This is a genomic window from Lutispora saccharofermentans (assembly GCF_024363565.1).
Lineage (GTDB): Bacteria > Bacillota > Clostridia > Lutisporales > Lutisporaceae > Lutispora > Lutispora saccharofermentans.
Map to the genome: position 1 here is coordinate 57,672 of NZ_JAJEKE010000008.1, position 57,671 is coordinate 115,342.

Here is a 57,671-nt window from a genome sequence, read left to right on the forward strand (position 1 = left end):
CTCGGTTCAAATATCTTCTTTTCGTAAACTGGTTGGTTCTCCATATTGCACGACTATGTCAACGGGGAATTTACGATCAGCTTCACAGGCAGCATATATTGCTTTTACCCAAAACGATCGTGAGTCAGCTATTCGTGCTATTCGTTTTCTTGCAATTATCTTTTCGTTTCTATTTGGGGCCTTTTTAGGCGGGCTGTTAACACTGATTATTGGGGTCAAAGCAGTATGGGGAGCTGTTATCATATTAGTATGCGCTCTTGTATTATTTAGCATAGGTGAACGGAAAAGCAGGAGTGAATAATTATGATAGCCATAAAATATTTACATGTTATTTTAAATGAAGTGTATGGGATAACAAAGACATGTTTGCTTTCTAATAGCTGATACAATTATTTTCTGGATACTCCCTTGCAATATTGACTTTGACGTTAGGACGTACTTTATAATGACCTTATAAAATGTTAAAGGAGTGTTATTAAAATGGCAGATTTAATTAAAATCAGGGAAGTATCTTTGAAATATAGCATTTCAACTCGTTCTCTCAGGTATTATGAAGATATGGGCCTGTTACAGAGTACAAAAAGCGATGACTATGCTTACAGATGTTATGATGAAAAGGCTATAGCAAGATTGGAGCAAATACTCATTCTGAGAAAACTAAACATTAGCATCAAAGATATTCAAAGAATTTTTTCATCAAATAGTGCTGGGACGCTATTGGAGGTTTTAAGCAATAAAGTTAATGATATCGATGAAGAAGCTGCACTATTGCATGAACTAAAAGAGATTGTCCTTGAATTTATAAAGCAAATCGAAAAAATTGATTTCAGTAAAGAAGCAGATATTAAATTGTTGTATGAAAAAGCAAATGAAATTGAAAAACGGTTAACAAATGTTGAAAAGGTGAATAATCCGACATCTATAGGAAAACTGGTTGAAATTACAGAAAGACTGGAAAAGGAGCCTGAGGTTAGAATAGTCCGCATGCCAGCAATGCCAATGTTTCTTTCACCTCATGGCAATCCTGAAGCAGAATCAGGAGTGCTTCAGGATTTTTATGCATTGGCTAAAAAAGAGCTATTCAACGGCGACGATGAATATCCCTATGCCGGTGGATTGCCTATATTTGCATGGGATGACGGAGAAGGGTTCAGATTTTTGATAAAAAAACCTATAAATTTTACTAACACTTTTAATTGGGAAGAGTATGAATTTCCGGGAGGCTTATATCTAGTGTTTTCTGCATGGCTTCCAGAGATGATGGACAAATATCAGCAAGTGTTAAAATGGTTGGAGCATAGCACACTTTATAAGCTGGATGAAAAGGCTGAAGCAGAAGGCAGATACGTAATGGGACATATCATTACACCTTTTGAGTTGAGGGAAAAGCTGAATAATGAGCAACAAGATGTTTTTGTGCCGATATGTCTCAAGTAATAGTGTCGGAACTCATTTTTATGTTCTTACTATACCACAAAATGGGAAAAAAGTCAAGTCTTGCAATGCTTCTCTGAATGCTGTATTAATTATCTGAGGTGATAATTTTATGGAACAAAAAAGTATGACAGCACTCGTAAGTGCCTTTTCAAGAGCCTATCATTCAACGCAATATGCAGAGAAAGTATTTGATGACTATTTGGCAAAAAAAGTCTTAACCGAGGATGAATATGAACAAATAGCAGGCAACATGTCAAAAGGAATAGGTTTCTTTAATCCATCCTTCGTGGGTACACAAGATGAGGCTTTACAATGGATTGTTGATAATCAGCTAGCTCCATCTCCGCTAGGCAGAGCCGCATTTGCAGAGAATTTACTTGAAAATGCCGTACAAATCGGCGCGAAGCAGTATTTGATCTTTGCTGCCGGATATGACACATTCGCATATCGTCAGCCTGGTTGGGCATCAAAAATCCAAATATTTGAGTTAGATCATCCCGCTGTCAGCGGGGATAAGCAAAAACGTATGCGGTCATTAGCAGCAGAGAAACCAGCAAATTTACATTACGTGCATGCAGACTTTAGGGAAAACAACTGGCAAAGCAATTTGCTTAGCTGTGCAGAATTTGATGAAAGCAAAATAAGCTTTTGCAGTTTGCTCGGAATAAGCTATTATTTGACTAAGCAGGTATTCTCAGAAATGATCGAAATAATTTCAAGCTTTGTGCCAAAAGGCAGCAGCATTGTTTTTGATTATCCTGATGAGGATACATATACCGAAAAAGCAGGGATACGAGCAAAAAAGCAAGCGGCAATGGCTGGTGCTGCAAATGAAAAAATGCTTGTCAGCTATTCTTATGTGGAAATGGAAAAGCTATTAGCCTATAATGATTTCTTAATTTATGAGCATTTGACACCGAATGAAATAACAGAGCAGTATTTCAGAAAATATAATCAAGCAAATCCGGAGCATCCCATGACAGCTTTTGATAATGTGAATTATTGTTTGGCAGTAAAGAAATAAATACACATACAGGGAGCTTAGGAGCAAGCTTATTTGTTCTCCAATATTATTATTTTTGTTAATATAGTTGCATTTCATTAAGAGAGAGAATATAATAACAATATCCCCCTATGGGGGATATTGTTATTATGGAGGCAGATATGCATGGAAAATAAATCGGTTTTATTCAAAGAATTTGATAAAAAAAGCTGTATAACTATAATGGCTTTAGCTTTTCCGGCAATGATTGAAAATATCTTGCAGGTTTTTATCGGAGTTGCCGATACATATTTCGTCGGGAAAATCGGGACTGAAGCTATAGCCGGGGTTGGAGTCACAAATTTAATCATGAATATTTACATTGTTTTTTTTCTGGCTCTGGGAGTAGGTACTGCTGCTATTGTATCGAGAAATATTGGCGCAGGTAACATTGAAAATGCTAATAATGCAGTGAAGCAGTCATTTATAATGGCTTTTGCCATAGGGATAGTTTTTGGAATCATTAATCTCATATTTTCTAGAAATATATTGCTTTTTCTAGGTGCAGAAGAAAGCGTACTGGAGTATGCCCTGCCCTATTTTTTCTCTGTAGCTGTTCCGTCGGTATTTTTGTGCCTTATGATGGTTTTGTCCAGTGCATTAAGGGGCTCCGGAGATACTAAAACACCAATGCAAATATCAATCGTTATGAACATCACTAATATAGTACTTGATTATATATTGATTTTTGGTATATTTAACTTTAATGGGCTTGGAATATTAGGGGCAGGTATAGCAACTACAATCTCCAGAATAATCGGCTTTATGCTTTTAATGAAAAAGATTAACAGTAATAATAATGTTAAAATCCATATGAATTTAATGGACAAGTGGTGCATCGATAAAGACATACTTAAATCTATTGCAGAGATTGGTTTACCGGCTGCATTTGAAAAACTATTTATGCGCTTTGGACAGCTTATCTATGGAGGGATGATCGTAAAGATTGGCACCGAAGCCTATGCAGCTCATAATATAGCCGGGACCATAGAAACATTTTCTTACTTGCCTGGAATGGGCTTTGGAGTAGCAGCTGCTACTTTAGTCGGGCAAAAACTCGGTGCTAATAGAAAAGATATGGCTCAGAAGCTTGGATTTATGTCTTATTTATTGTCTGCAGGATTTATGATGATAGTAGGCGCTGTTTTCTATCTGTTTGCGCTCCCGCTTGCTAAAATCTTCAGCACAGACCAAGAAGTGATTGACATGGTTGTTAAAGTTTTAAGGATTATAGCATTGGTTCAGCCTTTTGTATGCTCAACTCTTGTAATCACCTCCGCACTACAAGGGGCAGGAGATACAAAGTTCCCAATGTGTTCAACCTTGATTGGGATATGGGGATTCCGAGTGTTAGGCGTATATATATTAGGACTTAAGCTAAAAATGGGGCTGGTTGGTGTATGGCTGGCAATCTCTGTAGATTTAATAATAAGGGGAATTATCTTGATGATTCGCTTTATGAACGGTAAATGGAAAGATAAAAAAATATGATAGATATTTTAATAAAAGGAGTGAAGTCTATATGAATGAGCATAATCATCCTCATCATAAACAGATTATTAACAGAATGTCGAGGATCATCGGACATGCAGAGGCAATAAAAAGAATGTTGGAAGAAGGAAGAGACTGCAGCGAAGTGCTTATACAAATAGCAGCGGTCAGGTCTGCGCTTAATAGTGCCGGAAAATTAATTTTAGAAGATCATATAAATCATTGTGTTTTGGAGGCTATTGAAAATAAGGATAATGAACCGCTGGAAAAATTAAATACTGCCATAGATAAATTTATTAAGTAATTATCACATAATGCATACTTGATATATATGCACAAATGGCTGCTAAATTTAAAATAGACAAGTCTTAAAATAGACTTGTTTTTTTGAATTCATAGAACTTTAATAAACTTATATTTATATAGAAAAAGCTAGAAATGTATGGTAAAGTTTAGGTATTAAAATTAACAATTGGAATTGAGCTTTTAAACTTGATGTAACAGATAGAAAGGAAGAAAAAAATCCCCGAAGCTGCAGCCGTGGGGAGCAAAGAATATGCATTTTTGTGACCCCGACAGCAACCATATATACTTCAGGAGTATCCCTGAATGCCTGTGATATGTTGAGCAGCATGGGAAGAAAGGTACAAAGCACTGCAAATTTATATTGTGAGGGGGAAAAGAAAAGTGGATAAACCCAAAATAATGATGCTTGGTACATTTCATATGGTGAGCGTTAAAAACTTATTTAATTTTAAGGTTGATGATCTTGTGAGTGATAAAAGGCAGGAAGAAATAATAGATCTTGTTGACAAAATAAAAAGATTCAATCCCACAAAAGTGGTTGTTGAATATGAGCATAAAAATGAAGATGAGTTAAATGAAAAATATAATAATTATATTAATGGAGCAGCCCCATTAGAGATGTGGGAAGTGCAGCAAATAGCATTCAGACTGGCTAAAAGTTTAAAACTCCAAAGGATACATGCAATAGATTGGATGGAAAGAGGAGCAGGAACTTGTTCTATAGGCGAGGTCTATGAATATATAAAAAAAGAGCAGCCACAGTTTTTGACTTTATTTGATGATGCAGATATAAGCTTTGAAGGGGATACAACAATATCTGATATACATCGTTTTTTCAATGAAAAGGAGTATATCAGGAGGACACATGAATCTTATGTGAATATGGCCAGAATCGGAATTAAAGATGGCTATAAGGGAATGGGCTGGCTGATTTGGTGGTATCAAAGAAATCTTATAATATTTGCTCATCTTTCTCAATTAATTGAACATCCGAATGAAAGGATATTTTTATTGATCGGTTCAGGTCATATAGGGATTTTGTCAAATTTTCTTAAGGAGAGCGAACTATTTGAAGTTGTAGATGCAATGGACTATTTATAAAGTCTCTAATTTATACTCATTAAAGGATGGGGAAAAACAGATGATTTTTCAGTCAAAAGATTTTTATGTAGATTTGGTAGAGAATGAAAATATAAATGAGATTGCTCAAGTATATAATTCCAATAAACATTTCTTGCTGAGCCATATAGACAGCGGCAAAGTTACATATGAATGGGTTAAACAAGAATTAGAGTCTATGGATAGGGCTGATTTCTATTCATGCAAAGTTGTTGAGAAAATCACAGGTAAAATAATTGGCATAGTGGATTTTAAAGCAGGAAAGGAAGCCTATTTATCATTATTAATGCTGCATAAGGATTATAAGGATAAAGGATATGGAAAATTAATCTATCAGGCTTTAGAAGAGTATGTCAAATCCATAGGAAGTAAGTGTATAAGAATAGATGTAGTCACTGATTATGATGAAAGCGTACTTAATTTTTGGACCAGAAAAGGGTTCATTAAATTTAAAGATGTGGAATTAAATTGGACAGGAAGAATTTTACCTGCAGTTACTATGAAGAAAAAAATTTGATATTCAGTTATTCTTACATGTTTTCAGGGGGAGGGAAAAAATCATAGACAAGAAGAATATCAAAGCTATTTTATTTGATTCAGGGAGAACCTTGAACATACCGAGGACTGGTCACTGGTTTATAACGCCTAAATTTTATGAAATACTTGATGTCTCAGGACTTAAATGCAAGCAGGAAATATTCGATAGTGCTATTGAGAAGGCTTGCGATTATGTAAACAAAATTCGTTTTGTAAAAAATGAAGAAGAAGAGTTTTTTATGTTCAGGGAATTTTATAGAATTGTTTTGGAAGGAGCCGGATATCCGGATATAGATAGCAGGATCTTGAGCGCCTTAGCAGAAGACAATGTTTATAACGATAATAAGTTTTTATTTTTTGATGATGTAGAGCCTTCACTAGAAATATTAAAACAGAAATATATGCTGGGGGTGGTATCTGATACCTGGCCTTCTTTAGAGAGGGTTTTTATTAACGCAGGGCTAAGAAAATACTTCTCCACATTTATCATGTCCTCGATTTACGGTTCATGTAAATCAGAAAAAGCTTTGTTCAAAGTTGCGCTTGAGGAGCTGAAAATCGCACCCCCTGAAGCAATATTTATTGACGATAGCGAATCAAATCTCACAGCTGCAGAGGAATTCGGCATGTTACCCATATTGATTGACAGGTATAAGACAACGGATTTAAAAAGCAAGTACCCTATAATCAGATCATTAGGTGAGCTATTGGAATTATTATGATGGAATGCGAAGAGCGGTAAACGGAATAGAGGTGCCCTTAAATGACATGGATGCCCTTTTTATGCCTTGCTGCAGGGTTTTTTATAGGTACGCGCAGCCTGGCGGAAAGAACACTGAAAAGGCTTGATGGTATTATCAATATCGCTTTGGTTGTGCTTATGCTTACGATCGGAATGAATATAGGCACAAATCCTTCGGTTATGTTAAACCTGCACTCTATAGGTTTAAATTGTCTTGCCATATCTTTATGTGCCATTGCCTTCAGCGTCCTGTTTACGGTAATAGCAGAGAAGACTGTGCTGCCGGTGGAAAAGTTGAGGGATAAGCTTTCAGCGGAGAATATCAATATAAACAGCGAAATCGATATTTCCCAAGAAGAGAAAGATAAAAATTCACTGCTGATCTGGATCATGCCTATAAGCATCGTTGCCGGTGTACTGCTCGGTTATCTTGTTATGCCTCACGCACCGCTCTTTATACTCGATTATTTGCTGTTCGGATCTCTGGTCATCCTTTATGTCAGTGTCGGCATAAGCCTTGGGTCCAACAGAAAAGTTTTCAGATATATAAGGATACTTGGCTTTAGAGTCGTTTATATTTCAATAGCGATTTTCTTGGGAAGTATAGCGGGGGGCTTCACGGCAGGAACAATTTTTCATGTGCCCTTACACACATCCGTAATGTCTGCAAGCGGGATGAGCTATTACAGCTTAACGGGAGCATATATGACGAGGGTTTACGGAATTGAGGCGGGGACATACGGGTTTGTTGTAAATGTAATGCGGGAATTTTTTACGGTATTGCTGCTGCCGTTGCTGATAAGGATCAGCACAGGCAGTCCGATTGCGGGAGGCGCTGCCGGCAATATGGATACCATGCTTGTGCCTGTAACGAAATTTGTAGGAGTTGAGTTGGGGCTGGTCACTCTTATTACGGGAGCCATATTGACATTTGCGGTCCCCTTTATACTGCCAGTTTTATATGGACTGTTTCTATAGGTGATTGTGCACATATGCAATGGTTGGCATGCAGCCAATGGTGATTTATTGATAAAAGCGAGGGAATATAAATGTCATTTTGCATCGATCATTTAAATAGATATGTTTCCGATATCGATAAATTTATAACTTTTTATAATGAGGTGCTGGGCTATGAGCTTCTTGACAAAGGATTCAAGGCAAATGGCAAGGCTTATGCCATACTCAAAGGCTTCGGTCATGAATTGTTCATTTCGGAGAAGGATGACTTTATGCCGGAGAATAGCAACTTTAGACATATAGGCTATTCAATAGAAAATGCTGACTCTTTATTGGAGAGTCTAAGAGACAAGGGCTATGCCGATAAAGAGTGCCGGATTGTTGTCAAGCAATTTTCCAGACAGTTTTATCTTAAAGACCCGGATGGATTCGAGATAGATTTTATTCAATGGACAGACAAAGAAGGTTTCTATGAGAATCTAAAGATGAAGAAGAGACTATGATATAATATTTATATTTACATAGCTTTGGTATAAGAAAGGTGAGATATATGGATAAGCAAATGATTGGAATGTGCGGTACATATTGTGGAATATGTGAGTGGAAAGGGAAAACGAACTGTCCGGGATGCCAGGCTTGCCACAGCAAGCCGTTTTGGGGAGAATGCTCAATAGCAAAATGTTCAATCGATAAGGGATATAATCACTGCGGACACTGTTCGAACCTGCCATGCGAGAAGCTGCTAGACGCGTATAATGATGAAGAGCACGGTGATAATGGCGAGAGATTGATTAATTTAAAGAATTGGGCCAGTGGTAAAGAAAATTATCTAAAACTAAGGACATTAAAGCGGGATAAGGAGTGATTTATATGCCGGATAAACTTGATTACAAAAAAGAATATAAGGACCTCTATATGCCCAAGAATAAGCCGTCATTAATCGAAATACCTGCTATGAGCTTTATTTTGGTTAATGGCAAAGGCGGACCGCAAAATGACGAATATCAAAATGCGATATCTATTCTATATGGGCTGACGTTTACGATTAAAATGAGCAAGATGAGCGGGAACCAGCCTCCCGGATATTTCGAATATGTTGTGCCTCCGCTGGAAGGATTATGGTGGTGTGAGGATGGAGAATTCGATTTTGAGAAGCGTGATTTATGGCGCTGGACTTCAATGATAAGACAACCGGAATTTGTCACTCCGGAAGTATTTGAGTGGGCAGCTGAGGAATGCAAAAGGAAAAAGCCTGAGCTCGATGTAAGCCTTGCAAAGTTCGAGGAATTTTCGGAGGGATTGTGCGTTCAGATGATGCATATAGGCCCTTATTACGATGAGCCCAAATCAATAAAAATCATGAAGGCTTTCATGAAAGAAAATAACCTGACGGATGTAACAGGCATTGAGCGCAAGCATCATGAAATATACTTATCAGACCCGAGGAAAACAGCTCCTGAAAAGCTAAGGACCGTTCTAAGACATCCTGTGGAGCGGGAAATATTATAAAATAAGTCATCAGACAGCAAAAGGCCGGAAAGCGGGGTTATAGATAATGGGCAGCAACTTCCGAAAAAGCTCTTACATTAGCAGCATTTTTAAGATATTTCTATTAGCTTTGTATTTAACGCTTCTATCCTGGAGAATGTTTTTCTATGCATATAGCAACTTTTACAGAGTCCCGGGCCGGGCATATCAATACAATTTAGTTCCGCTAAAGACCATATACAGTCTTATAGTCAGTTATTCCAGGTACGGATTTACAGTGTGGGCATATAACCTTTTCGGAAATATTGCTGTTTTTATGCCCCTTGGATTTTTGCTTGCAGCATTGCAAAAAAAGAAAAGCAGTTTAGTGGCTGTACTCATCTGCTCATTCTTCATCATTCTGTTTGCCGAATCGATGCAGCTTATCATGAAGGTAGGGGTTTTCGATATCGATGACATCATCTTAAATCTTATAGGCTGTCTTGTCGGCTGCCGTGCCTATAGAATTTTAGCAAAGCATAAGCCCTGGTAAAAGGTATGGCACTTATATATGCGGTTTTAAGATACGGGAAAAGCAAGGAGGTATGATCATGTCAGGCAATATTACTGTCAGAAAGTGTGATTCAAAGGATGAATCGGCCTTTGTCAAGCTCAATCTGGATTTCATGAGGGAGGCAATGGCTGAGAATCCCTACTGGACATCTTTGAAAGCACCCACAGAACAAGAATTTAATGATATATTTAAAGAGGCATTGAGCATGCCCGAGCATATATTGATTTTTGTCGCTGAGACCGATGGCAAAGTCGTCGGGTATGCGAATACGTGGACGGCTTACAGCATATGGTCAAGGGGGAAGGCCCTGACAATCGATGATTTATATATAGCTTTACCTTACAGGAGAAGAGGCATTGGCGAGAAAATGGTGGAATGCTTGATAGAGTTTGCTGAAAAGAACGGATACAGAAGGGTTCAACTGCATGCGGAGCTGAATAATGATAAGGCTCATAGCTTATATAGAAAGCTGGGATTTGACGGAGAAGGAATGATGTTCTTTATGAAAACGATAGAAATCCAAGAATAGCAGTTTGAAGGTGATAATATGGATGAAGTCTTTGGATTCACCACATCATACAGCCGGGTGGTGGTATATTGAAAATTGACAGATTGGTTTCTATCCTGGTGATACTGCTAAGGAGGAAGCGGATACAGGCAAAAGAACTGGCTCAAATGTTTGAGGTTTCAGTTAGAACGATATTGCGGGATGTGGAAGCCATAAATCTCGCAGGAATACCGATTGTAACTTACCAGGGTGCCAACGGAGGGATAGGGATTGCAGAAGGGTATCGCCTGGATAAAAGCATATTGACTGAGGATGATATGGCAGATATCATTGCAACTCTTAAAGGGGCGGCTAAGACCTTGCCTGACAGAAGGCACGAGATTCTTATGGAAAAATTCAAAAGCATATTATCCTCTTCCCAGCTTGAAGCTGTGAATTCAAAAGCAAATCAGCTTGTTATCGACCATTCGCCTTGGGGAGACGATAAATCGCTGAAAGCAAAAGCAGCATTGATACGTAAGGCCATTGAAGATAATAAAGAGTTAGAGTTTACATATACAGATATCGAAGGGGGCAGGACTGCCCGTAGAGTAGAGCCCTACTCATTGATCCTAAAAGCTCAAAAATGGTATCTATATGGATGGTGCCACCTGAGACAGGATTTTCGGCTTTTCAAGCTTTCCAGAATAGGTGAATTTACTGTATCGGATATGAGCTTTGTTAAAAGAAAAATGCCTTTGGAGGAATATCCGTGGGAAAGCGAGTGGCAAAAGCCTAAAGATATGGTTTCCTTACAGCTGATTTTCGAAAGGGTGATGAAAAGCATTATAGTAGATTTCTTTGGTTCTGATATTGAAGAATTAGAGGATGGGAGGCTATTGATCAATGCTTGCATGCCTGAAAATAATTGGCTTTATGGGTTCATTCTGAGCTTTGGCGACCAGGTGGAAGTAATCAATCCTCCTCATATCAGGACAATTATAAAAGAGATATCAGAAAAAATATATAGAAAATATATTTAGAACATGACATACAGCTGTCTGGTTTGACTCTGTATAATTAAAGCATGATAGAGCTTTAATCAAGGGAGGTAAGAATATGGATTACAAAATTGAATTGACGGAACAACCAGTACAACCGGTATTGTCAATAAGGAAGAGAACTTCGGTTCAAAATCTGCCCCAAGAAATAGGCAAGGCATATGGAGAAATTATAGCGTATTTGAATGAAATAGGGGAACAGCCATCAGGAGCTCCTTTTGCAGCGTATTACAATATGGATATGGAAAATCTCGATGTAGAGCTGGGATTTCCTGTATCCCGGGCATTTGAAGGCAGGGGAGAGATCAAAGCCGGACAGATAGCTGAAGGCAAGCAAGTATCCTGTATGCATAAAGGCCCTTATGAAGCGTCTGCCGCTGCCTATGATGCAATGACAGGCTGGGTGGAGGAGAAGGGCCATATACCAACGGGAGTAGCTTATGAATTCTATTTCAATTCCCCAATGGAAGTACCCGAAAGCGAGTTATTGACAAAAATAGTATTTCCTTTAAAATAATTCTTAACAGCAAATAGCTATTATATCCGAGAGCTATAGCAGAGATGTACCTGCTATAGCTCTCGGATCATCTATTGCTCATTTTTCAGCTTCTCTATCCCGATCTCAATTCTTCTGATGGTTTCATCTTTGCCCAATATATCAGCTATTTCATAGGCCCCTCCGGGAGTGAAGGACTTGCCGGATACGGCTGTTCTTATAGGCCAGAGCACCTGACCGTTTTTTACGCCCAATTCTTCTATAAGCTTGGTTATGCTGTCTCTGATATTATCCAGATTCCAGACCTCCAAAGCCTTGAGCACAGGGAGCGCTTTTTCTAGGTTTGCTATAGAAATAGCATAATCGGTTTTCATTTTCTTGTGGACATACATTTCTATAGAATACTCCGGCAGCTCGTCAAAGAAATCAAGCTGAGAGGGTATATCCGTCATGATCTCAGTACGGGTATGGAGCAGCTCGCTTATTTTTTTATAGTCATATTCCTTCTTCAGGGTCTCCTTATAATAAGGCATTGCCATCTCATGGAATTCATCCAAAGAAAGCTTCCTTATATATTCGCCGTTCATCCATTTTAGCTTTTCCATATCAAACATGGCAGGAGCCTTGTTGATCTTTCTGTAGTCAAATATCTCTATAAGTTCCTTTAAGGAGAATATTTCCTGGTCTGTCCCGGGATTCCAGCCCAACAGAGCTATATAGTTCATAACCGCTTCCTTTAAAAATCCTTTTTCCAGCAAGTCCTCAAAGGATGCATCGCCTTTTCTCTTGCTCAGCTTGTTATGAGCATCCCTCATTATGGGCGGGCAATGCACATACACAGGTATGTTCCAGCCAAAGGCTTCATACAGCCTGTTGTATTTAGGCGAGGATGATAGGTACTCGCTGCCTCTCACCACGTGAGTTATGCCCATCAGATGATCATCCACCACATTTGCAAAGTTATAGGTGGGCATTCCATCGGATTTCAACAGTATCATATCATCCAGCTCCGCATTATCCACGGATATGGAGCCGTATATGTCGTCATCAAAGGTAGTGACTCCGGTCTTTGGATTGTTTTGCCTTATTACATAAGGCTCTCCATTGGAGAGTTTTTCTTTTATCTCTTCCGTTGAAAGGCCAAGGCAGTGCTTATCATACTTATAGGGAGTTTTTAAAGCTTCTGCCTGACTTCTTAAAGCTTCTAATCTTTCTTCGGTGCAGAAGCAATAGTAGGCTTCGCCCTTTTCAACTAATTTTTCTGCATACTCTTTGTATAAGGGTTTTCTTTCGCTTTGCACATAAGGGCCTACAGGTCCCCCTATATCAGGGCCTTCATCATGTATGAGGCCCGAAAGCCTTAAGGCATTATATATAACGTCTACTGCACCTTCTACATATCTTCCCTGGTCCGTATCCTCTATTCTGAGTATAAAATCTCCGCCATCATGCTTTGCTATCAAATATGCATAAAGAGCAGTTCTCAGATTGCCCACATGCATATAGCCTGTAGGGCTTGGTGCATATCTTGTTCTCACTCTATCATGGTTCATTGTATCACTCCTTAATTTAACGCTTAACTATCTAAGGCTTCTAAAACTGCTGCCAGATATTCATAGGTTCTTTTTATTGACGATATGGATACATGCTCGTTGGGAGTGTGGACATCATACATATCGGGGCCAAAGGATATCATATCAAGGCCTTTCATTTTCTCTCCAAACAGCCCGCATTCCACGCCGGCATGGATAGCCACTATTTCAGCTTCTTTGCCGTATTTTTCCCTATATATTTTTTGAAATACCTCTCTTATCCTGGAGTTTGGATTATATTCCCACGCCGGATATTCTCCATGGGCGTTAAAATCTGCTCCTGCAAGCTTCGCGGCTGCATAAGCCTGCTCCTTTATATATTCCTTGAGACTGCCGACAGAGCTTCTTATTGAAGCATCAAAGACTATGCCTTCATCGGTTGTGGCAACCACTCCTAAATTGCTGGAGCTTTCAACCAGGCCTTTTATAGAACCGCTCATGGTTTGAATCCCGTTGGGTATTGTCATCATGAGGCTTATAGCTTTTTCGGTGCAATCTGTGCTCAATGCTCTGCCATTGCTGTCGGCTTTGGTTAAGGCTAAGGTTACCTCAGGATCTGTAAACCTCGATTCATTTTTGAGAGCATTATTCCATTCCTTTATTATTCCCAGAAGGGCTTCGAATTTGTCAGCTTTTGCAAAAATTACGGCATCGGCTTCTCTGGGTATGGCGTTTGTCTTGGAACCGCCGCTTAGATGAGACAGCTGGAAGGGAATTTCTTTGTATATGCCGTTTAAAACCCTTCCTAAAAGCTTATTGGAGTTACCCCTGCCCTTATCTATCTCCATGCCTGAATGACCGCCTTTGAGGCCTCTGATGGCTACCGTGTAAGCCTCCTGGCCATTTTCCGGTTCTTGCCAATCCGCCTTGAGAGTTGTAGTGGTCCTGGAGCCTCCTGCGCAGCTTACAAGTAGAGTTCCCTCTTCTTCTGAATCCATATTGATCAGAATTCTTCCTGATATGTTTTCCGGATTGAGGGCATTAGCTCCTGTCATGCCTGATTCCTCATCGACAGTTAGCAGGACCTCCAAGCTTGGATGCTTTACGTCATCGGAAGTTAGTATAGCCATTGCAAGAGCTATGGCTATGCCGTTATCTGCGCCCAAAGTCGTGTTGTCTGCATAAATCATATCATCTATGTATCTTAATGTGATAGGATCTTTTGTGAAATCATGAACCTTGTCTTTGTTCTTTTCGCATACCATATCCATATGACCCTGCAGTATAACTCCCGGCGCATTTTCATAGCCCGAAGAAGCAGGTTTCTTTATTATAACATTAAGAACTTCATCTTGTATGACTTCAAGATTATTTTCCCTGGCAAACATCACCAAAAAATCGCTTATAGCCTTTTCATTTCCAGAACCTCTTGGAATTTTAGATATTTCTTCAAAATACTTAAATATCTTATCCACGATCATCATCCCTTCCTCAATAAATTGAATTCCTATTTATATAATTAGAACGCTTGTTATAATTATATAAATATAGAAGGAATAATTCAACAGTGGAAAATGTTGCATCAAATCCGGCCCTTATTACGTCTAAAATTTAGCATACAAAAATGATATGATTTTCGTTATTCTGAAAGAATACAAATGCAAATATTTAAACATTGGCAATTGGAAGCGGCCGGCATAAAGGATTAATTTAGGGAGGTGGCATAATTGAATAATAAAAGAAGCCTTATTGCATTGTTCATAGCATTTTCATTTGTTGTGGTATTATCAAATATGATCACGGCAAAATATATAGAGGATAAGGTGAACAATAAGATAAGAGCGGAAATTGAAAGCCTGAGCTATCAGGTAATGCAGGTTCGGCATAGTACTGATGCTGTTTACAGCAACACAAAGCCGGAGGAGAGATGGAATGACGTGATGGCTCCCACAGAGCTGGCAAAGTATTTGGATATAAAATTGGATCAGGTATATAATATTATTGATGACAAGGAGTCTGAGATACCCTATGTGTTTATTGAGGGAGCCTACAGATTCAACAAAGATGCCATAGATAAGTGGCTGGCATCCCGAAAGGTCATTGTTGGCGAAAGTATAGTATACTAGAGGTTGTTCATATGAATAAATTAATTTTTGTAATATTGATTGTTTCAGGTATCGCTGCATCAATAACTTATGCGGTTGGCAGGCTGTTCAAAAATACAAGGATTGCAAAATATATTCCCGGAGCCTTGATACTTTTACTTTCCTTATATTATTATTATATGTCCCGCCAGCCATCTATAGGCTTTGAGGACCTAGCTCAGTTTATTTCAGCGATCCTTCTGTTTGCCGGTGGGGTAGGCGGTATAGCCACAGCATTTGCGATGGATTATGCTAAATCAAAAAAAAAATAAGTGAGCAAGTTGACAATTTATGATTAGATTCATATAATAAAAGCACAGCCCGTTATGTGAGGCTACCTTGCAAATACATGCTGCTGCCGCTAAACATCGAGAGATGCCACGACGGTTAACAGGTTTTATCGGATTAAGGTTTAACCTAATGCAGCTGGGATATACCCTATGTTGCAGGGAGCTAAAACTATACGAGAGGGGATAGTGAATATGGCGTTTATTCCCTTTGCTTTCGGGCAAAGGGAATATTTATTTTTAAGCTGATTTTTGGAGGTGGTAGATATGGATTCTGGCCCTTTACCTAATAGTTGCCGGGGAAAATCACATAATAATATAGGAACCATAGCTGCCATCTTTTGGCCTTCGGTTCCTCGAAGGAGGTTTAAAAATGAACGAAATCATTATGAAGCTAATCGAGGAGAACAGATACAAGGATGTCAGAAATGAAATTACCGAGATGAACATCGTAGATATCGCTCATCTTCTGATGGAATTGGATAAGAAAAGACTTTTAATACTTTTTCGCATACTTCCAAAGGAAATTGCAGCAGGAGTTTTTTCTTATATATCCTTGGAGCTGCAGCAATATATCATCGAGTCCATAACAGACCGGGAAATAAATAATATAGTCAGTGAGCTGTTTTTGGATGACGCCGTAGACTTTCTGGAGGAAATGCCTTCTAATGTAGTAAAAAAGGTGCTGAGAAATACGGATGAGGAGACCAGGAAGCTCATAAACCAATTTCTCAATTATCCCGATTATTCTGCAGGAAGCGTAATGACCATAGAATTTGTAGACTTGAAAAAGCAAATGACAGTAAAAGAGGCATTGAATCATATCAGAGCCACAGGCATAGATAAAGAAACCATAAATACCTGTTATGTTATCGATAAAGGCAGAAAACTGGAAGGGGTTCTATCGATAAGAAAACTGATATTGGCTGATGAAGATACCATAATTGACAACATCATGGATGTAGATGTGATATATGCTAATACCCTGGATGATCAGGAGACCATCGCGTCCTTATTTAAAAAATACGACCTTACGGCACTTCCTGTGGTAGACAATGAGAACAGGCTTGTGGGCATCGTTACAATAGATGATATAATAGATATCATAGATCAGGAAAATACTGAAGACCTTCACAAGATGGCGGCGATGGAGCCCTTGGAAGAAGATTATTTGAAGACCAGCGCCTTTGTGCTGGCAAAGCATAGGATAGTATGGCTTCTGATACTTATGATTTCAGCTACCTTCACAGGAAATATAATCAAAAGATATGAAGAATTGCTGCAATCCATGGTAGTGCTGGCTGCTTTTATTCCCATGATCATGGACACGGGAGGAAATGCAGGCTCTCAATCTTCAACATTGATAATAAGAGGTATGGCATTGGGAGAAATACGCACTTCCGATGTTTTAAAGGTGTTCTTTAAAGAGCTTAAGGTTAGTCTCATAGCAGGAATAACCTTAGCATTGGTCAATTTCGCAAGGCTTGTTTTTTTTGAACGCATAGATATTGCCATTTCTGCTATGGTGTGCTCCAGCTTGCTTCTTACAGTAATACTTGCAAAGATGGTAGGGAGCATATTGCCTATAGCGGCAAAGAAGATACGCTTAGACCCGGCCATTATGGCAGGGCCGCTGATAACCACTATTGTTGATGCGGTGGCACTCAGCATATATTTTGGAATTGCATCAAAGTTTTTAAATATATAAGCGGCGTGAGCCGCTTTTCTTATTGTAATAGATTCTTAATATAATTAACCCATGGTTAATGTTATAATTTAGGTAATCGCATCCTATAGCGGAGGTTGAAAAATGAAATATTATAGAAAAACTATTTCTTTTATCATAATATTGATTTTGCTGTTTTCTATCGTACAAGGTGAATCTTACGATACTATAGAAGAGAGGAAATACCTTATCAGAAACAGCTATGAAATAATAAATGACGGTTCGAACGCCGTATATAATCTTGATATTAAGGTTCTTGCAGGCTCGGATTCAAATTCGCCTTATCAGAAGAGCCTCGGCCTTAGCATTTACCCTTTGCCGGCTAATTTCTATACAGACGAATGGAGAAATACTTATGGTGTTATAAATGTTAAAACCTTGATGCCCGGAGAAAAAGTTGATGTAGTGATTGAAAAAACTATTCTAAATAGCGGGATAGCTTATGAGGAGAGCATTTATAAAATAAATGCAGACTATAGGGAATTTTTTAAAAATCCGCTAAATTTAAAGTATATAAAGCCGGGAGAAAAGATTGAAAGCGATAACCCGCAAATTATGGCAAAGGCATCTGAACTCGCCAAAACAGGGACAACGGTGGAGAAGGCAAAGAAGATATATGATTTTGTAAATCTACATATAAAATATGATACCAATCCAGTATATGCCAACAAAGGAGCTTTAAGCGGCCTCATAAATGGCAGGGGAGTTTGCGATGAATATGCTTCCTTGTTTACTGCTCTGTGCAGGGCGGCAGGGATACCCTCAAGGGTGGTGGCAGGCTATTGGATAGAAGAGGATATGAGGGATAATGAATGGACGGATGTGGTTTCGGAAAGACATGCCTGGAGTGAATTTTACCTTCCCGGAGAAGGCTGGATTCCTGCAGAGCCTACTTTCATGTACATCTATAATGGGAAGCAGGTGCCTAATGAATATTATTTTGCCAATATAAGGAGCGGAGACAGGCATTTCATAAATAATTATGTCAGCAGCCCTATAAAAAGCGATATAGATGTTCAATATTCCTATTATGATTCCAGGGGCACCAGCCTTAAGCTCATATCTGGGGAAGAAAGCATAAAGCTTTTGCCGGAAGGCGACAGCAGCGTATCGAGAATGCCCCTTTCGGATATAGGAAGCAATTGGGCTGCATTCTACATCCAAAAACTCTATGAGGCAGGCATAATATTTCCTAGAGAAGGCAATATGTATAAGCCCGGTGAAAATATAACAAGGGCTGAGTTTGCAGCTTATCTTGCCAACGCCATAGGCTTGCAGAAGGCAGAAGGCAGCGGGAGATACAAAGATGTGCCCTATGGAAATTCATATGCAGGCTATATTGAAGCAGCATCTATGGCAGGGCTGATACAGGGCTATAACGGATACTATTATCCTGAAAATAATATAACAAGGCAGGATGCGGCAGTCATAATGCTGAGAGCTTTGAAGCTTTTAAACAAGAATAGAGAAGCCTATTTTATGCCGTATTTTAACGATAGAAAAGCTATAGCTGATTATGCGGCAGATGCGGTAAAGGTTATGTATGATTTGAATATAATGAGAGGGAAGCCCAATAACCTGTTTGCGCCAAAGGATTTTACCACCAGAGCGGAAGCTGCTAAAATGATCTGGACCCTCATGGAAGAGATTAAGAGGCCTTAATAGTTCTGAGCTCAGGATTTAAAGCTCAGAACTCAGGTCTGGTGCGCGGTTCTTAGGATCAAGAAGGGGGAAGCACAGATCTATCCGGCAAAATTTAGGACCCGGTTATCATATTATTAATAGGCATTCCGGGAGGCACTATAGGATAGACTCCTGTTTCTTTATCAATCATGCATTCTATTATAGTGGCCTTTTTTGAGTCTATGGCTTTAAAAAGCGCTTCTCCAAGCTGTACCAGATTTTCAGCCTTTGCTCCGTTTAACCTGTAAGCGGAGGCGAGCTTCATATAATCCACATCATCTGTGAGATCTGTTTGGGAGTACCGCTTTTCTTGAAATAAACCCTGCCATTGCCTTACCATGCCCAGGCTCCCGTTATTGAAAAGAAGAGTTATGATCGGCAGCTTATACTTTGATACGGTGGCCAGCTCATTGCAGTTCATTCTGAAGGAACCGTCCCCTGCTATATGGAGGACCTTCTTATCAGGATTTGCAATTTGGGCTCCGATTGAAGCGCCAAGCCCATAACCCATCGTGCCCAATCCTCCCGAGGTGAGAAATCTCCTGGGAGAGTCTACTTTGCAGTATTGAGCTGCCCACATCTGATGCTGTCCAACCTCTGTCACTATTATTGAATCTTTGCCAACTATTCCTTGAGCAAGCGCCAATATATTGGCCGGAGAGAAGGCATCAGGATGCCGCTTCCCTTTGGGGGCCAAGCTTCTTATGCTGCTCAGCCATTGACTTCTATCCTTTTCGCGAACCTTATCGGCAAGAGCCCTCAGAGTATCCTTTACATTGCCCTCAAGAGGAAAATGAACTTCTTTATTCTTTCCTATTTCTGATCCGTCTATATCTATATGAATTATTCTTGCTCCGGGAGCAAACTTATCCTTAGTTCCTATCACTCTATCACTGAACCTGGCGCCTACAGCAATTATCAGATCACTCTCCGTAACCGCAAGGTTTGTCTCTTTATGGCCATGCATGCCTACAAGCCCAAGGGAGAGAGGGTGGTCCATAGGAAAGCATCCTAAGGACATAAGCGTATTGGCGACAGGAATGGAAGCTTTTGTTGCCAGTTCCCAAAGCTCCGGCTCCGCACCGGCGTGAATTACCCCTCCTCCTGCATAGATCACGGGCTTTTCTGATGCATCGATTGCTTCCACAACTTCCCATAATAAACTATCATCAACGGGAGAAGATTTTTTTCTTTCCATAAGCCTGCTTGCCGAAATATATTCACCCTTTGCAGTAAAAATATTTTTTGGTATGTCGATGAGCACCGGGCCTTTGCGCCCGCTCATGGCCGTACTGAAGGCTTCCCTTATTATGGACGGCAGGTACTCAACGCTTTTTACCAGGTAATTGTATTTTGTGATCGGGAATGTGACTGCGGTTATATCAATTTCCTGAAAAGAGTCTCTCCCAAGGAGGCTTTGAGGTACCTGCCCCGTAAACACCACCAGGGGTACCGAATCCATATAGGCTGTTGCAATTCCGGTGACGGTATTGGTAGCACCGGGACCGGAGGTTGCAAAGCATACGCCTGCTTTGCCCGTTGATCTGGCGTAACCATCGGCGGCATGTATTGCTCCTTGTTCATGGCAGGTCAATACATGGAGAAAATCATGATGATAGTTGAACAAAGCGTCATAAAGAGGTATTACGGCACCTCCAGGGTAGCCGAATATGGTATCCACCCTCTGCTCCTTTAAGCAATTGAGGACTATTTCAGCACCAGTGTATTCCATGTCCAATCTCCTTTCTGTTAGCCGCTGCTCACCTACTTCTTAAGCCATGACATCATTTCTCTGAGATTTTTGCCCACCTCTACTATGGGGTGATTTAATTCTTGTTCTTTTCTCTTATTGAAGACAGGGCGGCCTGTCATATTTTCAACTATCCATGCCTTGGCAAATTCACCGTTTTGGATCTCTGCCAGCACTTTTTTCATTTCTTTTCTTGTTTCTTCTGTTATGATCCTCTTGCTTGTAACATAATCTCCATACTCGGCGGTATCGCTTACGCTGAATCTCATTCTTTCGAAGCCGCCTTCATATAAAAGATCTACGATAAGCTTCATTTCATGCAGACATTCGAAATATGCTATTTCCTCCTGATAGCCCGCTTCCCTTAAAGTGTCAAAGCCGGCTTTTATGAGTTCTGTAATACCGCCGCATAATACGCTTTGCTCTCCAAAGAGATCCGTTTCTGTCTCTTCTTTGAAGGTAGTTTCTATTACGCCTGCCCTCAAGGCCCCAAGTCCCCTTGCATAAGCCAGGGCCAGATTCTTGGCCTTTCCGGTGTAATCCTGATGTACGGCCAATAGAGCGGGGACCCCTTTGCCTTCCTGATAAACTCTCCTGACAAGATGTCCGGGACCCTTCGGAGCTATCATGAATACATCCACATTTGCCGGTGGGGTGATCTGTCCGTAATTGATGTTAAATCCGTGGGCAAAGGCCAGTGCATCTCCATCCTTAAGGTTTTTTTCTATATATTCTTTATAAACCTTTCTCTGCTTTTCATCCGGTATCAGTATCATTGTCACTGTGGACACAGCCACTGCCTCACCAACCTCCATGACTTCCAATCCTGAAGCTTCGGCAGTTTCCCATGATTTACTGCCTTTATAGAGGCCTACTACCACATCTGCGCCACTTTCCTTAAGGTTTAGCGCATGTGCATGTCCCTGGCTGCCAAAGCCTATGACTGCAACTTTCCTTCCCTTTAATAATTCCAGGCTCCCGTCTTTTTCATAATACATTTTTGCCATGATAATTCCTCCCAATCTGTTAAAAAAATTTTGTTTATACTCATAGGCAAGTCTGGCTGCAATAATGCTGACTTGACCTGATGATTTTCTTAAAGCCCTATAGTTTTTTATACGATGCTCACTTCATATACATCATTGTATTTTTTTATCTGGTTCATCAACTGATCTACGCTCTTATCCTGATATGACAGCATAATCTTGAGATTTGCCTGGTTTTCAGTTGCTTGCTCCATATGTATGCTTTTCATACTGAAGCCTTTTCGCCTTATGATCCCGCTGACTCTCATAAGCACATCGATTTCATTGCTCACTTTGGCCACCAGAAGTTTTTCCATATGATTACCTCCTAAAAATAAAATACCCCGCCCCAAAATATAAATTTTGGGACGGGGTTTAATCCGTGTTACCACCCATATTCGCTGTAAGTTCACACCAACAGCCTCTTCAGGTCGAAGAAATAAATTCTTTTAACCCTAGCCATGTAACGGTGGCGAGCAAACCGGCCTTATCTACTCGGCATAAAGCCTTTTGACTCGGCAGCTCGGGAGTGATCATTGCATATCCTTCTAATACCGGTTTCCACCAAACACCGGCTCTCTGTGATTAAATCCGGACACTTTTCTCTCCGTCAATACTTTTAAATTCACCTTGTCCGCGAGCTTAGCTACGCTTATTTGAATCAGCGGGGGCTAGCTATCGGATAAATTGTTTTTCATTCTATAGTATATTTATTCATTTGTCAATAGCAAATTTGAAAAAATATATGGATTTAAAAAAAGAGCAGTTGAGTTTCTATTCAACTACTCTTTTGCAACAGCAGCTTCCGCCGCTGCCATTTTGCAGTTACCATGAAATATTGCACCTTCGTCCACAATGATGTTCTTGGCATCTATGTCGCCGATCAGCTTTGAAGTGGGAGTCAGGTGGAGTTGGCTTACAACGGTTATATTTCCTTCTATGATACCGGACAACATTATGCTGTCGGCTTTCACATTGCCTTTTATTGAGCCTTCTTCTCCAACTACCAGGTTTCCTGAGAGAGTCACATCACCTTTTAATTTGCCGTCTATACGGACAGTGCCTTCAGCAGTCAGCGCACCTTCAATGCCTGTATTCTTCCCCACCAAAGTGTCGATTCTATCGGTATTAATGGGCATGCTTTTTTTATTCGAATTGAACATATTCAACTCTCCTTTGTTAAAAATATTTTGCCGGATTTACATTTTTGCCATTAAGTTTGACTTCGTAGTGAAGATGGGCGCCGGTGCTTCTGCCTGTACTTCCTACTTTGGATATTGCCTGGCCTCTTTTTACTTTATCACCCTTTTTTACTAAAATGGATGAATTGTGGCTATAGGATGTGGTCAGGCCATAGCCATGAGATATGATGACCATCCTGCCGTATCCCGACTGGTAGCCTGCAAACAACACTACGCCGTCGCCGGTAGCGACCACTTTTGTCCCATATGGGGCTCCAAAATCTATTCCATCATGAAATTCGCTGCCGCGGCTGGTAAATGGATTCCTTCTATAACCGTATCCGGCTGTAATCTTTGCAACTACAGGAGCTATGGAAGGAACACATCGCAAATAATCGAGCCGGTCTTTAATGGAGGCCACTGACTTGTCGATTTCGGTTTTTTGATTCATAGTTTTTTTTGATAAACTCAATAAAGAGGTCTGAAGAGATGATAGCTCTGCAGACAAATCATAGCTGTTTCCGCTGACAAACGGCAGAGCAATATTTTTGTCAGTTGCTTGAGAAACAGTAATAGGAGCTTTTGTTATCTTTGTTTCTTCGGAAGCTTTGTCTTTTAGCCCCACAGCGGCTTTTACTTCTTCTAAGGCAGCTATATTTTGTTCAAGCTGCATCTGGATTTTTTGTGCATTTAGGTTGAGGCATTCGATTTCCGCTTTTTGAGAATTATTTATCTCCGTAAGGGCTCTGATGTCTTTTTTGCTTGTTTCATACTGAAATTTAAGATGGTTTATCGCATATGCAGAAAAAGACGAATATATAATAAGTGCTCCCAATATGCATGCCAGAACCTTTGGTCCCCATATAGGCATCCTTACGGATCTGACCGAAGACTGGTTTTCAGGTATGTACAAAAACGTAGCGTGGCTTTTTTTGCTGCTAACCAAAGCTTTTTTCAATATTTATCACCCTTTACATGTAAAAAACTAAAAAAAAGAAATATGTTTGTAACACAATTGTAATATAAATATATTTTAACCAAAGAACATGCCGGGTACAAGACAAAAAATGTAAAACAGGGATAAAATCCTTCCTCCAAAAATGACAAAAACAGCATGTGCTGAAATATGAATATTTAAAGCAGATTTGTTCATAAATAATGTTAGGTATAAAAAAATTCAAAAAGGAGGTTGGAGTATGGGGAAGCTTAAAGTAGGTGTAGAGCCGAATTTAAACAATGTGAAAGAATACCTTGAGAATAAAGATATCAGCGTAAAAGAATTCAGCAGCCAAAAGATGGGATCTTCTTGGACAATGAACAGGTATGATGCAGTAGTCGTTTCAGGTACCGATATAAATATTATGGGTATGCAGGATGCAATAGGAAAGGCAAGGGTTATCGATGCTTCAGGAATGTCTCCCGAAGAAATATATGATGAGATAATCAATATACAAAAGTAGTAATAATCAGAAAAATATAGTAAAATAAAGTATGTGTAAGGAAGATACCTTTGACATGCTTTATTTTTTATACTATGTGCTCAATTTGAAAAATGCGGGGTTGGTCTTATATGAATCTGTCGAAATTAATAGATATTTTATTCTGGATAGGCATTTTATCCTCCTTTATCGGAGGTATAATGATCGTCGCTTCATTTACTGTGTTTAAAAAAAAGGTCATGAAGACTCCCATATATAAAGAGGTTGAACCGGAAAACAAAAAAGATTTTCCCTGGGGCTTCATACTTTTTATATCCGGAATTGCAGTTTTTTTTCTATCCTATTATCTTTCCGTAAGATACAATATGTAATAAAGGCTGGTAAATTTTTATGAGAACATTTATAGGCATAGATTTTGATGTAAAGGTCAAGGACGGGATTAAAGCCGTTCAGTCCATAGTCAGGGAAAGCTCCCGGAAGGGGAGATTTAAGTATATGGGCAATTTTCACCTAACATTGAAGTTTTTGGGTGAGATATCTGAAGAACAAATACCCTCTATAAACAAGGTGCTGGAGGCTTCTGCCAAAGAAGTGGGGAGCTTCGGCTTAAACATTGAAGATATAGGTTTTTTCGGAGGTAAAGGCAATATCAGGACTCTTTGGCTGGGCCTTGGCGGCTCTTTGGCTTCCCTTGACCTTCTATATAAGAAAATTGAGGAAGGTTTGGAAGGCTGCGGCTTTGATAAGGAGAAAAGGCCATACATGCCTCACATAACCATCGCCCAGGATCTGATACTTAAAACCGGCTTTGCGGAGCTGAGGGAATCTATAGATCTGAAGGATATACCTGTCATAGATGCGGAGGAAGTTTCATTGATAAAAAGTGAAGAAATCCAAGGCAAAAGAATATATACTCCTATATCAACCTTTCGGTTGACGGGCAAATGAGAGAATGGGCAAACAGGCAAATGGGCCGATAGGTGGTGGAAAATTTGAAAAACATTGATACATCAGCATTCCTTCCCATATCCGGAGAGGATATGAAGGAACGCGGGATAGAACAGTTTGACTTTATTTATATATGCGGCGATGCCTATGTAGATCATCCGAGCTTTGGCCATGCAATAATAACAAGATTATTGGACAGCTTGGGATTTAAGGTGGGCATAATACCGCAGCCTGATTGGAGAGAGAAAGAAAGCTTCATGATATTGGGAAAGCCTAAATACGCTTTCTTAGTCTCATCAGGAAATATAGATTCTATGGTCAACCATTATACTTCTTTAAAGAGAAGACGAAGGACAGATCTGTACTCGCCCGGAGGAAAGGCAGGGGCCAGACCTGACAGGGCATTGATAGTATATTGCAACAAGTTGAGAGAGGCTTACAAGGATGTCCCCATAATAATAGGGGGAGTAGAAGCAAGCCTGAGGAGGTTTGCTCATTACGACTACTGGGATGATAAGGTGAGGCGGTCGATCCTTTTTGATTCTAAGGCGGATCTGCTGATATACGGCATGGGAGAAAAACCCATACAAGAGATTGCCGAAGCTTTATCCGGGGGCATAGATATAAAGTATATCAATTATGTAAATGGTACTGCTTATATCACCAGTTCGATGGAAGGCCTGAGGGATGCTGCCTTTATCAATAGCTGGGAAGAGGTTGCATCCGATAAGAAGAAATATGCCAAGGCTTTTTTGATCCAATCCAGAGAGCAGGATTATGAGACAGGAAAAATAGTCGTACAGCCCCATGGGGACAGGTATCTGGTGCAGAACCCTCCGGCAAAGCCTTTGGACCAATATGAGCTGGACAGCGTATATGCTTTGCCTTATGCGAGAAATTATCATCCTGTGTATGAAGGCAAAGGGGGAATACCGGCCCTTGAGGAGGTAAAATTCAGCATAACCTCCCATAGAGGATGCTATGGAGGCTGTTCTTTCTGCGCTCTCAATTTTCACCAGGGCAGGGTAATACAAAAAAGAAGCCATGAATCCATACTGGAAGAAGCAAAGCTTATGACGGAAGCTCCGGATTTTAAAGGATATATACATGATGTGGGAGGCCCTACGGCGAATTTCCGGCAGGCAGCCTGTAAAAAGCAGGAGAAGGAAGGCGTATGCAGAGAAAGACAGTGCATGTTCCCTGCCCCCTGCAAGAATCTGATAGTGGATCATAAAGATTACCTGAAGCTTTTGAGAGAAATCAGGGCTTTGCCTAATATAAAAAAGGTATTTATCCGCTCCGGCATAAGATATGATTATGTGCTCCAGGATAAAAGCGATGAATTTCTGAAGGAGCTGTGCAAACATCATGTAAGCGGCCAGCTGAAGGTAGCTCCTGAGCATATATCTGAAAAAGTATTAAAACTCATGGGAAAACCCGGCCAAAAAGTATATGATAGATTTAAGGATAAATATTTTGAAACAAATAGAAAGCTTGGATTGGATCAATATCTGGTTCCTTATTTGATGTCGGGGCACCCGGGATCAGACTTGAAAGCTGCGGTAGAGCTGGCAGAATACGTAAGGGATATGGGATATAATCCGGAACAGATACAGGACTTTTATCCGACGCCGGGCAGTTTATCTACGGCCATGTACTATACGGGGCTTGATCCGAGGACTATGGAGAAAGTATATGTACCGAAGAGTCCGGCTGAGAAGGCCATGCAGAAAGCCTTGATACAATATAGAAATCCTAAGAATTATGACCTGGTTTTTAAAGCTCTTAATCTGGCGAAAAGGACCGATTTGATCGGCTACGGCAGCCAATGCCTTATAAGGCCAAAGCCTAAAGAGGCTTTTCATAAAGCTGTAAAGGGAAATAAAATGACTAAAAGAAAAACTAAAAATAATTCTAAATAAAAGGAGAAGTGATCTGATGGGACATTTGCGCATAGACGGAGAGCACCTGACCATAAAGGATGTGGTCGATGTTGCAAGAAATGGCCTTCTTGTAGAACTATCTCAGGAGGCGGTATCCAAGATTAAAAAATCCAGGGAGTATGTAGACAGCCTGGTGGAGAAAGAAGCAGTGGTTTATGGAATCACAACAGGCTTCGGGAAATTCAGCGATACCTACATATCCAAGGAGGATACGAAAGCTCTTCAAAGGAATTTGATAGTAAGCCATGCTTGCTCTATGGGAAATCCTCTTCCCGAGGAAACCGTAAGAGGAGTTATGTTGCTGCGCGCCAATGCATTGGCAAAAGGATTTTCGGGAATAAGGCTGGAAACAGTCAACACATTGCTGGAAATGCTGAATAAAGGCGTCCACCCCATAATACCTGAGAAGGGTTCCTTAGGAGCCAGCGGAGATCTTGCGCCTCTCGCCAATATGGTCCTTGTTATGCTTGGTGAAGGTGAAGCCATATATAAAGGAGAGAGAATGCCCGGAAGAGAAGCCATGTTAAAAGCAGATATAAACACGGTGGAGCTCACTTCCAAGGAAGGCCTGGCATTGATAAACGGAACACCGGTAATGGCTGCCATAGGGGCATTGACTGTATACGATTCATTGAATATAATAAAAACTGCAGATATAATAGCATCTATGACCCTGGAAGCGTTGAAAGGGATAACGGATGCCTTTGACGAAAGGGTGCACAAGGCCAGGGGCCAGAAAGGACAGATGATAACAGCCGACAATGTATTGAAGATTACAGAAGGAAGCAATCTCACCTCGCGTCAGGGAGAGCTCCGGGTTCAAGATGCTTATACGCTGAGATGCATTCCCCAGATACATGGCGCAAGCAGAGATGCCATATATTACGCGAGGGATATTATAGCAATAGAGCTGAATGCGGCGACAGACAATCCGCTCATATTCTCTGAAGACGACATGGTTATTTCCGGAGGCAATTTCCACGGCCAACCTTTGGCCCTTGCGATGGACTTTTTGGGTATCGCAGTGTCGGAGCTGGCCAATGTATCCGAGAGGAGGATAGAGCGTCTTGTCAATCCTCAGCTCAATGATCTTCCGGCATTTTTGACTAAAAGAGGAGGCTTGAATTCGGGCTTCATGATAACCCAATATTCAGCCGCTTCAATGGTATCGGAAAACAAGGTGCTGGCTCATCCTGCCAGCGTGGATTCCATACCTTCCTCCGCCAACCAGGAGGACCATGTGAGCATGGGCACCACAGCGGCCAGAAAGGCAAGACTCATTCTGGACAATGTGGAAAAGGTGCTGGCTATAGAGGCTTTTGCCGCATCACAGGCTATCAGCTTCAGAGAAGGGGCAGTTCTCGGAAAGGGAACAAGAAGGGCCTACGAAGAGATCAGAAAGCATGTCCCACCGGTAGAGAATGATAGAATAATGTATGTCGATATGGATAAATTAGATAAGATGGTGAAATCGGGAGCTTTTGTCAAAGCGGTTGAGGAAACTCTGGGAGAATTGGAATAATTGAAATAATAAGCATAGATAGGATGGTTTAATGATCACAAAGGAAGATATAGGCAGGATAAATTTTCTTGCAAAGAAATCAAAGGATGCCGGACTGACCGAGGAAGAGAAGGACGAGCAGCAAAGGCTGAGAAGAAAATATATAGACTGGGTAAAGTCCCAGGTAAAGGCTCAATTGGATACCATAGAAATTACGGACTCGCATTCGGACTGCGGCTGCGGCGGGCATGAGCATAAACATGGGCATGGATGCAATTGCCATAAAAATTAAAATAATATAGTATTGGAGGAGAGATCATTGGCTGAGATTCAATTTGTAGTATTTAAACTGGGCAAAGAAGAGTATGGCGTAGACATTATGCAGGTGAAAGAAATCGTACCCTATAAGGAGCCTGTAAAGGTACCCAACACCCCTAACTTCATCGAAGGGATAATAAATCTGAGAAGTGAAATCATACCCATAGTCAATTTGAAAAAAAGATTCAATATCCCGGGGGAAGCATTGAATGAAGATACCAGGATAATCGTTATGAACATTGAGGCCAAGCAGGTAGGTTTTATTGTGGATGACGCATCCGAAGTGACCACAATAAATGAAGAAAACATAGAAACAGCTCCTGATATTATTGCCGGTATAGAAAGAAAATACATAACAGGAATAGGCAAGATAAAGGATAGGATTCTTATTCTTCTTGACTTGGACAAGCTGTTCAGTGCTAAAGAAAAGGAATCCCTGGAAGCAGTATAAGTTAACTCATTGTGCCAGCTGATAAAAGAGTATTTTGTGAAGAGGCTTAGAGTTTGTTAGCGAAGTATAGGAAAAGCTGCGTCAACTGTTTGAGCCTATATGCTGTTAAATCGGAAAATCTCATAACTTGCTTGAATTTCAACAGTAATGACAAACACTGCATGCGAGTTTTGACGCAGTCATATACAAGCTTACAAAATCTTAGCCTTGAAGCTTTATACTTGTTATCAGCTGGCACAACAGTATAACTTAACACAATGATATGCGAAGTAATGCGGCTTTTGCCGCATTACTTTATTTGATAGCGATAGAAAAAGTAATATATCCGATTATGTAGACAAAAAGTTATACAAACAAGCCAAGAAGCGGCAAAATTCATAGATCCGATATAGTATAATTATCTCTTGAACGAGCCTTCGTTCACTGATCAAATCTAAAGAGGTGGGATAATGAGAAGAAGCATACTATATTCGGGGATATCAATATCATTGATATTGATATTGCTTATCAGCTTTGCCGCATTCGGTGATTCTACAGATTTTGATTCTTTATGCGAGGAGCTTCTTATAAGAAGGTCTGAGGCTTGGAATAAAATTCTGGAAGAGGATTATGATTATGATGCTTTTCATTGCGATATGAATTCCATTGCTTCAGGAAAGCTGCTGGAAGAAGATCTGGAAACCTTTGCTTACCTCAAGGAATATCCCACTGATATGGAGCCGGTGATCTCCCTTGATTTTCAGAATAAGAAGATAGAAAAATATGGAGACAATGTCCTGCTTGAAGGAAAGATAATATGGGATCTGAAAGGGCAGGAGGGTATTGAGGTCATGGAAGGATGCTATAGGATCGAGATGCAAAAACAAAATGACAGCTGGTATCTTACGTATTTTCAACCTGTTCAATAAGCGGCGTGAAGCCGCTTTTTTTAGTCCTTAAGACTCATATTGTGAGCATTAATTCCTGTTAAAGCGACATATAGCAACAATACACTTACAAGTTAGGAGAAATAATAGTATAATATACAATGATATGATAAATTTTGTCATCTGAGGAAAGTCTCAGAAAAGGGGATGTTAATCATTGATAAGCTGACTAAAATTATACAAAATACTCTCGAGGCGATAGAAAAAAGCCAGAATCAGATATATGAGATAGCCGAAGAGTCAAGGAATCAATATAAGATGATCGAAGATGAGCTTAATCAGGTAAAAATGAAGACTGAAGAAATAATATTGCAGGTAGATAAGCTGACTAAACTGGAAAAAGACATCAGATACAGGCTCATGATTGTTAATAAAAACTTCAAAGATTTTAATGAAGAAGATATAAAGGAAGTCTATGAAAAGGCAAAGGATCTGCAGCTTCAGTTGATGGTTAAGAAAAATGATGAGCAAATCCTGGTAAACCGCCGGACAGAATTGGAATTAAGGCTCAGGTCAGCAAGAGAAACTCTGAAGAAGGCAGAAAAGTTAATATCTCAAATCGGGGTTGTATTAGGCTATTTAAGCGGAGACTTAAAAAATATCCATGTACAGCTTGAAGATTTCAAGGAGAAGCAATATCTAGGAATAAAGGTGATCCAGGCCCAGGAAGAGGAAAGATACAGGTTGTCAAGAGAGATACATGATGGCCCTGCGCAGATACTTGCCAATTTGGTTCTAAAATCTGAATTGTGTGAGAAGCTTATAGATATTGACAGAAATAAAGCCAAGGAAGAATTGCGTGGGCTCAGGACGGTTATGCGCTCCAGCCTTAAAGACGTGAGGAAGATAATTTATGATTTAAGGCCCATGTCTTTGGATGACCTTGGTTTGATACCTACCGTAGAGAGGCTTGTGACTCAGCATAACGAGGAATCCGAAATATTTGTTGAATTCAAGTTTTTCGGAGACAGGGTAAAGCTGCTTCCTGTGATTGAGCTTGCAGCTTTCAGGATTGTTCAGGAATCATTGAACAATATTAAAAAACATTCAAAAGCCACAAGGGCATCGGTTAAGATTGAGCTGACAAAGAAGAACATAAATATTGTGATCAGTGACAATGGAGTAGGCTTTAGCAGAGATTCTATAAAGAGGGCCGACGAGAATAGCGGGTATGGTTTGATGAGCATGGAGGAGCGGGTTTTGCTTCTCAATGGTAAATTTGAGCTTAATGCTTCACCGGGAAACGGCACAAAAATATTAATTACTATACCTATTGATGTTTATGGGGAGGTACAATATGAAAAAGATTAGAATACTGATAGCTGATGATCATTCTCTGGTTAGAGAAGGTCTGAAACAAATTCTGGAGCTGGAAGAGGGCTTTGAGGTCATAGGACAAGCTTCAAACGGTCTGGAGACCCTGGAAAAGATCAAGGAACTTAATCCTGATGTTCTGCTTCTCGATATCAATATGCCTGTAATGGGCGGAATACCTACATTAAAAAAGATTAAGGAGGAAAATATTGATATCAAAACCGTCGTGCTAACCATACATGAAGGAAGAGAATATCTGCTGGAAACTTTAGAATTGGGTGCATTAGGATATGTGCTGAAGGACTCGGATTCCGTATCCCTGACAAAAGCCATCAAAGATGCTTATGCAGGAGAATCATACATACAGCCAAAGCTTGCTGCAGAGTTGGTGCGTGAATTCAACAGCACAAAAACCTACAGAAGCAACACCGAAAATGACCTTACGCGAAGGGAATATGAGGTCCTATCCCTTATAGCCGATGGTATGAACAACAAGGATATAGCAGACAAGCTGTTTATCAGCGAAAAAACCGTAAAAAACCATGTGTCAAGCATATTTAGGAAAATAAATGTTAATGATAGGACTAAAGCTGCCATATACGCATATAAAAACAATATAAAGTGGTAAAAGGCAGGCCCTGTAATAATATTGTAATAATTGACTTATGAAAAAGATATTGCTAAGGAATAAATTTCATGTTATAGTATAAACATGTCAAATATAATTTTAATGGATTATTTGAAAGGAGGCAAAAACATGATTAGAACAAAACGATTTTTAACAAATGCGGAATACAACTTCATATTTTTGCCTGCGAAGGAATTATAACCGCTATAAATGTCTTTATAGTATTATTATGGATTTAAGTCGCAGGCTGTATAGTCTGTGACTTTAATTATTTATCCGGCGGTTTGATTGCTGAGCATTATTATATTGATTGCATTTAAGGTCATGGAACTCCATGACCTTTTTTGTGTTCAAAAAATGAGAGGGGATGACATGGATGATTATTATCACATGCAATGGGAGAAAAAGCAAATTTTAAAATCAAAAAAATTTATGGAAAATTGTTTATTAAGAAAAGGGGTTTTATGATGAGTTTAATCAATGAGTTATATATAAGCCATTCTCAGTTTAAAGCCGAAAAGGCAATAAAGGATTCGCCGCTTTCAATAGAGAAGGATAATTGGATGGCAATATATGAGAGTATTGAGAAGATCCTTGATGGGAAACCTTCAAGCAATATGGATTTAGACATACATCTTATGATGAACAGGCTTATATGATCACAAAATACAGCGATAGCGACTATCGCTGTATTTTATTTAAATTTAGATAATAATACATATGGTACTATGTTATTTATTTTCATTATGGTAAACTAAAATTAGAATTTGCAAAATGGGGGTGCGTTACATGAATAAGCAGAGACTCGCGGCACTTCTGGATAAAAATGAATCAACCAAGCTGGATTTTAAAGAAAAGCTATCCATCAAAACAGAATGGGAAAAAAAGGAGCTGGCTAAGGATGTATCCGCCATTGCAAATTCGAAGGGCGGAAGAGGATATATCATATTTGGCATAGAGGATAAAACTAAGAGGGTGGTCGGCATAGAAGAGATGCCCCATCTGGAAGAGCAGATTCAGCAAATAATCAGCCAAAGATGCGATCCCCCTATTATGATAAGATTCGATATGGTGAGTTATGATGAAAAAGCAATAGGAGTTCTTACTATATACAAAAGCAGCCAAAAACCTCATCAGATACTCCAAAATGGCTCTTTTTACCTCAGAAGAGGATCGACTACGGATATAGCCCGAAGAGAAGAAATCGCAGGCATGCTCCAGGATTCAGGGCTTTTGCAGTACGAGACAACAGCTTTGAATAATGTACATGTGGATCAGCTTGATTCAAACATTTTGATGGAGTATCTTGCTAATTCCGGTTTAAAAATAGAGTATGAAAAGATTGATAACATATATCCCTTATTAGAGGGCTTAGGTATACTTTGCAGGGAGGAGGATCTGGATAAATTTCATCCCACTATAGGAGGGATGCTCATATTCGGCTATAAACCCCAGCAATTTCTTCCTCATACAGGCATAAAGATAATAGATGGAAAGACAAGAGAAGCACAGTACTTTGAAGGAGATATAACTTCTATGCTGAACCATGTGGAGGAATACCTTGAAAATATCATAAAAAAGCCGGATTATCCTATAGCAGCCCTGTTTGAGGCAGTTGCCAATGCGGTAGTTCATAGGGATTATTTCAGCTATGGAAGAGAGATCATAATATATATTTCCAGCGGTCATATTGAAGTCAGCAATCCAGGAGCATTATGCCATCTGGATGGGGTCCAGTCACTGTTGAATGAAAATAACCCCTATAGACGGAACAATTGGCTTTATCATAGACTGCTGGTTCTGGACGAGAAAAAAAGATTTTTAAAGACAGGTTCAGGTCTAAAAAGGATAAAGAATTCCTTTTCAGATCATGGAAGGGTAAAATTTATAAACAACGAAAAAAGAAATTTATTTAAAGTCATATTGCCGGGAGGATTCAAAACCTTATATTAAAATCCCGAAAGGCGTTTGGGTGGTGTATTATGAGAGAAAAAAAAGTCGTACCCTTTGAAAGAGAAGCGGATTTTTACTTTGACTTAAGCTTTAAGTACTTGCAAAACGGCAGACTGAAAACCGCTTTAAGATATATTGAAAAAGCAGTAAATATAAAACCTGACGACAGCTATATGCAGTTCAACTATGCCGGGCTTTTGGCTGAGCTTGGACATATAGAACATTCTTCCAGTGTGCTTCTGAACATAGTAAATAATTTGGACCCGGGCTATGATGAATGCTATTTCGGGTTAGGCTGCAATTTTCTTCAGATACAAAAGATAAAGAAGGCATTGGAATACTTCGAGAAATATTTAAGCCTTGCTCCTTATGGAGAATTTGCAGAAGAAGCGGAGCATCTGGTCGAAATGCTTACAATGATCATAGATGCTAACAATAACCTTGACGATGAGGAACTGGAGAAGATATACAAAATAGAAGAGGACGCGATAAAGTTCATGGAAAGAAGAGATTACGAAAAGGCCCTGAAAAACCTTGAAGAAGTGGTCTCGAAGCTTCCTAACGCAGTTCCTGCGAAGAATAATCTATCCTTGACAAATTACTACTTGGGCAAGATAGATATAGCAATAGCAATGGCAAAAGAAGTGCTTGCATATGAGCAAGGCAATGTCCATGCAAACTGCAATCTTGCAATATATTATAACAAGCTTGGAATAAACAGCTTGCTGGGAAGGCAGATACGCATCATCAAGAAGCTGTATCCGGAAAATGAGGATTATGCATATAAGATCGCTGACACATTGGGCTGCCTTAACAGGTATAAAGAAGCTTACGATGCATACAAAAGGCTTCTCAGGATAAATGGAGAAAATCCTAAATATGTTCATCTCACTGCAGTAGCTGCATTTAACTGCAAAAAGTTTAAAGAAGCGGCAGCGTTATGGGAAAGGCTTCAAGAAACCGACAAAGAGAATTTTCTTGGAGATTATTATTTCAATATAGCTGTTGAAACCCAAGAAGGCATCAGGGAATTCAAATACCTGCCCTATCTTTATCAGCTCCCTAAGGAGGAAGTTGGAAGAAGGATAGATATAATATATGAATTCTTATCTTTAAGGGAAGGCGAAGCAAAAGCGCGGTTAGCTGGTGACGAGCATATCAAGGACATCATATATTTTGTCATAAGCTTTGATAAGATTGTACTGAGGAAGATGGTCTTCAATAAAATAAGAAAAGAAAATATAATTGAGCTTGAAGAAGTGATCAGAAAATATATCCTTAGGCCGGATATTGATAAGAACATAAAGATAGAAGCTGCTTTTCTGCTCAACAAGATAGGTGCGAAAGAGCCCTATTATGTGCTGATGGATGGAGAGATAAAGGAGATAACCATTGAGCCTGATGGACTGCTTGAAGATGAGTGGAAAAAGGAATGGGAAGAGGTAAAGAATAAAACTCTGAAGATGATGAAAAGCTGCTATAAGACACCTTATAAGAAAATAGTAGAAGATATTTGGTATGATTTCATAAAATCATCATATCCGGAAGTCCCCAATATAGGAAAGATAGAGATATGGGCAGCCGCTTTGGAATTTGCATATTGCAAATTTACCTGCAAGGAAGTGACTCAGCGGCAGCTGGCCGATAAATACAAGGTATCAAAAAGCTCCATAAGCGAGAAATCCAGGATCATATTCAGCTATATAGGAAGCAAATGCAGGGAAAGAGAATGATTATCCTCTTTCCCTTTTTATTTTTTGTTTCTTTCTTATGGAATATCCGAAAAAGCCCAAGGTCTCATCCAGACTCCAATACTCTCCATGATTGTAGCATATCAGATCTGCTTTTGATAAATGAATCTTTTGTTTCTCGTCCATGAGCCCTTCATCTACCGAAACTCCTACAATGTCAGAAATGAACATATGGTGGGAGCCCAGCGGGATAATATCTTTCACTTTGCATTCCAAGCTTAACGGGGCCTCTCCTATGGAAGGGGATGTTACAAAATTGGACTTTTCAGGAGTCAGGCTCAAATATTCGAATTTATTTACCTCTCTTCCTGATTTAACTCCGCAGAAGTCCAATGCTTTACAAAGCTTTTTATTGGGCAGATTGACTACAAAATCACCTGTATTTTTTATCATTTCAAAGGAATGCCTTTCGGGACGTACCGAAATATAAAGCATGGGGGGGTCCGAACAAATTATGCCCGTCCAGGCTATTGTAATTATATTGTTATCCCCGTTATGTGAGCATGAAACCATTACCGCAGGCACCGGATAAAGCATCGTTCCCGGCTTCAATTGAATCTTAGACATATATAACCATCCTTTTCTACTTTTATCACTGACAAACAGTTGCCTAATGAAATAATAAAGCAACAGGCGGAAAAATTCAACTGAGGCCTGGCCCAAAAAAAGTTTTGAAATGTTAAGTCATGCTGTAACAAAAAAAGGACCTGCACATAGTATAGAAGTGGGAAGAGAGAGAACAACCCTTTGGGTGGGAGGAGGTTAGATATGAACAATATATTCTTGTTATTGCTGGTGCTCATCATACTTCTAGCCAGCGGCTGCAAAAACAGCAATTTCATATTTATTATAGCTCTTGCCATCCTTGCCTTGGGCGCTCAAGATAAGCTCAAATTCCTAATATGATGATCAAAAAATATAAAAAGGAGGTGTAAATATGGGTTTATGCGGTAATGTTGCAGGTGTAGGGGCTGGTTGCGGTCCTGTTGCAGGGATAGTAGAAGAAAAGCATTGCTGCCCCGGCGAGAATTCATTCTTGCTTTTGTTGCTTCTCTTCATACTCCTTGCATCTTGTGTCACCAAAGGTATAACTAATAACTTCTTCTTTATTATAATACTTGCAGTAATAGCCTTTGGAGGCTTTGGGAGAACCTTTTTCGGAGAATTCTTTTAGCATGAAATAAAGTCGCTTCAGATTTACCAGGAGGGAGGTGCTTTAATGTCAGGTAATTTCGATAACGTGCTAGGAGCATTTGATTCAAATTCCTTCTTGCTTCTGCTGCTTTTGTTTATCCTCTTAGCATCTTGTGTCACCAAAGGTATAACTAATAACTTCTTCTTTATCATAATACTTGCAGTAATAGCCTTTGGGGGCTTTGGAAGAACTTTCTTCGGAGTAGGCCTGTAAGTACAAAAGATCCCAGGCTTAGCCTGGGTTCAAAATACAATAATTTCTTAGTATTCAGAATAAAGGAGGTGTGAATATGGGCTTATACGGTGGTAATGTTGCAGGAGTGGGAACCGGCTGCGGCTGTGGTAACGTTGCAGGCATAGGGACCGGCTGCGGACCTGTTGCAGGGTTAGCAGATTTCTGCAAGCCAGGCGAATTCTCTTTCTTGCTGCTGCTTGTGCTCTTCATATTATTGGCATCCTGCATTACAAGAGGCAGAGATAGCAATTTCTTCTTCATCATAATACTTGCAGTAATTGCTTTCGGAGGGTTTGGAAGGACTTTCTTTGGAGTAGGAATTTAACACTGAAAGTTAATTTAAGCCCATAAGGAGGTGCTTATATGGGCATAGCATCGCAAGAATGCTGCGAGCCGACGGCGGGCCTGTTCGGTTCTAACTGGATTTGGATAATACTTCTGATACTCTTTTTCTGTGGAGGCTTCGGCGGTTCAGGATGCGGCGGCAGTATATTCGGCGGCAGTTTCTTGGGTAACAATGGAATATGGATAATACTGATTATATTATTTTTCTTCTGCTTCTGCGGCAAAAGAATATTTTAAGATTAAGCCCGGCCTGAACCGGGCTTAAAACTTCTAAGGAAAAGCTGTAACCAAAATAAGCTTAGGGAATAAAATAGAAGTGAGAAAAGATTAGAACCTGTTTAGTATCTGCTAAAGAGGTTCTTATATCCCGAGGGGGTTTTGGTATGAGTTTTTTTGATGAGATATTCAATAAAGACATTATATGGATACTGCTTTTGCTGTTTTTGGTGTGTATATTGCCCCAAAGATGCTCCGAACCTATCATTAAAAACAAAGGCTTAAAGGAAGAAAGCGACCAATGCGGTAAGGAAGATATAGAGTGCGGCAAAGATAGCAAAGATATAATTTATAGGAAAGCAAAAAGCCAAAAAGAGCGCAGAAGGCTCGTATACTAAAATAAGACTTTTGGAGGTAGTTGCATGGCTTATGGTAGAAATAATAACAGGTATAATGAAAGAGATATTGAATCTATAAAGGAGAAAATATCTGAGCAGATGCCCGGGGTGGATTTAAACAATATTGATCAGCAGCAAATGAAAAGAATGGTTATGGACCAGATAAACAATAATCCAAACATAAATATAAGTCAAGATGTTAAGGATAAAATAGACAGAGGGGATATTGAAGGTCTCAAAACGGAATTGATTCAGTATTTAGATAATCAAAACAGTCCGGACGGTTCAAGCCAGAGATTGAGCAATATGCTCAAAAGCAATGATTTTGATGGCTTAAAAGATGAATTAATGGGAATGCTCATAAAAGGTATGAGCAATCAAAAAAAAAATGAGGTAAATGACAGCGAAGATAAAAGGGCGGAGAATATGGCTTATCAAAATCCTTTGACAGCTTTATTTGATGAAACCCTTTTAAACAATATTATGGAAAAGTTCTTCGATGGAAATAAAAACGATAAAAGGATAGTTCTCTTAAACTCGATGAAGCCATTTGTATCCGATAGGAGGCAAAAAGCCCTGGACGATTGCGTAAAGGCCATGAATGTGATTGCGATGATGGAAAGATTGGGTTTTAAGGCAGGGAGATAAAATTGGATATAATAAAAATTACGAATTTCGTATCAACCAACTTTACTTTTGAAGATTTATTTTTGCTTGGCATATTGATTCTTCTTTTCGTGGAGCGAAAATGTGATAAGATGTTTATAGGATTGTTGATATTTGTTTTTATATCCGGTTTGAGACAAGAACTATTATCTTTTAGATAAGGGCTCTTGTCTAAATTTTGCTTGCGTGATATCAGCAATCTGCAGGAGTAAAGGGACAATACCATAGCCTAGATTGCGTAATTCAGGAAAATATTGACTTGGTATATGCTAAGATAAATAGTATAATATTATATAAAATACTTTATTAGGGGGAATTTTTTTAATGGACGGGGACCTGTGGTCGCAAATGTTTGTAATCTTATTACTGATAGGGATTAACGCATTCTTTGCCGCTTCCGAAATGGCAATAGTGTCTATCAGGCAATCGAAGCTAAAGCCTCTCATAGAAGAGGGCAACAAAGCCGCCAAAATTGTAGATAATTTTATTGAAGAACCGAGCAAGCTGCTTGCTACAATTCAAGTAGGAATCACTTTTGCAGGCTTCTTTGCCAGCGCGCTGAGTGCTAAAACTCTTGCTGTATACTTGGCTGAAGCTCTAAAAAAATCCAACCTGGCAATTATATCTACATATGCAGATTCTTTTTCATTTATATTAATGACCCTGCTCATGGCATACATAACTTTAGTGCTGGGGGAGCTGGTACCTAAGAGGATGGCTCTGCAGTGGTCCGATAAGGTAGCTCTTGCCGTAGCAAAGCCAATTTTATTCCTTTCTAAGATTGCTTTTCCTATAGTCAAGCTTCTGACCTTCTCTACAAACTTCATAGTCAAGATGTTTGGAGGTTCCGCAGAAAATAATTCAGGCCAAATTACCGAAGAAGAAATACGCCTTATGATAAACGTAGGAGAAGAGAGAGGGATCATCAGAGAAACAGAGACGGAAATGATCAACAGCATCTTTGAATTTGACGACACAGTGGTTAAGGAAGTAATGACACCCAGAACAGATATAGCAGCTATCAATATAAACGCTTCTCTTGAGGAAATCCTGGAAGTGATTGTTGAAGAGCATTTCTCCCGTATACCTGTATATGAAGATACAATAGATAATATAGTCGGATTGTTATATGTTAAAGATTTATTCGGCATGATGAAGTATGGAAAAGAATTTAAAGTTTCTTTAAAAGATATTATCAGGCCCGCCTACTTTGTACCCGAGTATAAAAAGATAGATGAGCTTTTTAAAGAGATGCAGAAATCCAAGACCCATATAGCCATTGTAATAGATGAATATGGCGGTACGGCCGGGCTTATCACGATAGAGGACTTATTGGAAGAAATCGTAGGAAACATCTTCGATGAATATGATGATGTGGTGCTGGAGTATGAACAGCTTGATGATAATACATATTTGATCAACGGTATGCTCAGCATTGATGAGGTCAATGACATAATGCATACTGAGCTTCCAGAGGATGAGCTGGAGTTTGACACTATAAGCGGTATGGTTTTGAGCCTTTCAGGTAAAATGCCCGAGGTGGGGGACGAAGTTGAGTTTGACGGAGTGCAATTCCGCATTGAAGAAGTGGATGATAAAAGGATAACTAAAATCAGGATTAAAAAGCAGCCTGATGAAGCTGAAGAACAAGAATAATATTAGGGCCGGTATAGAAATATACCGGCTTTTATATTTGAACAAAATCTCAGAATTTTTTCACAATTAATACATAGCTATCACAAATCAAAAAGATATAATATACTTAAACGGAAATAGACAAAATGGAAATAGACAAAATATGGATAAGGAGGGTGTGTAGTGAATAATTTTAAAAGGCTTTCATGTATTTTTATATTGCTTTTATGCTTTTGTATAGTATTCTCATCTTGTTCTGGGGAAAAATCTGCAAAAACCAATAAAATCACTATCAATGCGGCTGAAAATATGATAGATGAGACCGGCATCCTGGCTACGATAGAGGAGCTCAGCTCAGATAAATATAAAGGCAGGCTCGCCGGTACCGAAGAAAACGAATTGGCAGCTCAGTATCTGGTTGATCATTTTAAAAAAATCGGGTTAGTGTCTTCCCCAAAATTAGAAAACTACGTCCAAAAGTATTATACACAGGTGCAAATCATTAAAAATGAGCCTGTTTTGCAATTAGAAGATAAAGAAGGAAATGTGGTAAAAAGCTTCAAATATGTGGAGAATTTCGTAATAAGAGCATTATCGAGCCAGACCCAGGATATAGACATAAAAGCTCCTTTATACAAGGCAGAGGATATGGAGGCCATTAATACCTCAAAAGAAGATGCTAAAGGGAAAATATGCTTATTCTCCCTTTCTTCAAGGCAAAACGCAAGCACTACGGAAATGGTTGAGACAGTAAGTCAGAATGAAGCATTAGCAGGGATCGGAGAATTTGATATAAAGAGTGAGGATAGAAAACATTCTAATTTGACGGTGACTCCTTTTCGCGGCCCCTGGATGAGGGGAAGCTACAATCCTTATATGCTTGTTGATAACGATACGTTTGTGGAACTGGCACAGGCAGCAGATAAGGGCTTATATCTGAGGTTTATATGCAGCTTCGAAGAGGATTTCCGCAAGCCGGTGTCTAATGTGATAGGATTGATCGAAGGCTCGGACCCCAAATTAAAGAATGAATATATAATAGTGGGCGCACATTTTGATCATGTAGGCGACAATAAAAATGGCACCTATAATTCAGGGGCATTGGATAATGCTTCAGGCACTGCCGGATTGGTGGAAATAGCAAGGGTGATCAAATCAGGAAAGATACAACCTAAAAAATCCATTCTATTTATCGCTTTTAATGGGGAAGAGTCAGGATTTACCGGGTCTGAATATTATGTAAACAATCCCGTCTATCCTTTGGATAGAGCAGCCATGATAAATATGGACATGATAGGGGCCAGCAAAGAAATGCCCATAACCATTGCATCCGCTGATAAGAGCGGGTACGGGCTCCAGGATGAAATGTATGAATATGCCCGGGCGTTGGGGATTGAAGCGAGGAAGGGCGATATGGCAGGCAGCGATCATTACAGCTTTGCCCAAGTCGGTGTAGCTTCGGTGATGCTCATCGATGAAGATTGGGGAAATGGTTATCACAGCCCTAACGATAATATGGAAGATATAAGCAAGACAAAAATTGAGCAGATTGTAAAGCTCGTGCTTCACTATATCGATAAAAATGCTTATTGATGAAGATTTTGATTGAGGAGGAGCAATTAAATGAGCCGTAAATACGTAAAGTGGATGGTGTGCCTTGCCATAATAATTTGCTCTATGGGCGTGTTTTACCTGAAGACGGAAAAAGCCGGGGAAAATGCTTTAGCCAGCTTTAAAAAAATCGGCGATGGTCCTCTATATACCATGATGTATTATGGGGATTACGGGTTTGGGGACTACTTGAAAGTTGGGAAAAAGATATCCGCATATGATGATTCTTTGAGCAAGGATGTTGCCTGCAGCTGCTTTGCAGCTCTCAGTAAAGAAGGCGATATGATCTTCGGGCGAAATTTTGACTGGTATGACAATCCGAAGCTTATATTATTTACTCGCCCCATTGATGGCTACGCTTCTGTATCAATGGTGGATATGAAATATCTGAATTTTAATTCTGAGGAAGAGGTTGCAAATGCATCAAAGGAGGAATTGGGAAGATTGCTGGATGCTCCGTATCTGCCATTTGACGGTATGAATGAATATGGCCTGGCTATAGGTGAAATGACTGCCATGGGCACTGAAGCATCTATAGATCCTGGCAAGGTGACTCTGGGTGATCTTACCGTAATGCGGCTGACTTTAGATCATGCGAAAACCGTTGAAGAAGCGGTTTCGTATATCGAAAAGTATAATGTGTATTTTCCTCCTGCACCGCCTTTGCACTTTCTTGTGGCCGATGCAAAAGGAAATTCCGCAATCATAGAATTTGTAAAAGGCGAGATGAAGGTTCTTAAAAACGATAAGCAATGGCAGGTTGCAACCAATTTCATAGTATACGGAAGCAACGAAAAAACCAAAAATGGGTGCAGAAGATACGCTGCGGCTGAGAGGGTCCTGAGTGAGAATAAGGGTAAGCTGACAGAAATGGAAGCGATGAAGCTGCTGGAGGAAATATCCCAGCCTACAACGCAATGGTCTATTACGTACAATATGAGCAAGGGAAGCATACAATTGGTGATCAAGAAAAATTTTGACGATATAATGAGTTTTAACCTGCCGCTGAAAAGCTGACGCCCAAAGCCGCAAGCTGCTCAGGATTCAGAGCTCAGAACTCAGAACTCAGAAGCTATGGTATTCCTTACGGGTCATAAGAGGACGGGAACCACTGAAAGACACGGATTTTTGCACTGAAAAACACGGAAATGTTTTTCTAATGCCATATCACACAGGAATGCGAGTTACGAACCTGCTTAGATATGGGATTAGTTAAAATAGAAAAAGGAATACCCTAGCTCTCGCAACTCGTAACTCGAAACTTTTATATATTCCGCTGCAGTAAAATAGCATCCATGTATAGACTAAGTATGCTTATATAAAAATTGCCAATGACCCTTATGAGCTGAGCCTTAGAAAAAACGTAGGCGAGGCACGGACGCCGAGCAAGCTTTCCAGGTCACGGATGACCTTTGGGAAGCGTAGGATTTTCTTAGGCTCAGTGAATTAGTGTCATCAATTTTTATATACTATACGTGACTATACATGGATGCTATTGCTTATGGAGCTTGTCTCAAATCCGCAACCCTGCTGATCTTGCCCTGGCTCCTTGGAAGGGTTTTTGGCGGCAGCAGCCTTACCTCCGCTGCTATACCGGTTATACTCATAATATTTCTCCTTAGCTTATCTGCTGCTATCGCACCATCATCGCAAGAAAGCTCCGCTTCTACTTGTACCAGAAGCTCATCGAGCTTGCCTTTCTTGCTTACCACGATATTATAGTGGGGAAGCAATTTCGGCATGCTCATTATCACGCTTTCGATCTGGGAAGGGAAGACATTAACCCCTTTGATGATGAGCATATCATCGCTCCTGCCGGTTACTCTGTCCATTCTCACGTTTAGGCTGCCGCAGCTGCAGCGTCCGCGGTAAAGGGTAGTGATATCCTTTGTTCTGTAGCGGAGCAAGGGCATGGCCTCTTTTGCGATTGATGTAAGCACAAGCTCGCCGCTTTGGCCATAATCTAAGGCCGCTCCTGTTTCGGGATCTATTATTTCGGCTATATAGTGATCCTCGTTTATATGGAGCCCCTGGCGCTGGCTGCATTCACAGCCCACTCCGGGCCCGATGATCTCGCTTAAGCCGTATATATCATATGCCTTTATCCCGTAAGCTTTTTCAATCTCCTGCCTCATTTCTTCAGTCCAGGGCTCTGCGCCGAATATTCCTATCCTTATGGGAAGCTTGTGGAAATCAATGCCTTGATCTTTTCCGGCTTCCGCAAGATGTAATGCATATGACGGAGTACAGGCCAATACAGTGGTTCCAAAATCCTGCATGAGCTGCAGCTGCTTTGCTGTGTTGCCGGTGGACATGGGCACCACGGTAGCACCTAATTTTTCTACTCCGTAATGGAATCCCAGGCCGCCTGTAAAAAGTCCGTATCCATAAGCTACTTGTACCGTGTCTTCTTTTGTTACACCGACAGCTTCAAGCTCCTGGGCGATCATTTCAGCCCATCTGCCGATATCACCGGAGGTATATCCGACTACGGTAGGCTTTCCGGTAGTGCCTGAGGAGGCATGGATCCTGGCCAGTTTTTCTTTAGGCACTGCAAACAATCCGAATGGGTAGTTGCACCTCAGATCCTCTTTGGTTGTGAAAGGGAGCTTCTCTATATCTCTTATTGACTGAATATCATCAACTTCTATATCTTTAAGAAGCCTGCTATAATAGGGCACTTTGCTTTTCAGCAAGGCAACGGTCTCCCTTAGCTTCTCCGCTTGTTTTTTCTCAAGCTCTTCTCTTGCTCTATCATTTTCCTTTTTTATACATTCCGTTGATCCTGACAGCGCAACGGAGCGTATTGCCATGCAGCTCAGGCAGTTATCGCAAAGGCCGTTTTTATATTTCTGGCAGCATATGCTTGCATTTTCCTCTGCTGCTGAATTTGCTGATAACTTGCTTCTATTACTTGTTTTCTTTCCGTGATTCATTTTCATATATGATGCACCTCCAAAAAATATCAGCCGCTTTCCTTTGGGACGAAAGCGACTGTACTCCGCGGTACCACCCAATTTGACATTGTTGTCCTCTTTTGAAGTGCCGGAATATCTCCTGAAATATATGCTGCTAAAATAAAAAGCCTTCCATCCCCAAAGGGATGAAAAGCAATTTTCATCATACCACCCTTTGTCTAATAAATAGACTGCAGCCTCAGCGAGTACGGGAAATATCCGATACCCCTTCCCAAAATAACGCCGGGAAATTGCGGCCTACCCTAATCAAGCTTTCAGGCGGCTTCTCCGGAGCGAACTTCAATTGGCCATATCCTAAAGCTGTTTCCAATCTAAGGCAGCTTCTCCCTGAAGGATTGTTACCAATCTACTTTGAACCATCATCGAATTTAATATTTAAAATGATATCACATATGAAAATATATTTCAATATAATATTTCATTTTTAAATTGTGCTGTTAAAGAGGATTATTATAATTTCTTAAATTCTGTCCGAAATATTTTAGCTCACCGCTGCTGCCGTCAAAAACGGCAGAGTATAATATGTCAGCATATTTTAATACTGCTTCGTATTCTATTTTGCCTTCCATATTTCGTATCATCATTATATCCATAACCTGTGCTTCCTTGCTCAATTTTGCCATTATATCCTCCCGGCTTATTTCAGGCATGACCATTTCTTCTTCATAGGGGTATACTATCTCAAAGGTGCTTATCAATCCGTGAGATTCCAAAATCAACTTAATTTTTTTCATCTCATCATATACATCGTTAACCTTTTTTATATATGAATAAGTGATATAATTTATTTTTCCTTCATCGTCGTATTTTATTTTTTTGTCATATAGTAATACGCTGTCGTCAAACCTTGATACTATTTCGCTTGCATTTTTATCAAGCTCTTCTTCCGAGTACATGTTTGAAGGGACCCAATAGCTTACGGCTTGAACGGCAACTCTTCCGGTCTTTTTTTCATAGGTGATTTTATAGCTTACAGTATCGTCTTTTACACGGGTTTTGTTCTCATGGATATACTCTGATTGGGTGTTAAATTCATATATATCAGTATACTGCTCCGGGTCATCATCGTATTCCAGCGATTTGGCTTCTACCAGCTCTGAAAAGACCTGCTCACAATATTTTTTTGCTTTTTCAAAATCAGCTTTTTCAAAATTCCCTTTATAGCTCTTTAAAAATTTGTATTCTTCCTCGTGCAGCAGCTCCTCTGATTTCTGTGAATAGCTGTTGTATATTTTTATTATATTCTTTTTTAATTGAGTGAATTGATCAGAATTAAAGCCATCGTAAAGGTCTCCTAAAATAATTTTATACTCTTTGATCAGTTGATCGTTATATGAATAGAGAGCTTTTAAATATTCTTCTTCCGAGAAGTCTATTATATCATCGGAAAGTATGCTTTTTATCACATTATTTACGCGCAAATACATATGGTCATAATCGTGGATGGCCTTGCTCTTTCCATAATCTGATGCATCACGATTGGATTTGGAGAAATTAAGAACGGCATTCTTATTTATAAAATCTTTATCGGCATTAAAATCATGGCTTTCTAAAAGCAATATTTGAGATATGTTGGCATTCAGCTTTTCTAATTCTTCTCCAAAGTATTCAAAATCATAGCACATTCTGGTTTTAAGATCCCCATAAGCGTTGAAGTAAGGCTTTGCATAAAACGGAGAAAAGACAATCAATGAATATAACAAAACATAAATCATCTTTTTTATAATTGTTTTTTTCATGAAGCTCCTCCCTAAAAATATAATGATGTTTATTTATTTTGACACATATTTATAGTAGTTGGTTTCAAGTATCCTTGAGGAGTAAAAAAATTTTGCGTTTACCGTTTCGGAAGTTGCTTTTATATAGTCCTCATCAACCTTTGCCCCTTGCTTTTGAATGAAAACTCTGCTTTCTGCGTTATAGAAGCCTTTGTCGGTTATGAAGCTTTTATTGTTGAATACGACCAGAGGTTCGGAGTCTGAGAATATATCCCTTCCCATGAGGAGCCTTGAGTCGTACTCCAATCCCATAAGGTTGGAAAGCGTGGGGAGGATGTCGAGGCTTGAACAGGGCCTGTCGATGACAAGCGGCTCCATGCCTTTTGTATACAGGATAAAGTTGTTCTTAAAGAGTTCAAAGTTTTTTTCTATAGGATGACCGGCCAGCTCTTCTAGCTCATTGATCTCGAGTCCATAAGGATAATGATCAGAGCTTAAAGCTATGAGAGTCCTATCCGCTATGCCTGCTTCTTCAAGCTTGTTCAGCAAATATTCCACTGCCCGGTCCAGCTCTATTTGACAGGCTATATATGCTTTGCAGGGTTCCGAATAGGGCAAGTCTCTCACATATTTCTTGTTTTTTAAAGCCATAGCGTTTCCTGCAAAGGAGTATCTCATATGCCCGCTGACGGTCATATAGTAGATATGAAAAGGTTCTTTTGCGATATACTCCGGTATTGTTTTTTCCATCATTTCCAGGTCTGATTCGGGCCAGGTCTTTTCTACTTCCAGGCCATTCCCCAATCCTTTATAGGCATAGCCCATATTCGGATAGGAGACATCTCTTCTATAATAGGTGTAGGTGTTGTTGTGATAAGCCAGAGTTTTGTAGCCCAGACTCTTTAGCTGATTCCCCAATACAAAGGGCATTGATATCTTGCCGGATTTATAAAAGCTCCAAACGCCGGTTTTAGGCAGCAGGCTCGTATATGCTACATACTCGCCGTCTGAAGTGCTTACCCCCCATATAGGCGTGTAGAAGTTTGTAAAATTATAGCCTTCATTAACCAATTTGTATAGGGTGGGAGTAACGTCCCGGCGCACTGCATAAGGAGAAAAGCTTTCGGCTGTGATTAATATGAGATTATATCCCTTATACTTTCCGGTATATTCATTTTTTGAGGTGGGTTCCACCTGCTGGAAATACTGATGCATACCTTTTACTGTTTCATTTTTTTCAGCAGAGATCAGCTGAGAAAAATCTATGTCCATGATGTTGTATTCAATCTTCTTCTCTTTTGGATCATCGGCAGCTTTTGGAGGAGCTGGCTGCGGGTTGCGGGGGGGTTCTGCCAATGCAGGAGACCGGCCCAAAAACAGTCTTTGCACATCCAGCCTCATAGAGGTGATCAATCCGAGCTTTTTCACTGACAGGACCGGATAGCTGCTTTCAAAGTATAGATCATAAGCGGAATATTGTCCTCTCCCTCCTGCATAAATAAAAGCAAGCCCCGTTAGGTGAAATAAGAGGATGCAGCAAGCTAAAAATATTCTGTATCGCCTGTCGGGTCTTTTTATTGACGGCAGCTTCTTTCTCAATAACACTGATGATATGAGAGGGAGAAACAGCAATATGATCCAAACAAGATTTTTGGCTATGCTGGCTATTATATCCCTCCACAGCTCAAATATTTGCCCGGCGTTTGCGGCTGAATACAAGGTGTAAAATGTTTTGAAGGTCTTGTAATACAGCAGCTGTGAGGAGAAAATAAATGCCGATAAGCCAAGGGTGATATAACATAAAACATGGTTTGTCTTCTCTTTAAAGAAGGAGCAGAGCATATATAAAACAATTGAAAAGGGTATTGAAAATATTAAAGAGAGTATGGAACCGGAAGCCAATAGGCTTCCGGTGACAGATAACCTCAATATGCTTTCCATATAGAACGTTGAGAGAATAAAATAAAGTATAAAGTGCGGAATTTTTATATTTCTTATCATCTACGTGATCCCCCTATATAACAATTATATAACAAAGCAGCACCATAAACAAAAAAAATCTTTATGGCACTTCTGAACACTTTTTATTTATTGAGATATATTGAGTTATTAACGAGCATCTTAAAATGACTTAATATAACCAAATAATTTCTAAAAGATATTCAACCGAATTCAAATTATTCCAGTCATATACAATAATTGAATTTTTCCTTCCATTGCGAACATTTGAACAAAAAAATTAAGGCTTTTAAGTTGGCATGTATCTTGCTAATTAATATAGACTATTAATAATTATGTCTTGGTTGGAGGGTGCGGCGGATGACAAAACTGCTTGAATTCAAGGATTACAGCATGGGCTTTAAAGATGATAATGGAGATGTATACAATTTATTGGATAAAGTTACATTCTGTATAGAGGAAGGAAAAGCCCTGGGCGTAGTAGGCGAATCCGGATGCGGCAAGAGTATGACAAGCTTGTCCATAATGAGATTGCTGCCATCTAACATAGTTTTCCAGGGCGGCCAGATTATCTATAAAGGAGAGGATTTGCTGAAAAAGCCGGAGGCGGATATGCAGAGAGTAAGGGGTAAAGATATATCCATGGTCTTCCAAGAGCCTATGACATCGCTGAATCCTGTTTTAACAGTGGGATTCCAGATAGGTGAGGTTTTGAGGAAGCATTATCCTGATATGAATAAGGAACAAATAAGGGAAAAGGTAATAGAGCAGCTGGAATTGGTAGGCATACCAAGCCCTGAGAAGAGGCTGAATCAATATCCCCATGAGTTTTCAGGAGGCATGCGGCAGAGAGTGATGATAGCTATGGCAGTAGTATGCTGGCCTAATCTGCTGATCGCGGATGAACCTACCACTGCCCTTGATGTTACTATTCAAGCTCAGGTACTGGATTTGATGCAAAAGCTGAAGGAAAAGGGTTCGCTGATGCTCATAACCCATAATTTAGGAATAGTATCAGAGATATGTGATGAGGTAGTGGTAATGTATGCCGGCAGGGTAGTTGAAAAGGGCAGTGCAGAAGAAATATTTGAAAATCCATGCCATCCATATACAAAAGGCCTTATGGCTGCAATACCATCCCTGTCCGTTGAGCAGGAGGAGTTGTATTCAATACCCGGTACGGTGCCTGTAGCTAAAAACTTTGCAGCAGGGTGCAGGTTTGCGGATAGGTGCGGTGAATGTGCGGAAGGCTGCAAGGACAGCGTTCCTCCTACTAAAGAGGTGAGCCCCAACCATTATGTGCAATGCTGGCTGGGCTTTGAAGGGAGGTAATGGTTTTATGGAGGATAAAATACTAGAGGTCAAGGATCTGACCAAGTACTTTGATGTATATAACGGGCTATTTGGGAAAAAGAAATATGTCCATGCGGTAGAAAATGTAAGCTTTGATCTATATAAATCAGAAACCCTGGGCATTGTAGGAGAATCAGGCTCCGGCAAATCAACATTGGGAAGGGTTTTGCTGAAGCTTATAAAGCACACTTCAGGTAAAGTTGTATACAGGGATAAGGACATAATGAGCTTGAGGTCCAGGGATTTCGGAGCATTGAGGAGAGAATTGCAGATGGTATTCCAGGATCCTTATGCTTCCTTAAACCCGAGAATCAAAATAGGAGATGCCATTGCAGAACCTCTGGTGGCTAATCGGGTTGTCTCAAGCTATGGCGAGGCACGTAAAAAGGTATATGAGCTATTGGAACTGGTGGGGCTTCAAACCGAATTATACGAGCGTTATCCCTATGAATTCTCGGGAGGTCAGAGGCAGCGCATCAGCATCGCAAGAGCTTTGGCTCTGGAGCCTAAAATATTGGTATGCGATGAAGCGGTATCGGCCCTCGATGTTTCTGTGCAGGCTCAAATACTGAATCTTTTCAACAGCTTAAAGAAACAATTGGATCTGACATATTTGTTTATCAGCCATGATTTATCCGTAGTGAAGCACATCAGTGACAGGATAATGGTGATGTATCTGGGAGAAATTATGGAATTAGCTCCTACGGATAAAATATTCGAGAGAACTCTTCACCCTTATACGGAGGCATTGATATCTGCTATACCGGAACCAAAGTCAAAGGAGAAGAGGAAGAGAATAATATTGGAAGGCGATATACCAAGCCCTATCGATCCTCCCATGGGCTGCAGATTTGCAAGCAGATGCTTTAAGGCTATGGAAATATGCAAAAATGAGCATCCGCAAATACTGGAGGTACAGCCAAATCATTTTGTTCGCTGCCATTTATATTCGGAAGGGAAGGAGGATTGACAAGGTGCTTAAATATATGTTTAGAAGAGGACTGAAAGGACTGCTGACAATCTTTGTATCCATAACGATCACATTCTTCATCATCAGGCTTATGCCGGCTGACCCTGTAACCTTGCTGGTGGACCCAAAGATGGGGCCTGAGGTGCAGAAGGCTATGATGGAGCAGTTTGGCCTGGACAAGCCGCTGGGCGAGCAATATGCAATTTTCATAAAACAGGCTGCTATGGGAAACCTCGGTGTATCCTTTAAGACCAGAGAACCCGTTACGGAGGTCATAATGCAGAAGCTGCCTTGGACATTGCTGCTGCTGGTCATCACTGTAACCTTTTCGCTTATGGTCGGCATACCCATAGGAATGCTGTCAGCCAAGAAAAGGAATCAAGCCTTTGATAAGCTGGTGAATGTTTTGGTTGTGGTAGGGATTTCGATATTTATACCATTTTTATCTTTTGCGTTTCTGTATATATTTGCATATTATCTGAAGCTTTTCCCGACAGGCGGTGCTTATACGCCTCCTCCGGGAAAGGGACTGGATTATGTTTTGGATGTGGCAAGGCATGCTGTGCTGCCGGCTCTGACGCTGTTCATCAATAATGTGGCCACAATCATACTATATACGCGAAACAGCATGATAGACGTTCTGAAGGAGGATTATATCCGTACAGCTTTTTCAAAGGGATGGAATGATAAATATGTAATACGCACCCATGCACTTAAAAATGCACTTATTCCCACCATAACCGTGACAGGTCTGGTCATAGGGTCCATGGTAGGCGGAGCAGTGATGACCGAAACCGTATATGCATGGCCGGGCATAGGCAGGCTTATTTATGAATCCGTAAGCGCTATGGATTATCCCGTGCTTCAGGGAGCATTCCTCATATTAGCCGTAGCAGTGGTTTTTATGAACATAATCACGGACTTAGTAGTAGCCTGGTTGGATCCGCGCATTAAATTAGGAGGTTAAATAAATGCAGAGTAGAACATTTTTCCAAGCATTTGTGAGAAAAAAACTGGCCGTATTCGGACTTATGGGCGTATCGATCATCCTTTTTATGGGACTTGCAGCGCCTTATATTGCACCATATCCCACCGGATACGGTACGGAGATTATGGAGCCTCCTTCATTGACACATTGGTTCGGAACTGATGGTTTGGGCCTTGATGTATTTGCAGAGGTTGTATGGGGAGCACGGACATCGCTCTATGTGTCGATAATGGCTGTAGCTGTGGCAGCAATCATAGGAATTCCCGCCGGACTGATATCAGGGTATAAAAAAGGGATTACAGGTTCAATCATCGATGGAATAATCGATATATTCCTTACCCTTCCGGTTTTGCCTCTTATGATAGTCATAGCCGCCATAGTGGGATCTTCAATAACGAATGTGGCTGTGGTTATAGGGCTGTTTGCCTGGCCGTCCTTAGCCCGTGTAACCCGAAATTCAACCATGAAGGTATCGGAGATGCAATTTATAGAGGCTGCAAGATGTGTAGGAATATCGTCGAAGGTGATATTGTTCAAGCATATTTTACTGAATATTGCGGGGCCTGTTTTGGTAAACCTTACTTTGGTCATGGCGACTGCTGTATTGTCCGAGTCGGGCTTAAGCTTTTTGGGACTGGGCGATCCTACGACCTGGTCCTGGGGCACGATCCTGAAGAAGGCCTGGGATGCAGGCGCCGTAATAGATACGCCGAATCCATGGTGGTGGTGGTTTTTCACAAGCTTCTTCATCATGATTTATGTAATTTGTTTCAATTTATTGGGCAGCGGCATCAATGAGGCGCTGAATCCTAAAGCAAGAGATTAAGGAGGTATTGATGATATATGCATGATTTGATAATTCGCAATGGCTACATAGTGGATGGCACAGGAGCCAAGGGCTTTTTAGGAGACATAGCCATAGATGGGGAAAGGATAAGCAGGATCGATACATCGATAGATGAAAAGGGCTTAAAGGAGATAGACGCTTACGGCAAGATTGTGATTCCCGGCTTCATCGACCCTCATGTCCACGAAGAGTGGGTATGCATGATAGACGGCACTTATGAATTGTTTTTGCGCCAGGGCGTTACTACGGTGGTAAACGGCAACTGCGGGCATTCCATAGCTCCGGGGCCTGTGGACAACGTAATAGATTATTACTGGGGAAACGGCTTGATGAGCACCAAGCAGAGGGATGAATATAAAAAAAGATTTCCTCAATGGAGCGATTATGCAGGATATAAAAAGGCCGTGGAGGACAAAGGAACCAACATAAACTTTGCAACCTTGCTGGGCCATGGAACAATTCGCTGGTCAGTCATGGAAGGTGCTTGCGACAGGCCGCCTACGCCGGAAGAAGCGGAGAAGATCGAAGGCATAATACGCCGCAGCATGGAGCAGGGAGCCTGGGGAATATCCTTTGGGCTCGACTATGTGCCCAGCAGATATGCGGATATGTATGAACTGGTCACTGTGGCAAAGCTTGTCGCGGAGTACGACGGAACAGCCGCTGCACATCTCAGGCATTCCATAGGGATAAAGGAAGCCACCGATGAGTTTATCGAGGTGGGAAGGAGATCCGGCGTAAAGCTGCAAGTTTCTCATCTCAAGCCTACCTGCCCAGACGCCTTTGATTCGGTTGCCAGGGCTGCGGAATCCGGCCTGAGAATTTTAGCGGATACCATACCCAGAAGCACCGGACATTGCACTGGCAAGGCAAGGCTTATCCAGTTCACTATGGCCTTATCGGATGAACTGTTTGCGGGGGGACCCGAGGGAGTAAAAAAAGCTCTTTTGACAAAAGAAGGCAGGGAAATGATTAAAAAGGATGCATATATCTTTGCCGGAGACAAGTCTGATAAGTTTATCATTTTGTCCCAGGACCCCCATTTAGAGGGGAGATCCGTTAAAGATATTGCCCGGGAAAAGGGCATCGATGCAGACGAGTGCATGCTGGATTTGATCGGCGATGACAACGACTATGTCTTCTGGCTGGGAGGCCCGTCAAGAGAAGATTTCCCCGAGACGGGACATATGGATTCCATTGTGTCGAATCCTTATGTATGCGTCGGCACCGATGAAATACTGGGAGATGTGGAAGATCCTTTTGATTGGTATGAGCTCCAGAGAAGAGGCGGCTTCCCCATATTCATGCAGATGTATCTTTCTAAGGGCGTCGCTGTGGAGGAGATTGTAAGAAGGAACACCTCCATGGTTGCAAGGCATTTTGGCATGAAGGAAAGAGGAGAGCTGAAAAAGGGCAGCTTTGCTGATATAGCAGTTATTGATCTTGAGAATTACAGATTCCCGTCTCCGAAGGAGATTGATTATAGAAAGCCCCTGACTATGGCAGATGGTGTTGATACGGTAATAGTCAACGGAAAAATAACCCTTGAAAAGGGGCAATTGAAGTCAGCATATTCAGGAAAGGTTCTAAACAGGGATACAAAGTAAAGGGAGGAATAGGAATTATGAAAAAAAGGACAGCAGTATTATTGACAACGCTAATAGTTTTATTTTCATTTTTAGTTACTGCGTGCGGCGGAAACAGTCCCCAAAGCGCGCAGCCGGCAGGCGAAAGCACCGCTGAGGGGAAGCCTGCAGTAGGAGGGAGCCTGGTTGTGGGCATCACCGGAGATCCCTATAATCTGGCAACATGGTTATCTAATGATATGAATTCGTCAATGGTGATGAATCTTGCACTGCCGCCTTTGATGGCTACGGACAGCAAGGGAAATAAGGTGCCGTATATACTGAAGAGCTGCGATATAAGCTCTGATGCAAAGGTTTATACAGTGACACTGCATGATGGACTCACATGGCATGACGGCAAGGAATTTACCTCTGAAGATATGGCTTTTACCGCAGAATATCTTGTAAAGCATAAGCTGGGATATGGATTAGACATGTATTCCAATGTGGAGAAAACAGAGATCGTTGACAAGACTACTTTGAAATACTATCTGAAAAGCCCCCAGGTCAACTTTATGTCTCAGGTAGGCTTCTGGATCGATGTAATGCCGAAACATATTTATGAAAATGTGGATGACCCGGCTAATTTTGAATACAATGGGGTAGGCTACGGCCCGTATAAGCTGAAGGAATATAAAAAAGGCGAATATTATTCATTCGAAAGGGTTGAAAATTGGCCTTTAGCCAATGACGGGCAGGGCGCTTATATAGAGAACATCACCTTCAGGGTCTTCCCGGATGCTAATGCTCTGGTGCTTGCCATGAAGAATGGAGAAGTCAATGTATCAGGCTCAGCACTGCCTATAGCAGCACAAAAGCAGCTGGAATCCACACCGGATAAATTTGGGATAAAAAAGGTCAACTCACTGGGTTACGGATACTTCGCATTCAGCTATAAGAATGAACTGCTAAAAGATTTTAATGTCCGCAAAGCCATAGCTATGACCATCGACAGAGACGCCCTTGTAAGCACTGCAATGCAGGGCGGGGCAATAAAGATGGAAACACCTATATCACCTGTTTTCGAAGATCTTGTAAAATCAGATATAAAATTCCCTGCTTTTGATGTAGAGGGTGCCAAGAGCCTTCTTGAATCCTCCGGATATACCGATAAGGACAATGATGGGGTAAGGGAATCAGCTTCAGGTAAAAAACTGGAGTTTGAATTGATATATCGTACTACCACTGCCAATATTGACCCCATTGCCAATGTATTTAAGGCCAATGCAGAAAAGGCAGGCATAAAGATAAACCTTAAGCCTGTTGATCCTGCCACATATACTGACAGGGTTACAAAGCAGAGAAACTTCGATATAAACGTTATAGACTGGGGTGTAATAGACGACCCGGATTCATCTTTGAGCACTGTATATGCTTCCAATGCCCAGCTTAACTTTATGGATTATAAAAATGAGAAAATGGATGAGCTGCTTGCAAAGTCAACTCAAGAGCCCAGCTATGAAAACCGTATCAAGATCATGGATGAATTCCAAAAGGAATATGTAAATGAGCTTCCGGCGATTAATACATGGGTCAGGGTCAATGCTTACGGCTATTCAAAGGACTTTGAAGGCTGGGATTTGACTCCCGGGCTTTATGGGGTATTGGATGCAAAGGATATAGTCAAGGTTTATAAAGCAAAATAGGAAATCCCCCCAAATATATATTGGAGTTTGAAAGAAGGATATGAGCCAGATATAATCCGTTCATATCCTTCGCTCCTAAGTTGTGATTAATTTTTAAGCGGCATTACAGGAGGCATAAGGATGAAAAAAGGATACAAGGGCTACAGGTCATATCAATACCTGGAAAAGGATTTGGATTATAAGGGGTTCAAGCTGTCGAAAGAGATTGGCAGAGTGGAACCGTATTTGATTCCGTTGATGGATGAGGAAGAAAAGAGAGTAGAGGTTATCATTAACAATAATATAGTCATATCTCTTCATGACCATCCTACTATCATACCTGAAGACGTGAACGAACTTATGAGTTATGAGAGAGAAGGCAGGGAGGCTACGGCTTTTGAAGGTTTAGCACACTCGTGCCTTGATGCGGTTTTTGACAATATGATGGACGGCACCTGCGTCATAGGCTCTAAAGCCGGATGGAAGTGGATTGATGTAATACATGATATGGGCATGAGATCCTGCGATATAGCCCATCAGGATTTCTTGATCAAGGGCAGCAATATAGATGATATCTATAAGGCTAAAGCTGAGGGGAAGATAGCATGGTTCATTTCCCTTGAAAGCGCTACGATGATTGAAAATGAGCTGGACAGGATAGAGATACTATACGGGCTCGGTGCCAGGATGATGGGAATAGCCTATAGCGAATCAAACTCCTTAGGCTCCGGCCTGAAGGAAAAGAATGACGGCGGCCTCACAGCCTTCGGATGCCAGGCAGTGGAACGCATGAACAAGGTGGGTATGGCCATCGATGTATCCCACACCGGGGATAAGACTGCTATGGATACTATAAAGGCGAGCAGTAAGCCCATATTCATAAGCCATATAGGAGCGAGGGCCTTATGGGATATGAAGAGATTGAAGCCGGATGATGTCTTTAAGGCCTGTGCAGATAAAGGCGGAGTCATAGGCATTGAGGCGGCTCCTCATACGACGATCACAAGGAAACATCCGAGGCATGATATAGATTCCTACATGGAGCATTTTGAATATATAAAGGATCTGGTGGGGATAGACCATGTTGCCTTT

The 57,671-nt window shown here is 40.5% G+C and carries 61 protein-coding genes, 1 riboswitch and 1 other annotated feature (2 of these 63 cut by a window edge); of the genes, 50 read left to right on the forward strand and 11 right to left on the reverse strand.

The features are described 5' to 3' along the window. From LJD61_RS10465 to LJD61_RS10540, 16 genes are all read left to right on the forward strand, one after another. Positions 1 to 301, forward strand: the final stretch of a protein-coding gene (locus LJD61_RS10465) for a YoaK family protein (protein WP_333783100.1). Its footprint begins 422 nt before the window's first position; the window shows 301 of its 723 coding nt (coding positions 423–723); its start codon lies beyond the left edge, outside the window; its stop codon occupies positions 299 to 301. 179 nt (positions 302 to 480) lie between these two features. Next, entirely contained in the window at positions 481 to 1,437 is a 957-nt protein-coding gene (locus LJD61_RS10470) for a MerR family transcriptional regulator (protein WP_255227483.1), read from the forward strand. 109 nt (positions 1,438 to 1,546) lie between these two features. Next, the gene (locus LJD61_RS10475; protein ID WP_255227484.1) at positions 1,547 to 2,461 is read left to right on the forward strand and encodes a class I SAM-dependent methyltransferase; all 915 of its coding nucleotides are present in this window, start codon (positions 1,547 to 1,549) and stop codon (positions 2,459 to 2,461) included. A 144-nt stretch (positions 2,462 to 2,605) separates the two neighbouring features. Beyond that, on the forward strand, positions 2,606 to 3,970 hold the full coding sequence (locus tag LJD61_RS10480; RefSeq protein ID WP_255227485.1) for an MATE family efflux transporter: 1,365 nt from the start codon (positions 2,606 to 2,608) through the stop codon (positions 3,968 to 3,970). Between the two features lie 31 nt (positions 3,971 to 4,001). Then, positions 4,002 to 4,274, forward strand: a complete 273-nt coding sequence (locus LJD61_RS10485; protein ID WP_255227486.1) for a metal-sensing transcriptional repressor — start codon at positions 4,002 to 4,004, stop codon at positions 4,272 to 4,274. Between the two features lie 383 nt (positions 4,275 to 4,657). Continuing rightward, complete coding sequence (locus LJD61_RS10490) at positions 4,658 to 5,377, forward strand: DUF5694 domain-containing protein (protein ID WP_255227487.1); 720 nt, start codon at positions 4,658 to 4,660, stop codon at positions 5,375 to 5,377. Positions 5,378 to 5,417: 40 nt separating this feature from the next. Beyond that, positions 5,418 to 5,912, forward strand: coding sequence for a GNAT family N-acetyltransferase (locus LJD61_RS10495; RefSeq protein WP_255227488.1), 495 nt, complete (start codon positions 5,418 to 5,420; stop codon positions 5,910 to 5,912). A 91-nt stretch (positions 5,913 to 6,003) separates the two neighbouring features. Beyond that, on the forward strand, positions 6,004 to 6,654 hold the full coding sequence (locus LJD61_RS10500) for an HAD family hydrolase (RefSeq protein ID WP_255227489.1): 651 nt from the start codon (positions 6,004 to 6,006) through the stop codon (positions 6,652 to 6,654). A 41-nt stretch (positions 6,655 to 6,695) separates the two neighbouring features. Beyond that, a complete protein-coding gene (locus LJD61_RS10505; RefSeq protein WP_255227490.1) occupies positions 6,696 to 7,652 on the forward strand; it encodes a lysine exporter LysO family protein in 957 nt (318 codons plus the stop codon). 71 nt (positions 7,653 to 7,723) lie between these two features. Next, complete coding sequence (locus LJD61_RS10510) at positions 7,724 to 8,134, forward strand: VOC family protein (RefSeq protein ID WP_255227491.1); 411 nt, start codon at positions 7,724 to 7,726, stop codon at positions 8,132 to 8,134. Between the two features lie 47 nt (positions 8,135 to 8,181). Beyond that, positions 8,182 to 8,496: a DUF3795 domain-containing protein gene (locus LJD61_RS10515; protein ID WP_255227492.1), complete on the forward strand. Its 315-nt coding sequence runs from the start codon at positions 8,182 to 8,184 to the stop codon at positions 8,494 to 8,496. Positions 8,497 to 8,501: 5 nt separating this feature from the next. After that, positions 8,502 to 9,140, forward strand: coding sequence for a GyrI-like domain-containing protein (locus LJD61_RS10520; protein WP_255227493.1), 639 nt, complete (start codon positions 8,502 to 8,504; stop codon positions 9,138 to 9,140). Positions 9,141 to 9,186: 46 nt separating this feature from the next. Next, a complete protein-coding gene (locus LJD61_RS10525) occupies positions 9,187 to 9,651 on the forward strand; it encodes a VanZ family protein (RefSeq protein WP_255227494.1) in 465 nt (154 codons plus the stop codon). Between the two features lie 58 nt (positions 9,652 to 9,709). Then, positions 9,710 to 10,201 (forward strand): GNAT family N-acetyltransferase, encoded by a 492-nt coding sequence (locus tag LJD61_RS10530; protein ID WP_255227495.1) that lies wholly within the window; start codon positions 9,710 to 9,712, stop codon positions 10,199 to 10,201. Between the two features lie 68 nt (positions 10,202 to 10,269). Next, entirely contained in the window at positions 10,270 to 11,202 is a 933-nt protein-coding gene (locus LJD61_RS10535) for a helix-turn-helix transcriptional regulator (protein WP_255227496.1), read from the forward strand. 76 nt (positions 11,203 to 11,278) lie between these two features. Beyond that, positions 11,279 to 11,737, forward strand: a complete 459-nt coding sequence (locus LJD61_RS10540) for a GyrI-like domain-containing protein (RefSeq protein ID WP_255227497.1) — start codon at positions 11,279 to 11,281, stop codon at positions 11,735 to 11,737. Between the two features lie 71 nt (positions 11,738 to 11,808). On the opposite strand, the gene gltX is transcribed toward LJD61_RS10540, so the two are convergent. Next, positions 11,809 to 13,269 carry a glutamate--tRNA ligase gene (gene gltX / locus LJD61_RS10545; RefSeq protein WP_255227498.1) on the reverse strand — a complete coding sequence of 487 codons (1,461 nt, stop codon included), beginning with the start codon at positions 13,267 to 13,269 and terminating at the stop codon, positions 11,809 to 11,811. Between the two features lie 23 nt (positions 13,270 to 13,292). After that, the gene (locus tag LJD61_RS10550; RefSeq protein ID WP_408615275.1) at positions 13,293 to 14,729 is read right to left on the reverse strand and encodes an aminoacyl-histidine dipeptidase; all 1,437 of its coding nucleotides are present in this window, start codon (positions 14,727 to 14,729) and stop codon (positions 13,293 to 13,295) included. A 246-nt stretch (positions 14,730 to 14,975) separates the two neighbouring features. Between LJD61_RS10550 and LJD61_RS10555 the strand changes: the two genes are divergently transcribed. From LJD61_RS10555 to LJD61_RS10570, 4 genes are all read left to right on the forward strand, one after another. Next, positions 14,976 to 15,374, forward strand: coding sequence for a helix-turn-helix domain-containing protein (locus tag LJD61_RS10555; RefSeq protein WP_255227500.1), 399 nt, complete (start codon positions 14,976 to 14,978; stop codon positions 15,372 to 15,374). An 11-nt stretch (positions 15,375 to 15,385) separates the two neighbouring features. Beyond that, on the forward strand, positions 15,386 to 15,664 hold the full coding sequence (locus tag LJD61_RS10560; protein WP_255227501.1) for a hypothetical protein: 279 nt from the start codon (positions 15,386 to 15,388) through the stop codon (positions 15,662 to 15,664). Between the two features lie 41 nt (positions 15,665 to 15,705). Then, positions 15,706 to 15,871: riboswitch (M-box (ykoK) riboswitch) on the forward strand. Positions 15,872 to 16,052: 181 nt separating this feature from the next. Further along, entirely contained in the window at positions 16,053 to 17,387 is a 1,335-nt protein-coding gene (gene mgtE / locus LJD61_RS10565; protein ID WP_255227502.1) for a magnesium transporter, read from the forward strand. A 102-nt stretch (positions 17,388 to 17,489) separates the two neighbouring features. After that, positions 17,490 to 19,067 (forward strand): S-layer homology domain-containing protein, encoded by a 1,578-nt coding sequence (locus LJD61_RS10570; protein WP_255227503.1) that lies wholly within the window; start codon positions 17,490 to 17,492, stop codon positions 19,065 to 19,067. Between the two features lie 94 nt (positions 19,068 to 19,161). Here LJD61_RS10570 and ilvB read toward each other — a convergent pair whose 3' ends face one another. From ilvB to LJD61_RS10595, 5 genes are all read right to left on the reverse strand, one after another. Beyond that, a complete protein-coding gene (gene ilvB, locus LJD61_RS10575; RefSeq protein ID WP_255227504.1) occupies positions 19,162 to 20,820 on the reverse strand; it encodes a biosynthetic-type acetolactate synthase large subunit in 1,659 nt (552 codons plus the stop codon). 32 nt (positions 20,821 to 20,852) lie between these two features. After that, the gene (gene ilvC / locus LJD61_RS10580; protein WP_255227505.1) at positions 20,853 to 21,845 is read right to left on the reverse strand and encodes a ketol-acid reductoisomerase; all 993 of its coding nucleotides are present in this window, start codon (positions 21,843 to 21,845) and stop codon (positions 20,853 to 20,855) included. A 107-nt stretch (positions 21,846 to 21,952) separates the two neighbouring features. Beyond that, complete coding sequence (locus tag LJD61_RS10585; RefSeq protein WP_255227506.1) at positions 21,953 to 22,180, reverse strand: ACT domain-containing protein; 228 nt, start codon at positions 22,178 to 22,180, stop codon at positions 21,953 to 21,955. A 44-nt stretch (positions 22,181 to 22,224) separates the two neighbouring features. Then, positions 22,225 to 22,486 (reverse strand) — a binding site (T-box leader). A gap of 159 nt (positions 22,487 to 22,645) precedes the next feature. Continuing rightward, positions 22,646 to 23,026, reverse strand: a complete 381-nt coding sequence (locus LJD61_RS10590) for a bactofilin family protein (protein ID WP_255227507.1) — start codon at positions 23,024 to 23,026, stop codon at positions 22,646 to 22,648. 16 nt (positions 23,027 to 23,042) lie between these two features. Beyond that, complete coding sequence (locus LJD61_RS10595) at positions 23,043 to 24,002, reverse strand: M23 family metallopeptidase (protein WP_255227508.1); 960 nt, start codon at positions 24,000 to 24,002, stop codon at positions 23,043 to 23,045. Positions 24,003 to 24,240: 238 nt separating this feature from the next. Here LJD61_RS10595 and LJD61_RS10600 point away from each other — a divergent pair, with 238 nt between their 5' ends. The 13 genes from LJD61_RS10600 to LJD61_RS10660 all read left to right on the forward strand — a co-directional run bounded on the left by LJD61_RS10600 (position 24,241) and on the right by LJD61_RS10660 (position 36,198). Continuing rightward, complete coding sequence (locus LJD61_RS10600) at positions 24,241 to 24,504, forward strand: YkuS family protein (RefSeq protein WP_255227509.1); 264 nt, start codon at positions 24,241 to 24,243, stop codon at positions 24,502 to 24,504. Positions 24,505 to 24,614: 110 nt separating this feature from the next. Next, a complete protein-coding gene (locus LJD61_RS10605) occupies positions 24,615 to 24,854 on the forward strand; it encodes a hypothetical protein (protein WP_255227510.1) in 240 nt (79 codons plus the stop codon). A gap of 19 nt (positions 24,855 to 24,873) precedes the next feature. After that, entirely contained in the window at positions 24,874 to 25,431 is a 558-nt protein-coding gene (thpR, locus tag LJD61_RS10610) for an RNA 2',3'-cyclic phosphodiesterase (RefSeq protein WP_255227511.1), read from the forward strand. Positions 25,432 to 25,523: 92 nt separating this feature from the next. Next, positions 25,524 to 27,353 carry a YgiQ family radical SAM protein gene (locus LJD61_RS10615; protein WP_456298960.1) on the forward strand — a complete coding sequence of 610 codons (1,830 nt, stop codon included), beginning with the start codon at positions 25,524 to 25,526 and terminating at the stop codon, positions 27,351 to 27,353. Positions 27,354 to 27,369: 16 nt separating this feature from the next. Beyond that, positions 27,370 to 28,896, forward strand: a complete 1,527-nt coding sequence (gene hutH / locus LJD61_RS10620) for a histidine ammonia-lyase (RefSeq protein ID WP_255227513.1) — start codon at positions 27,370 to 27,372, stop codon at positions 28,894 to 28,896. A gap of 31 nt (positions 28,897 to 28,927) precedes the next feature. After that, positions 28,928 to 29,167, forward strand: a complete 240-nt coding sequence (locus LJD61_RS10625) for a DUF896 domain-containing protein (RefSeq protein WP_255227514.1) — start codon at positions 28,928 to 28,930, stop codon at positions 29,165 to 29,167. Positions 29,168 to 29,194: 27 nt separating this feature from the next. Beyond that, positions 29,195 to 29,644, forward strand: a complete 450-nt coding sequence (locus LJD61_RS10630; RefSeq protein WP_255227515.1) for a chemotaxis protein CheW — start codon at positions 29,195 to 29,197, stop codon at positions 29,642 to 29,644. A 449-nt stretch (positions 29,645 to 30,093) separates the two neighbouring features. After that, the gene (locus tag LJD61_RS10635; RefSeq protein ID WP_255227516.1) at positions 30,094 to 30,552 is read left to right on the forward strand and encodes a hypothetical protein; all 459 of its coding nucleotides are present in this window, start codon (positions 30,094 to 30,096) and stop codon (positions 30,550 to 30,552) included. 165 nt (positions 30,553 to 30,717) lie between these two features. After that, positions 30,718 to 31,881 (forward strand): sensor histidine kinase, encoded by a 1,164-nt coding sequence (locus tag LJD61_RS10640; protein ID WP_255227517.1) that lies wholly within the window; start codon positions 30,718 to 30,720, stop codon positions 31,879 to 31,881. Beyond that, on the forward strand, positions 31,868 to 32,512 hold the full coding sequence (locus LJD61_RS10645) for a response regulator (protein ID WP_255227518.1): 645 nt from the start codon (positions 31,868 to 31,870) through the stop codon (positions 32,510 to 32,512). The genes LJD61_RS10640 and LJD61_RS10645 overlap by 14 nt, the downstream gene beginning before the upstream one ends. Positions 32,513 to 32,979: 467 nt before the next feature. Further along, positions 32,980 to 33,171 carry a hypothetical protein gene (locus LJD61_RS10650; protein ID WP_255227519.1) on the forward strand — a complete coding sequence of 64 codons (192 nt, stop codon included), beginning with the start codon at positions 32,980 to 32,982 and terminating at the stop codon, positions 33,169 to 33,171. 130 nt (positions 33,172 to 33,301) lie between these two features. After that, positions 33,302 to 34,465 (forward strand): RNA-binding domain-containing protein, encoded by a 1,164-nt coding sequence (locus LJD61_RS10655; RefSeq protein WP_255227520.1) that lies wholly within the window; start codon positions 33,302 to 33,304, stop codon positions 34,463 to 34,465. A gap of 29 nt (positions 34,466 to 34,494) precedes the next feature. Further along, complete coding sequence (locus LJD61_RS10660) at positions 34,495 to 36,198, forward strand: tetratricopeptide repeat protein (RefSeq protein ID WP_255227521.1); 1,704 nt, start codon at positions 34,495 to 34,497, stop codon at positions 36,196 to 36,198. Here LJD61_RS10660 and LJD61_RS10665 read toward each other — a convergent pair whose 3' ends face one another. Further along, positions 36,199 to 36,783, reverse strand: coding sequence for a flavin reductase family protein (locus tag LJD61_RS10665; protein WP_255227522.1), 585 nt, complete (start codon positions 36,781 to 36,783; stop codon positions 36,199 to 36,201). Positions 36,784 to 36,984: 201 nt separating this feature from the next. Between LJD61_RS10665 and LJD61_RS10670 the strand changes: the two genes are divergently transcribed. From LJD61_RS10670 to LJD61_RS10715, 10 genes are all read left to right on the forward strand, one after another. After that, the gene (locus tag LJD61_RS10670; protein WP_255227523.1) at positions 36,985 to 37,122 is read left to right on the forward strand and encodes a hypothetical protein; all 138 of its coding nucleotides are present in this window, start codon (positions 36,985 to 36,987) and stop codon (positions 37,120 to 37,122) included. A 31-nt stretch (positions 37,123 to 37,153) separates the two neighbouring features. Then, entirely contained in the window at positions 37,154 to 37,390 is a 237-nt protein-coding gene (locus LJD61_RS10675) for a hypothetical protein (RefSeq protein ID WP_255227524.1), read from the forward strand. 45 nt (positions 37,391 to 37,435) lie between these two features. After that, positions 37,436 to 37,624 carry a hypothetical protein gene (locus LJD61_RS10680; protein ID WP_255227525.1) on the forward strand — a complete coding sequence of 63 codons (189 nt, stop codon included), beginning with the start codon at positions 37,436 to 37,438 and terminating at the stop codon, positions 37,622 to 37,624. Between the two features lie 76 nt (positions 37,625 to 37,700). Continuing rightward, positions 37,701 to 37,970: a hypothetical protein gene (locus tag LJD61_RS10685; protein ID WP_255227526.1), complete on the forward strand. Its 270-nt coding sequence runs from the start codon at positions 37,701 to 37,703 to the stop codon at positions 37,968 to 37,970. Between the two features lie 38 nt (positions 37,971 to 38,008). After that, positions 38,009 to 38,227, forward strand: a complete 219-nt coding sequence (locus LJD61_RS10690) for a chorion class high-cysteine HCB protein 13 (protein ID WP_255227527.1) — start codon at positions 38,009 to 38,011, stop codon at positions 38,225 to 38,227. 146 nt (positions 38,228 to 38,373) lie between these two features. Beyond that, complete coding sequence (locus tag LJD61_RS10695) at positions 38,374 to 38,604, forward strand: hypothetical protein (protein WP_255227528.1); 231 nt, start codon at positions 38,374 to 38,376, stop codon at positions 38,602 to 38,604. Positions 38,605 to 38,628: 24 nt separating this feature from the next. Beyond that, complete coding sequence (locus tag LJD61_RS10700; protein ID WP_255227529.1) at positions 38,629 to 39,252, forward strand: hypothetical protein; 624 nt, start codon at positions 38,629 to 38,631, stop codon at positions 39,250 to 39,252. A 342-nt stretch (positions 39,253 to 39,594) separates the two neighbouring features. Continuing rightward, positions 39,595 to 40,926: a hemolysin family protein gene (locus tag LJD61_RS10705; protein WP_255227530.1), complete on the forward strand. Its 1,332-nt coding sequence runs from the start codon at positions 39,595 to 39,597 to the stop codon at positions 40,924 to 40,926. A 162-nt stretch (positions 40,927 to 41,088) separates the two neighbouring features. Further along, positions 41,089 to 42,498, forward strand: coding sequence for a M28 family peptidase (locus LJD61_RS20535; RefSeq protein WP_255227531.1), 1,410 nt, complete (start codon positions 41,089 to 41,091; stop codon positions 42,496 to 42,498). A gap of 30 nt (positions 42,499 to 42,528) precedes the next feature. Then, positions 42,529 to 43,533, forward strand: a complete 1,005-nt coding sequence (locus tag LJD61_RS10715) for a linear amide C-N hydrolase (protein ID WP_255227532.1) — start codon at positions 42,529 to 42,531, stop codon at positions 43,531 to 43,533. Between the two features lie 482 nt (positions 43,534 to 44,015). Here the strand turns inward: LJD61_RS10715 and LJD61_RS10720 are convergent, their stop codons facing one another. The 3 genes from LJD61_RS10720 to LJD61_RS10730 all read right to left on the reverse strand — a co-directional run bounded on the left by LJD61_RS10720 (position 44,016) and on the right by LJD61_RS10730 (position 49,213). Further along, on the reverse strand, positions 44,016 to 45,458 hold the full coding sequence (locus LJD61_RS10720; RefSeq protein WP_255227533.1) for a phenylacetate--CoA ligase family protein: 1,443 nt from the start codon (positions 45,456 to 45,458) through the stop codon (positions 44,016 to 44,018). Between the two features lie 473 nt (positions 45,459 to 45,931). After that, positions 45,932 to 47,233 (reverse strand): hypothetical protein, encoded by a 1,302-nt coding sequence (locus LJD61_RS10725; protein ID WP_255227534.1) that lies wholly within the window; start codon positions 47,231 to 47,233, stop codon positions 45,932 to 45,934. A gap of 33 nt (positions 47,234 to 47,266) precedes the next feature. Next, entirely contained in the window at positions 47,267 to 49,213 is a 1,947-nt protein-coding gene (locus LJD61_RS10730; protein WP_255227535.1) for an LTA synthase family protein, read from the reverse strand. A 318-nt stretch (positions 49,214 to 49,531) separates the two neighbouring features. Here LJD61_RS10730 and LJD61_RS10735 point away from each other — a divergent pair, with 318 nt between their 5' ends. From LJD61_RS10735 to LJD61_RS10765, 7 genes are all read left to right on the forward strand, one after another. Further along, positions 49,532 to 50,503, forward strand: coding sequence for an ABC transporter ATP-binding protein (locus tag LJD61_RS10735; protein ID WP_255227536.1), 972 nt, complete (start codon positions 49,532 to 49,534; stop codon positions 50,501 to 50,503). A 7-nt stretch (positions 50,504 to 50,510) separates the two neighbouring features. After that, entirely contained in the window at positions 50,511 to 51,494 is a 984-nt protein-coding gene (locus LJD61_RS10740; RefSeq protein WP_255227537.1) for an ABC transporter ATP-binding protein, read from the forward strand. Positions 51,495 to 51,498: 4 nt separating this feature from the next. Continuing rightward, positions 51,499 to 52,461: an ABC transporter permease gene (locus LJD61_RS10745; RefSeq protein WP_255227538.1), complete on the forward strand. Its 963-nt coding sequence runs from the start codon at positions 51,499 to 51,501 to the stop codon at positions 52,459 to 52,461. A gap of 4 nt (positions 52,462 to 52,465) precedes the next feature. Further along, entirely contained in the window at positions 52,466 to 53,308 is an 843-nt protein-coding gene (locus LJD61_RS10750; protein WP_255227539.1) for an ABC transporter permease, read from the forward strand. Positions 53,309 to 53,325: 17 nt separating this feature from the next. Beyond that, positions 53,326 to 54,936 carry an N-acyl-D-amino-acid deacylase family protein gene (locus tag LJD61_RS10755; protein WP_255227540.1) on the forward strand — a complete coding sequence of 537 codons (1,611 nt, stop codon included), beginning with the start codon at positions 53,326 to 53,328 and terminating at the stop codon, positions 54,934 to 54,936. A 17-nt stretch (positions 54,937 to 54,953) separates the two neighbouring features. Continuing rightward, complete coding sequence (locus LJD61_RS10760) at positions 54,954 to 56,600, forward strand: ABC transporter substrate-binding protein (protein ID WP_255227541.1); 1,647 nt, start codon at positions 54,954 to 54,956, stop codon at positions 56,598 to 56,600. Between the two features lie 120 nt (positions 56,601 to 56,720). Further along, positions 56,721 to 57,671 carry the 5' portion of a dipeptidase gene (locus tag LJD61_RS10765; protein ID WP_255227542.1) on the forward strand. The gene runs 246 nt beyond the window's last position, so the window shows 951 of its 1,197 coding nt (coding positions 1–951); the start codon lies at positions 56,721 to 56,723; its stop codon lies beyond the right edge, outside the window.

Bases quoted from the DNA above. Each gene is read 5' to 3' on its own strand.
- thpR (WP_255227511.1), top strand. From the start codon at position 24,874: ATGAGAACATTTATAGGCATAGATTTTGATGTAAAGGTCAAGGACGGG.
- LJD61_RS10550 (WP_408615275.1), bottom strand. From the start codon at position 14,729: ATGATCGTGGATAAGATATTTAAGTATTTTGAAGAAATATCTAAAATT.
- LJD61_RS10505 (WP_255227490.1), top strand. From the start codon at position 6,696: ATGACATGGATGCCCTTTTTATGCCTTGCTGCAGGGTTTTTTATAGGT.
- mgtE (WP_255227502.1), top strand. From the start codon at position 16,053: ATGAACGAAATCATTATGAAGCTAATCGAGGAGAACAGATACAAGGAT.
- LJD61_RS10650 (WP_255227519.1), top strand. From the start codon at position 32,980: ATGAGTTTAATCAATGAGTTATATATAAGCCATTCTCAGTTTAAAGCC.
- LJD61_RS10685 (WP_255227526.1), top strand. From the start codon at position 37,701: ATGGGCTTATACGGTGGTAATGTTGCAGGAGTGGGAACCGGCTGCGGC.
- LJD61_RS10485 (WP_255227486.1), top strand. From the start codon at position 4,002: ATGAATGAGCATAATCATCCTCATCATAAACAGATTATTAACAGAATG.
- ilvB (WP_255227504.1), bottom strand. From the start codon at position 20,820: ATGGAATACACTGGTGCTGAAATAGTCCTCAATTGCTTAAAGGAGCAG.
- LJD61_RS10740 (WP_255227537.1), top strand. From the start codon at position 50,511: ATGGAGGATAAAATACTAGAGGTCAAGGATCTGACCAAGTACTTTGAT.
- LJD61_RS10700 (WP_255227529.1), top strand. From the start codon at position 38,629: ATGGCTTATGGTAGAAATAATAACAGGTATAATGAAAGAGATATTGAA.
- LJD61_RS10720 (WP_255227533.1), bottom strand. From the start codon at position 45,458: ATGAAAATGAATCACGGAAAGAAAACAAGTAATAGAAGCAAGTTATCA.
- LJD61_RS10625 (WP_255227514.1), top strand. From the start codon at position 28,928: ATGATCACAAAGGAAGATATAGGCAGGATAAATTTTCTTGCAAAGAAA.
- LJD61_RS10645 (WP_255227518.1), top strand. From the start codon at position 31,868: ATGAAAAAGATTAGAATACTGATAGCTGATGATCATTCTCTGGTTAGA.
- LJD61_RS10730 (WP_255227535.1), bottom strand. From the start codon at position 49,213: ATGATAAGAAATATAAAAATTCCGCACTTTATACTTTATTTTATTCTC.
- LJD61_RS10640 (WP_255227517.1), top strand. From the start codon at position 30,718: ATGTTAATCATTGATAAGCTGACTAAAATTATACAAAATACTCTCGAG.
- LJD61_RS10750 (WP_255227539.1), top strand. From the start codon at position 52,466: ATGCAGAGTAGAACATTTTTCCAAGCATTTGTGAGAAAAAAACTGGCC.
- LJD61_RS10735 (WP_255227536.1), top strand. From the start codon at position 49,532: ATGACAAAACTGCTTGAATTCAAGGATTACAGCATGGGCTTTAAAGAT.
- LJD61_RS10725 (WP_255227534.1), bottom strand. From the start codon at position 47,233: ATGAAAAAAACAATTATAAAAAAGATGATTTATGTTTTGTTATATTCA.
- LJD61_RS10615 (WP_456298960.1), top strand. From the start codon at position 25,524: ATGAAGGAACGCGGGATAGAACAGTTTGACTTTATTTATATATGCGGC.
- gltX (WP_255227498.1), bottom strand. From the start codon at position 13,269: ATGAACCATGATAGAGTGAGAACAAGATATGCACCAAGCCCTACAGGC.
- LJD61_RS10695 (WP_255227528.1), top strand. From the start codon at position 38,374: ATGAGTTTTTTTGATGAGATATTCAATAAAGACATTATATGGATACTG.
- LJD61_RS10530 (WP_255227495.1), top strand. From the start codon at position 9,710: ATGTCAGGCAATATTACTGTCAGAAAGTGTGATTCAAAGGATGAATCG.
- LJD61_RS10665 (WP_255227522.1), bottom strand. From the start codon at position 36,783: ATGTCTAAGATTCAATTGAAGCCGGGAACGATGCTTTATCCGGTGCCT.
- LJD61_RS10570 (WP_255227503.1), top strand. From the start codon at position 17,490: ATGAAATATTATAGAAAAACTATTTCTTTTATCATAATATTGATTTTG.
- LJD61_RS10660 (WP_255227521.1), top strand. From the start codon at position 34,495: ATGAGAGAAAAAAAAGTCGTACCCTTTGAAAGAGAAGCGGATTTTTAC.
- LJD61_RS10515 (WP_255227492.1), top strand. From the start codon at position 8,182: ATGGATAAGCAAATGATTGGAATGTGCGGTACATATTGTGGAATATGT.
- LJD61_RS10540 (WP_255227497.1), top strand. From the start codon at position 11,279: ATGGATTACAAAATTGAATTGACGGAACAACCAGTACAACCGGTATTG.
- LJD61_RS10760 (WP_255227541.1), top strand. From the start codon at position 54,954: ATGAAAAAAAGGACAGCAGTATTATTGACAACGCTAATAGTTTTATTT.
- LJD61_RS10680 (WP_255227525.1), top strand. From the start codon at position 37,436: ATGTCAGGTAATTTCGATAACGTGCTAGGAGCATTTGATTCAAATTCC.
- LJD61_RS10470 (WP_255227483.1), top strand. From the start codon at position 481: ATGGCAGATTTAATTAAAATCAGGGAAGTATCTTTGAAATATAGCATT.
- LJD61_RS10670 (WP_255227523.1), top strand. From the start codon at position 36,985: ATGAACAATATATTCTTGTTATTGCTGGTGCTCATCATACTTCTAGCC.
- hutH (WP_255227513.1), top strand. From the start codon at position 27,370: ATGGGACATTTGCGCATAGACGGAGAGCACCTGACCATAAAGGATGTG.
- LJD61_RS10480 (WP_255227485.1), top strand. From the start codon at position 2,606: ATGGAAAATAAATCGGTTTTATTCAAAGAATTTGATAAAAAAAGCTGT.
- LJD61_RS10635 (WP_255227516.1), top strand. From the start codon at position 30,094: ATGAGAAGAAGCATACTATATTCGGGGATATCAATATCATTGATATTG.
- LJD61_RS10520 (WP_255227493.1), top strand. From the start codon at position 8,502: ATGCCGGATAAACTTGATTACAAAAAAGAATATAAGGACCTCTATATG.
- ilvC (WP_255227505.1), bottom strand. From the start codon at position 21,845: ATGGCAAAAATGTATTATGAAAAAGACGGGAGCCTGGAATTATTAAAG.
- LJD61_RS10755 (WP_255227540.1), top strand. From the start codon at position 53,326: ATGCATGATTTGATAATTCGCAATGGCTACATAGTGGATGGCACAGGA.
- LJD61_RS10605 (WP_255227510.1), top strand. From the start codon at position 24,615: ATGAATCTGTCGAAATTAATAGATATTTTATTCTGGATAGGCATTTTA.
- LJD61_RS10655 (WP_255227520.1), top strand. From the start codon at position 33,302: ATGAATAAGCAGAGACTCGCGGCACTTCTGGATAAAAATGAATCAACC.
- LJD61_RS10690 (WP_255227527.1), top strand. From the start codon at position 38,009: ATGGGCATAGCATCGCAAGAATGCTGCGAGCCGACGGCGGGCCTGTTC.
- LJD61_RS10475 (WP_255227484.1), top strand. From the start codon at position 1,547: ATGGAACAAAAAAGTATGACAGCACTCGTAAGTGCCTTTTCAAGAGCC.
- LJD61_RS10600 (WP_255227509.1), top strand. From the start codon at position 24,241: ATGGGGAAGCTTAAAGTAGGTGTAGAGCCGAATTTAAACAATGTGAAA.
- LJD61_RS10510 (WP_255227491.1), top strand. From the start codon at position 7,724: ATGTCATTTTGCATCGATCATTTAAATAGATATGTTTCCGATATCGAT.
- LJD61_RS10495 (WP_255227488.1), top strand. From the start codon at position 5,418: ATGATTTTTCAGTCAAAAGATTTTTATGTAGATTTGGTAGAGAATGAA.
- LJD61_RS10675 (WP_255227524.1), top strand. From the start codon at position 37,154: ATGGGTTTATGCGGTAATGTTGCAGGTGTAGGGGCTGGTTGCGGTCCT.
- LJD61_RS10705 (WP_255227530.1), top strand. From the start codon at position 39,595: ATGGACGGGGACCTGTGGTCGCAAATGTTTGTAATCTTATTACTGATA.
- LJD61_RS10525 (WP_255227494.1), top strand. From the start codon at position 9,187: ATGGGCAGCAACTTCCGAAAAAGCTCTTACATTAGCAGCATTTTTAAG.
- LJD61_RS10560 (WP_255227501.1), top strand. From the start codon at position 15,386: ATGAATAAATTAATTTTTGTAATATTGATTGTTTCAGGTATCGCTGCA.
- LJD61_RS10715 (WP_255227532.1), top strand. From the start codon at position 42,529: ATGAGCCGTAAATACGTAAAGTGGATGGTGTGCCTTGCCATAATAATT.
- LJD61_RS10585 (WP_255227506.1), bottom strand. From the start codon at position 22,180: ATGGAAAAACTTCTGGTGGCCAAAGTGAGCAATGAAATCGATGTGCTT.
- LJD61_RS10590 (WP_255227507.1), bottom strand. From the start codon at position 23,026: ATGTTCAATTCGAATAAAAAAAGCATGCCCATTAATACCGATAGAATC.